Here is a 57,671-nt window from a genome sequence, read left to right as displayed (position 1 = left end):
GCTCGCTCTGCTCCTGAAAGCTCGCGTGGCCCGCGTCGGAGTCGAGAATCCGGGTTATCCGTTGATCGCATCGACCTTCCGCCAAAACGGCTATGAGGTGATCCCCGTCTCGCTGGAGGAGGATGGCCTGAATGTAAACGAGCTGGCAGAGAGCGGCGTCGAGCTGGTCGCGGTTTCGCCGTCCCACCAGTATCCGCGGGGAATGATCATGCCGATCGCCAAACGGCTGCGCTTGCTGGAATGGGCAAAGAAGACGGACGCCTACATTATCGAGGACGATTATGACGGCGAGTTCAGGTATCACGGAAGGCCGGTTCCCTCCCTTCAGGGCCTGGTGCAGGGAGCCAATGTGATCTATATGGGCGGCTTCTCGCAGGTGCTGGCCCCGGCCATTTGTACCTATTACATGGTCCTGCCGGAGTCTTTGCTTGAGTCCTACGACCTTTTGCTGAGAGAGCTGCTGCTGGAGCAGTCCTCATCTCCTCTGCACCAGAAAACGCTGGAGCTGTTTATGCGGGAGGGACATTTCGAAAAGCATGTGCGCCGGATGCGCAATGTCTATCGGAAAAAGCACGACACGCTGGTTCAGGCGGTCCGGAAGCACATGGGGGAGCGGACTGTAGTGATCGGAGAGGACGCCGGATTTCATGTACTGCTGAAAGTCCAGCACCAAGTGGAGGAGAGGGAGCTTTCCCGGATGGCGAAGAAGGCCGGAATCAATATCGCCTCAGCAGCCTATACGTGGATGACGCCTCGTACGGAAACGACCGAAAAAGAATTTATCGCAGGCTTTTCCGGCATTGAATTGGAGAAAATCGAGCCGGGTATCCGCAAACTGGCCGATGTTTGGTGGGGGCAGTGTTCCAAGTTTGCTTCCAAATCTTGACGCAGAGCTTGATTTGGGAGTAAACTGCTCCTTGATAGGAAAATATGAAAAACAAAATCGTTTCCTGAATTTTCGAGAGGGGGCAGGAATCGTGCAGGAGAGAATCATTCAGCTGGCCATTCGGGAAATCCACACCAAAGGGCTCAAGTTTACGATGGCGGAGCTTGCACGGCAAGCGGGGATGAGCACGAAAACGCTGTACGGGTACTTTTCCTCCAAAGAAGAACTGATCTCCGTGATCATTGAGCGCGGAGTCAAAGAGCTGCAGCAGAAGGAAGCCGAGATTATCGGGCGTACGGACATCGATCTGACGGAAAAACTGAAGCTTTTGCTGGCACTTGTCCCCAGCGGCTTTGGCAGCACCCATATCCGTCTGTGGTACGAGCTCAAGCGGTACTACCCCGAGCAGTGGGCGCTTGTTGAGGATTGTCTTCAAAACGAGTGGGAGCATGTGCGGAATATTCTTGAGCGGGGAATGGCCGAGGGAACATTCCAGCGGGTGAGCATTCCCGTCTTTATTCATATGTATATCGGATCGCTTGAGCATCTGGTGGATCGCCAGGTCGTAGAGGAGACAAACATGACGATGGCAGATGCCCTGGACGCGATGATTGAGATATTGCTGCACGGGATTGCGGGCGGCGGGGAGGTATGCGTGAAATGAAAGCGCTAAGACCTTTTTTCTGGTTGACCGACGTCGGCTTTCTCGTTTACTGGAGCATTGTCTTCCTCGAATGGCTCCCTCCCGAGTACCTCTATCCGGATTACGCCAATCCGCTGATGGTGGCCTGGAATCTGTCGTTTTTTCCCCTGGATCTTTTCATTTCCATTACGGGATTGACGAGTCTGTATTTTTATCATGCAAACCGAAACTGGCGTCCCATGGCGCAAGTTTCGCTCGTCCTGACCTTTTGCTCCGGCCTGCAAGCCATCGCCTTTTGGGGGTTCAAAGGGGACTTCGATCCCGCCTGGTGGCTCCCCAATCTGTATTTGCTCTTGTATCCCTTGTTTTTTTACCGTCTGTTTGCGGGGAAACAGCTAGACTCCGCGGCCTCCCAGTAATGCGTTTCCGGGAGATATGGCCGCTATATCTCATCCTGTTTCATATGCTTTTTGATAAACCGGAAGAAGCCCACGGCACACATCACGATAATCGCCGCCCAGGTGAACAAAAAGGCGATGCCGAGGCCGATATTGGCTCCGACCATGTCGTTGGAACGCTCATAGAGCAAGGTGAAAACAAGCGGGCAGGCAAGCGCGATATAAAGGATAAAAAAGGAAAGAGACTTTGTCGTCGTTTTCTTCTGAATGGTAAGATAAACAAAGATATGGGAAACAAGCAAGAGGATAAACGTGACAACCGTCAACAGCAGCATGCGGCAGAGCCTCCTCGAGTCTTTCTTTATCTGGGTTGTGCCCTCGAGTACTACCATAGCCAAAAACAAGCGTTCAAGCAAGCGCAAAGGAGAGTGGAGGGGGAGTGAAACGATGAAGCACGGCAGCGATACCCTGCTGATCGTCAGTTTGCTCGGGTACGGAACAACGCTGCTCCTGTTGGCCTTGATCTGGTTCCGTACACCAAAAGAGAGGGAGCCGCTTCTGTTTGTAAAACTGATGGGCTATACCTTGCTTGCGATGTTCCGTTTTTCGTTCAACCAGCTTTCGATGCCGCTCGGACTGATCGCCGCCATTCTTCTGGTGAAGCGAACGAATGAAAACAAGAAGGCGAAGCTTGCGGCCGTCTGGCTGGGGGGAATCATGTTTCTGGCGGGCTTTTTGCCAGTGGCAGACTGGATCGAAAACACGCTGTACCCGCGTACAGAGATGTCTACCTATTTGCATGAGGATTTGACGGGGAAAGGTTTTGCTATGAATGTTGCCAGTTCGGACATGCGACGCTTTTACAGCAAAACCGAAAAAGACGAGAGCGGGCGGAAGCTGTATGCCGCTCTGCGGGAATCCCGCTACATCGAGGGCTTGCCTCTGCGGGAGCGGATGGATGAGGAATACGAGCTAAAATTGTTTCAGGATACAGATAACAGGGACAACCGCTTCAAACATCTGGAGTTTCGGGTCGCCTCTGACGGATCGTATCTGAAGCTTCGATTTGAGGACAGCCAGTATGTTTTTCGGGCGTCACGGGAGTTTCAGCAGTTGTTTCAACAGATGCTGGCGGAAGAGCGTGAAAGCAGCGATGAATAGGGTCGGGAATCAGTACAGAAGCTTTGGGCTTAGGACTGTACTGAGTGGATGGAACATGCATGGACGGAACATCATGGACTCCCAACGAATCGTGCGTTGGTCCTTAGTCCTTCTGCTCCATGGAAAGAGGCGCTTCGGATTTTCCCCGGATCAAGGCCACCAGCAGCAACAATAAAGGGAGCAGCAACAGAAACGTATACGCATAAGAAAACCAAATTTTTGGTACGAACTCAAGGAGTTTGGTAATGTTCGGGTAAGCCAAAACGGATAGTGCGACCATTAAGACGCCCAAAGGCACCGTTAATGGCTTATAGGTCCTCAACTCAAGACTTTGAGCCAGTCCCAACGCCGAAACATAAAAGGTAATCGTCGTTTTGATAAATATGGACAAAAACCAAACGCCAGCCAAAAGCACTTCCACACGCTCCAAAAAGTTGCCTATACTGATTTTCTTGGCCAGCACAAAGGACGGATAAATATTTCTCGCTGTAAAATCCGAGCCAAGAACGAGTATGCATAAAGCCGTTATGATGATCAAAATGACACCACCCGCGGCAGCGCCCAGCAAGAGTGAATGCAGAACTTTTTTCGGGCGATTGACAAACGGGAGCAACATGAGAAAACAGACGAATTCTTGCAGACTTGAAAATTGTATCCCCGCTCCAAGCAGCGGCTTTATTCCGCCTTCCGTAACAGGCTCCAATTGGTTGATCTCGATTTCCGGCAGCAGTGTGAAGGTCAGAAAAAGCAGAGACACAAATATCCAGGGAAAAAATATTTCCGTGGTCCTGGCGATGACCTCAAGTCCGTATCGCGTTGCGATCACAACCACCATACTGAAGGAAATCAGTATAACTTCTACGGGGGTTTCAGGCATCACGTTTGACACGATGAAGTTTCCCAGATCACGAACCATCAGTGCCGAAAGAAAAATGAAAAATGAGAAAAACAACAAGGAGATCAACTTCCCCGGCCATTTTCCCAAAATCTTCTCGCTGTATTGGGCCAAGGTCATGCCTGGAAACAGATTTCCCAAAGCAACATACATAACAATCAACACCAAATCGATAACAATACCGATAATGGCTGCGATCCAGGCGTTCTGTTTCGCTTCCAGCGCCAATGGAGACGGTCCCAGCAAAAAGGAGGTGCCCATCGTAAAGGCAATCACAAGAACCGTCAATTGACGTATGTTGATTTTTCCTTGTTCCAGCATGGTACTCACCTCTCATTTCTGCCATTGTCTTTGCTGGAATGAACAATTGGAGAAAAGGCTGTTACTCTTTAAATAGAGACAGGATCCCGTCACTGACCGGTTTGTAAATAAAGGTAATCATTTCGCTAAGACTCGGAACCGGCACATGCAGCACTTGGAGGACACCGAGCGTGATCCCGGCCGTTAACAAGAGGGAAAATGCCCATGCTTCCTTGACGAACCTGTTTTTGACTAAAGCCGGCACCTCCATGCAGGCAATGATCATTCCCACCGCAATGATGGCTGCAGCTTTCAACATGTTGATCTACTCCTCTTTCGTTTCCAAGTACGAATTGCTGATCGTGCCAAGGCCCCGGATGTTGAAATCTACACGCATGTCAACATCCAAGCCGACAAATTCCTCATCCCAATTCTGTTTTGCCTTCTTCCAAAATCCCGGCTCCGCCCGGTGAACAGCTTCCCCAAACCCGAAAATATCCGCTTTGTACTTATGCTGAGCTTTTGAAATGGCTTGCTGCATAAATCCCTTTATTTTTTCCGCCGCTTTCGCTTCAAGGCCCCGAATCGTTTTGTCCTTGGCCAAATCCATATTGCATTGTACTTCACTGATATTTGCTTCCACGCGGACTTCGATGGCTACTTCCGGTTTTTTTCGCACGACTTTTCCCTTCATCTCGCTGTTGGTGCGGATGATTTCCAGCGCTATATTTCCGCCATTGGGACAAGCAACATATTCTGCTGTGCTTTTTACCTCATTTTGAATGTAATTGTATCCCTTGGATTCTTCCTCATTGAGCCAGCCTACGAGCTTGTCTTTTTTAAACACAGCCAATCCTTCGTACCTCAAGAGAGCGCGCGAGTCTATTCGCTGCATATTTTCTTTGGTCCCGGCAATATCCTTCGCTCCGTCAAGTGTAATGCCAGTCAGGACCGGATGCTTCCCTTCGCTGGTCATGTCCGATATCAACTTGTCGAGGGTCGCTTTTCCTGTTGCCGCCCAGGCAGTATTTGACGACTGCAAAGAATGGAACATTTTATTGGCAGGAATTTTTTCAAGCAAAGTCAAGGTTTTCAAAATTTCTTCGGCGGTTGCATCCTTTGAAACAACGAGAAAAAAATCGGTTCTGAATTCGTGGTCTCTTGAAAGAAAGTCCAACACTTTTGCAATTCCTTCTTCGGCTACCTCTTTGCCCAGCACAATTACTTGCATATGGGACAAGTAAATTTTGCGGGGCGATTTTGTCGTTGTTCTTCGCAATGCTTCAAAAATACTCGTCCCTTGTGTAGAGTAGGTAATTACGGGAGCGGTGTCCGTACCGGCTCTTTGTGCTGCCACCGCGCCGGGATTCACAATTTGGATGGATACCAGATAGTCGTTGTCTTTCTTGTCAACCCCCATGGCAACAGCGATTGCCAGCTCGTTTAATTCCCTTCTGTTCCAACATCCGGTCAAAACAACGAGAAGCAGCAGGAATAGGCATGCCATGGTAATAGGTTTACGCAACCGAATCGCTCCCTCTCTTAAGAATTTTGCTTGGATTCTGGATGTGGATGCTCGTTGTTTTCGCGAATGGTATCGTTTTGACTGATCGCTCTCGGACGTGAAAACAATGCCCATAGCGGCAAGCGGAAAAGCGTATCCTTCTGTTCAGCCAGATGAAAAGGAGCAAATGGACTCATGTACGGAGCTCCAAAGGAGCGCAGGCTGCACAGATGGAGAACGATGACAATGACGCCCAGGATGATGCCATACAGACCAAAGGATGCCGCCAAGGCCATAAGGCCGAAGCGCAACATCCGAATCGAAATTCCCACGCTGAATGCCGGGATGACGAAATTCGCAATGGCTGTAATGGCGACGACAATGACCATTGCCGGAGAGACGATGCCCGCTTCTACCGCGGCTTGACCAATGACCAATGTTCCGACGATCGATATGGACTGACCGATCGCCCGCGGCATTCTGACGCCTGCTTCGCGGAGGATTTCAAAGGTAATTTCCATAAGCAGCGCTTCCACAAAAGCGGGAAAAGGTACACCCTCGCGCTGCGATGCCAAGCTTATGAGCAGGCGGGGTGGGATTATTTCCTGGTGAAAGGTGGTGATAGCAATATACATGGAAGGTACAAGCAGGGATATAAACAGCGATATATAGCGGATCTGGCGGATTAGAGTGGCAAAATCCCAACGTTGATAGTAGTCTTCACTCGCTTGAAGAAATTGTGCAAACAGAGCGGGGACCATGAGGACGAAAGGGGTTCCATCGACTAAGATCACGACCCTGCCCTCCAACAAACCCGCCGCCGCCGCATCGGGCCGCTCAGTATTATGTACAGTGGGAAAAGGAGTGAACGTTTTGTCCTGGATGAGCTCTTCAATGTACCCGCTTTCCAGTATTCCGTCAATGTCGATTCGCTTGAGCCTGTCTCGCACTTCCTGCACGATCTTCTCGTTGGCAATCCCCTTGATGTACATGATGGCTACATCGGTTCTCGTCACTCGGCCGATTTGAATCGTTTCCAGCCAGAGATGAGGGTCTTTGATCCTTCTGCGGATTAAAGCGGTATTGGTCCGAAGTGTTTCGGTAAAAGACTCTCTGGGGCCGCGTACAACTGTCTGTGCGGCGGGCTCTGAAACTCCTCTGTCTTTCCATCCTCTGGAGCTTGCCGCGATCCCGCAGGGAGAACCATCGACCAGGATGACAGCATCTCCCGATAGCAGGAATGCAAACAAGTCATCAAAATCAGAGACTTCGTTGGTGTCGGAGACGGTAAGTGCAAAATCCCGCAAAACACGAGACACATGCGAACGGTCGGATATCTTGAGATCAATCTCCGTTTCTTTGATCGCAAGCATCAAAGATTCCAGAATAAAATCAGTGATCACTTTTTTATCGGCGAGCCCTTCCGTGTAAAGAATGGCCATTTTTATTTCTGATCGGCCAATTCTGACTTCTCGTATGATAATGTCAGTGCTGCCCCCGCTTATTTCCCTGATCCGCTTTAGATTCGCATCAAGGCAAGCCTGCAGCGGCTCTTTGCGAAGAGAACCGCATTGTTCCACGTCCAGCCGCCTCCGTTCTCCCATCAGTCTTGTAGGTAAGCCAAAATACAGCAAACAAAAAAAGGAATAGGGAAATTTCCCCTATCCTTACTATTTCCACTTTTTATTTGTCTAAACAGTCAAAAATCAAAAAACGGTTTGCAGATGATCGTCTTCCTCCACATACGGAATCGTCAACGGCCCGAGCGGGAGCACAGCCACCGTCATACCTTCTCCATACTTCTCCTTCAACTCCTCCAAGGTCTTCTCGATGTCATGGGTCGGGGTGAACATGGCCATCCTCACATCTTCATCGGAGAGCGTGGAGTAGACGTGCACATCGGCCCAGACCTGGATCACCGCCTGCTTTTGCACCTGCCACTGATCGAATATTTTAAACGAAGGATCATTGATCATGTCCAGGATTTCCTGCGGTGTCTTGCGCATTTTCAGGATGTCGGCGTAGTTGCCGTGATTGGGCAGGCCGTCGGAGCATTCCGAGGCACAGATGATCGTGCCGCCCTTCTTGACGATCTTGTGCGCCGCGCTCATCCCTTTTACCGCTTGATACAGGTTTTGATCGAGCGGGTAGCCCGAGTTGGAGGTAATGACGACATCAAACCGGTGGCCGCAGCGGATCATGGCGTGCTCCTTGGCGAAAGCGCAGCCCCGGTCATGCGCTTCGTACAGCTCGCCAGCAAAGACGGCGGTGATTTCCTTCTCGCGGTTCAGGGTGACGTTGAGCATGAAGTCGGGCTTGCACATGCTGTTGATCTCCCGCGTCATGTCCTGCACCGGATTGTTTACCATGTTGCCCCAGGTGGACAGCGGATCGCCGATCATTCTGGCATTGTGAAACGTGAGGATGGTCTCGATTCCGGCAATGCCCGGCATAATCCCTTTGGGCCCGCCGGAAAAACCGGCGAAGAAATGGGGCTCGATAAAGCCGGTGACGATTTTAAAGTCGGCCTCGACGTACTCCTTGTTCAGGTAGACGTCGCAGCCAAAGCGGCTTTCGCCCACCTTGACGAGCTCCTCCTTCTCATGGCAATGGTGGTTGATGACTCGTACATGTTCGACTACCCAGTCGCCCAGCATCTGGACGAATTCGTCTCTCGTCTGGTCCCGGTGGGTGCCCGTGCCGTTGATCACGACGAAATTTTCCAGCGGCACATGGGACAGCTCCTTCAACAGCCAGGGGACGAGCTTGTGATTGGGGGTAGGGCGGGTGATGTCGCTGATTACGATCGCCACTTTGTCTGTGCTTTTAACCAACTCGCGGAGAGGGGCGCTTCCGATCGGATTGCGGAGCGCTTCCAGTACCGCTGCTTCCTCGTCCGCCAGTCCGGGAAGATTTTTTGGCTCCAGGATGAGGGAGTGATCAGGCACTTCTACTTCCAGTCCGTGCTTGCCGTACAACAATGTCGTTTTCATGTTTCTCTCCTTTTCAACACGTATTTGTCATGATTGTCTTGATCCGAAAGGTGAAACGCCCCTGACGTCTGTCAGGGGCAGCACACGCATACATGGATGTACTAGATGTTACGTGTGGATGGTATTTGATATCTCGTGGGTTTCCAGCTTTCCGTTGATACCTCGCTTCTTTTGCCACGTATCGACCAGGATCACGCCGATAGGACAGAGGATCGCCGTAGTCAGTGTGGAGATGGAGATTTGGGCGGTCGCGATTTCCACCAGATTTTGATAGGCCTGTGCATCTGCGGCGGACATCATGCCGGAACCGGCGGCTACGGCTGCGGCTGCCGCGATGGCTGCCGGCGTTCCGACGGCGTTGCCTGCAGTCGATGCTTCCGCTACGGGGGCAATATGGCTTTTTTCGCGGAACAGCTTGAAGACCAGTATGCCTGTAGAACCGGTCAAAACGGTCGTCATGAAGCCGAGCGCCAAGCCGCCGAGCAGCACCTCGATTTTCAGGAAGGTGGCAAAGTCCATCCCGGCACCGAGGGAAAAGGCAAAGAACGGAACGGGCAGCAGCTCGCCCGGCTTCAGGAAGTCGCGCATTTCGGGATCGAGGTTGCCCAGCAGCATGCCGATGCCGATCGGCAGCAGTACAGCGATAAACGCGATGAAGGGGAAGTTCGCACCCATCATGCCCAGCGCCATCAAGGTGAAGAAAGGACCGTCATTCAGCGAAAGGACCGCAACGGCGCCGACGTCAGAGCGATTCCCGTACTGGGACGTAAGGGCGGCATACATCCCGCCGTTTCCGTTGGTCATCGCGGCGATAATCGTCATCGCCGACAGGCCGAGGAAGCCGTTCATCATGTCGCCGGACAGCTTTCCCCACAGAAAGCCGATGATCACGCCGGTAAAATACTTGGAGGCAGTCAGCAGCACGCTTTTTTTCAGCGCCGTTCCGCCGACCCGCAGATTCATCTGGCTGCCGCAGCAGAACAGGAACAGGGCGATCAGAATGATGGAGCTGTTTTTAAAGAGGGCCTCGGAAAATCCGCCGATGCGCAAAAACTCGTAATGGCCGTCTTTGGTCGCAGCAACCCCAAGGGATTTCAAAAAGTCCATGACAACGGGTATGTGCATTTGGTCAATGGTGTTCAGCAAGGCGCCGAGCAGCAGCGGAACAACCATTAATCCGCCGGGTACCTTTTCGATGGTCCGTTTGATTTTCATTCAACAATCCCCCTTGTACGCTTAGTTGTGGTTTTGCCTGGCCAGATACGTCCGGAATACTTGCTCTGCCGTCTGTGTGAGCAGCTCCGGTGCCCGCTCCATCGCTTCCTGCAGGGACATCGGCGCGTTTAGTATGCTATGAATGCTATGAATGCCGTACTGATAAAGGGTATCGATACCGCGTCCGATCGAGCCTGCCAAAACGAAAACGGGTATGCCGCGTTTCTGGGCCACCTGCGCTACACCCATCGGAGTTTTTCCTGATGCTGTCTGAAAGTCAATTTGTCCTTCCCCGGTGAGGACGAGATCGGCATCCTGCAAATGCTTGTCAAGCTGCGTGTACTCGATCACGATGTCGATACCGCGTCTCATGGACGAAGGAAAGAAGGCTTGAAATGCACCGCCGATTCCGCCTGCAGCGCCTGCCCCTGCCCGTTGATGCAGCCGGATGCCGGTTTTGGACTTCACCAGATCTGCCCACGCGCGGAGGGATTGATCGAGTCTTTCCGCCATCTCGGCAGTGGCCCCTTTTTGCGGACCGAACACGTGGGAGGCCCCGTCCGGACCGATCAGCGGATTTTGGACGTCGGAGGCGATCAAAAACTCCGCTTCGCGTATGCGAGGGTCAAAACCGCTGTCATCGATCACCTCGATCCGTTCGAGCTCGCCACCGCCAAATCCGACCTGATGTCCCTCAGCGTCGAGCAGCTTCATGCCGAGGGCTTGCAGCATGCCGATGCCGCCGTCATTGGTAGCGCTTCCACCAATCCCGAGAATAAATCGTCGGCAGCCGTCATCCAGGGCTTGTCTGATCAATTCGCCCGTGCCGTATGTCGTGGTGACTAGCGGGTTTCTTTTCTCCGCCGGGACCAGGTACAGGCCGGACGCGCTCGCCATCTCGATCACGCAGGTGACGTTGTCTCCCAAAATTCCGTAGGCGGCATCCACCGGCGTGTTCAAGGGGCCTGTGACAGTGACCTGTACCTTGCGTCCCCGGGTCGCTGCGACCAGACTTTCCATCGTGCCTTCTCCGCCGTCTGCGACCGGTACCAGAACGGTACGGGCTTCGGGGCGAACCTTTTTGATGCCTGTTTCAATGGCGAGGGCAGCGTCAAATGCAGACAAGCTTCCTTTGAATGAATCGGGTGCAATCACAACCTTCACGCTGACGTTCCACTCCTTTGTAAAGCGCTTTCATAACTTGCTTTTCATTATAGAGAAGGGGCATTCGCGAAATCATCGGTTACCATCCATAAAAATCCTGTGCAAATTATCGCATAATTTTGTTTATTATAAATAAGCGCTGGCTTAATCGATGTGTGAAGGATAAGATTTGAGTATGCTGACCTATGAGATTGCCAAACAGATCGTACGCGAAACGATGAACCGCCTCAACCGCAACATCAACATCATGGACCATACCGGAACGATTATCGCTTCGGGAGACGCTTCGCGTGTGGGTGAAATCCACGAGGGAGCTGCCGATGTCATCCGGACAGGCAAGCCGCTGATGATCACCCGCAGCAATGAGCGCCAGTACAAAGGCGCGCGCCCGGGGATCAATCTGCCGATCGTCTTTCAGGACAAGCTGATCGGTGTCATCGGCATCACGGGGGAGCCAGATGAGATCCGCGAGTTTGGGGAGCTTGTCAAAATGATTACGGAGATGATGATCAACCAGTCCTTTCTGGCCTCCCAGCTCGAGTGGAAGCAACGGCTGAAGGAAATGATTTTTGAAGAGCTGATCCAGCGGGAGATTCAGGAAGAATCCGTCGAGCAGAGGCTGGCCCTGCTGAAAATGAAACTGGAGGAGCCTTTCCAGGTCTCTCTCATCGAGATGCGTGAAATTCCGATGCAAAATCAGGAGCTGATTCAAAAAGTCGAGCAACTGATCGGCGAAACGAAATGGCTGGTCGGATTCCGCAGCGTAAACCGGTTGTTCATCCTCACTTCCGGTCTGGAGGAAGGCACAGTCATAAAAAAGCTGGAAGCCATTCAACTGTTTTTGCGGCAAAAGGAGATCCCGTTCAAGATCGGTTTGGGCTCGCAGGTGACAGAGACGGGGAAAATCGGCATGTCGCTTGAAGAGGCAAAGCTGGCATTGCTCTTGGGAAGCCAGGAGCAGGGCATCACCTCTTATTTGGATATCGAGACGAAGGCGCTGATCAAGCGGATGGACAGCCAGGCCAAACAAAAATTTCTCGATCGCGTATTTGCCCATCTCCCGCCGAAGGGGATCGAAACGCTGGAGGCGTTTTTTGCCAGCAACCTGAACATCGGCGAAGCAGCCAAACATTTGTATGTCCACCGCAATACACTCATCTACCGTTTGACAAAAATCAAAGAGCGCACCGGCTACGATCCGCAGGTTTTTCATGACGCCGTCTCGCTGCAGCTGGCAGTGTGGATGCAGCAAAATCAGGCGGGAGGCGACGGGGAAGGGCGGTAGACGGGAAGGATCTGCCGCCTTTTTTATAGTTTCAGTTGTTTCCACCTTTCACCATTGTGTAAAAAAGTGGTGAATTTGGATGCGGGAAAAAGCAGCGGGTTTGCTTTCTGTGCCGAGATGATCAAAAAGGAGTACGGTGACGAGCGCAATATTTCTCCGGCTGCCGGAGATTGTCTTTCAAGAGAGCTGGGAGGATGACCTCGGCGGCATCCGCGTCGTGGTCGAACATGTCGGGGCAGAGAAGTGGGGATAGAAAGTAAAGGGAGGGGCTGCTCGATTCAGGGCGGCCTTTTGTGATTTGTAAGGTAGTATCCCAAGGGCCCCTCTATTCCTTGTTACGTTCAAAATTCATACCTTGAATAGGCTGATTCTAGCCCAAACCCACCTCAACCCAATACCCGCTTCATCCTCCGAATCCCTTCCGCAATGTCCTCCTCCGGCAAATTCCCGTACCCGATAATCACCTTGTCCAGATGTCGCCCTTTTTGGATCGCATGCTCCTCGACCGGATAAACCCGGACGCCTGCTTGCAAAAGAGCCGACAAACTCGCCTCAGTGAACGCTTTGCCAGGGAAAGAAGCGACAATATGCAGTCCGGTCGAAGCCCCCCAAATGTCCACCTGTCCGGGAAAATGAGCCTGGAGCGCGTCGCATAGCGCTCTCCGGCGGCGCTTGTACAGCTTTTTTACCCGGCTGATGTACTTCTCCAGATGGCCTTCCTCCACAAACCTCCCCAATGCCAATTGCTCCAGTGAAGGCGTGTGCAGATCTGTAAACCATTTTGCCGCCTGATACCGTTCCACCAAAGAAGGGGGCAGCACGAGATACCCCATGCGCAGTCCCGGAGAGAGAATTTTGCTAAAGGAGCCGATGTAGATGACCCGTTCTCCGGCCAGCCCCTGAAGCGAATGGACAGGCGGACTGTCGTACCTGAACTCGCTGTCGTAGTCGTCTTCGACAATATAGCAATCGCGCTCGCCCGCATACCTGATCAGCTGGATTCTCCGCTGGATCGGCAGTGTGCCGCCCAAAGGAAACTGGTGGGAGGGCGTGACCAGCACAAAGCGCGGCTGCGCATCGGCAGGGAGAAGATTCGTCATCATCCCGTGCTGGTCGACCGGCACTGGGAGCAGCGCGGCCCCGGTCTGGGCAAAGATCGTCTGGATATCGCGGGTAATCGGGTCCTCGATCACGGCGCTAGCGCCTTTGGAAAGCAGCACCTTGGCGATCAGCACGAACGCCTGGGTCGCCCCGGACGTGATCACGATCTGCTCGGGACGGCATTGCACACCGCGCGTGCGGAACAAATAGCGGCTGAGGATCGCGCGCAGCTCCGCCTGCCCCTCGGGACGTCCATAGCCAAAGGCGTCGAGCGGAGCTTCCCGGCATACCTGCTGCATGATTTTTCCCCAAAGCGCCCGGGGAAAGCGATCGAGGCAAGGGACACCGGAGCGGAAGTCGATCGTATTTGGGGAAGGGTGGCAGATTGCTTTATCGCTCCCATACAGGGCAGTACAACCAGCCGCTGAATCGTTCACACCCGGAGAAGTTCGATCAATTGCAGAGTCGCTCACACCTGGAGAAGTTCGGCCAATTGCCGAGTCGCTCCCATCCAGTGAAATTCGAATCGTTGCCGATGGGAATGCCCGGTCATCATTTTCTAGTACTCTCTCTGGCGTCTCTGGTCCGCGCTGCCCCGTGACCCTGCCAGACAAAGGAAGGCCGGGCGGAAGAAGCGGCGTAAGCAGCGACAGATCAATACCGGGAGCCACATAATGGCCGGAGCCCGGCCGTCCCTCCAGATACCCTTCGGCCAGCAGTTGGTCGTATGCCTCCAGGACGACATTGCGGGAGACATAGAGCTCTTCCGCGAGCTTCCGCGTCGAGGGAAGCCGTTCCCCGGCACGCAGCTCTCCTTTCAGAATTTTGCCGCGAATGTCCGCGTACAACTGGCGGAACAATGGCATCGGCTGAGTGCGGTCAATGTTGATCCAGAGCATGGCAAGCCCTCTCCTTCGCAAAGTGGTACTGTCTATATCGATGAAAAGTGGACCTAATCCTAGCCAGATTAGCATGTTATCGTGTGGGAGAAAAGCGAAGAGAAGGAGGAACGGAAGATGGAGAAACAAAAGTTAGAGAATCAAAATCAACCGGGAAAAGGAGAAGTAACTGCTCGCCTGGGGCTCTCGTCCACATTGACGGAGAAGGGCTCGCCGGAAATCTTGTCCGACGAACAAAAAGCCGCAGACGTTTTGCGGACAATCGCCCGCGATCCGGACATGAAAGACTTCGTCATGCGGACTCCTTGGCTGTACCGGATTCTCTATTCGGCGGCAAAACGGTATGTGGCTGGAGAACAGGGGAGCGAGGCAGTCAGGGCGGCGGTCCGACTGCGGGAGCTCGGCTACCGGCAGTCGCTGGAGTTCATCGGGGAAAACACGGCTGACGCGGAAGAATGCCGCCGGGCCACAGACGAATTTCTCGCGCTGATCAAAGAAAGCAGCCAGCAAGGCTTGTCCGCCGACATTTGCTTCGACCTCTCCCACATCGGACTTCTGTTCGATGAAAAGCTGGCATTGGAGAATGCCGAAGAACTGGCCCGATGTGCCAAAGAGCACGGCCAGTATGTGATGATCAGCATGGAGGAATCGGCCAAGACCTCGGCCATTTACCGCGTGTACGAGCAGCTCGCCAGCCGTATGCACAACATCGGTATCACGGTGCAGTCCCATTTGCACCGCACTATCGACGATCTTCCGCGTCTGCTCGCTCTGCCGGGAAAGATCAGGCTGGTCAAGGGCGCGTTTAAGGAAGCACCGGAAGTGGCTCTGCCCCGCTCCGCCGAGCTGCGGGAGCGCTATCTGTCGCTGGCAGAGCAAATCGTTCGTGCAGGTCACCCGCTGTCCATCGCTACCCACGACGATCAGATTGTAAAAGCGGTTTTGGAGCGGGGGTATCTGGGCGATGCCTACGTGGAGCTGGAAATGCTGTTCGGTGTACGGGAAGAGGCGGCTCGCGCACTGCTCGAAGGAGGAATCCCGATACGCCTGTATGTCACCTATGGCACCGAGTGGTATTTGTACTTGTGCCACCGCCTTGCCGAGCACCCGCCGAATTTGTACCGGGCATTGGCAGATATGCTGGAGCCGGGCAGGGCGGGGGTGGAGATGTACGGATAAAGAAGCAGGCCTCTTAGCCGGTTGGCTAGGAGGCTTTGTTTTGGTGGCGTCATGAGGCATCACTGCTTGGCTCGATCATTTTACATACCAAATAAAAGTTCTAAACGCCTCAGGTTTCTGTTCTTATTTACTTTAACAAAAGAGTAAGAAAAAGGTAATAATACAATTGACCTATTGTTTCCAGAAATGGTAACATTCTGTGTGACAGCAATTTAACCCATTTACAAAACAATTAAAACATTTTGGAGGTGAAATATCAGGATGATAACGCCTGCCGCGATCAGGGTCAAGCTGCCGATTATTTCAGGAAAAGAGATTGATACGGATCACTCCGAATCCTTGTACGGAGCGATTTCTGCTATTGCACCGGCAATTCATCAGCAAGACCAGATCGCGATATCCCCGATTTTTGGTGAAAGAGCGCTTGGCAAGCGATTGAGGCTTAGCCGCAAAAGTTATTTCTTTGTTCAATGTGACGCATCCCAAATCCCCATGGTACTCCCTCTGGCGGGAAAAGCCGTTCAGCTCCGCAACGATCATATTCGCTTTGGCGTCCCGCAGTTAATGATGATTCGCCCGGCTGGAACACTGTTTTGCCGCTTATTTGTCATGAGAAATGCAATAGATGAAGAAAAAGCCGTCTCCAATCTCAGAAGCAAGCTGCTCGACCTACTGGGAGAGGAGTCAGCTCATCTGGACATAACCCCGCTGCGGAGAAGGATTGTCCGAATACACGGCAAGAAAATTACCGGTTTTGGCATCCGGATTGCAGGATTGACGGACGAACAATCCGTGATCGTACAATCGCAGCCTCTTTCTGGCCGGAGAAAATACGGATGCGGCCTATTTGTTCCGGCTGGAGGGAAAGACGATGCCAGGGATTGAACCTCCCTTTTTAGCCAAGAGTCTTACAAGCTCAGAACACGACCTGTATGCTGCCACAGTAGCAGGGCATCTGGAGCAGGTCGTGGAGACAGCCGAGATCATTGTAGAAAAGACCGGCTGGGCAATACTGCAAGTGTGTCAGTTGGAAGAGGACAAGCTCGAACCAATCAAAAGAGTGGTTCGGGTCGCGGCTCTGCTTCATGACCTTGGAAAATTGTCAGGAGATTTCGTAAACCTAATAGAAGGTAAAGATGCAGGCCCTCAGGTAGTTCGGCACGAGTTGTTGTCTTGCTGGATGTTGGAAAATTATGAACCATTGCTTCGGGCTGTAGAGCAATACATCGGGGATACGATGTGGGGAATGCTTGCTGTCAAAGCTGCTATCCTTGGACATCACTTGAGATTCCCGGATGGCGAGCAGACGTATTACGGTTCGGGTGAATTGAAGCTGTATCTTCTGCACAGGAGGGCAGATGACGTCAGGAAGCTAATCGACCGTACCTTGGGAGAGCCAGTGGATTGGAGCCAGCCCCTCTCCAGTTTCCCCAGGAGCCGTTTATTTGCGGGTGATTACGAAGAAAAGGTCATTTGCGAATGGAAGGAGAATGCGGTCGGTTTGAGTGCTTCTGAACGGAAATTGTGCTCGATCATCAGGGGAATACTTATCGCCGCTGACGCCTTGGGATCAGTCAGATCATTGTCTAGAGGGGATTGGGTTGAGAGGAAGAGTGTAGACATCCGAAACATCTTTTCAGGAATCCCACTTCAAAATGAACTGGGCGACATGATTCAAAAGAAACTGGCAAAGGTCAATACGTATTCTCCAGAGATTACGCAGTTTCAGGAAACGGTAGAAGCGGCTGCAACCTACGAGATCACGGTCTGTGAAGCAGGATGCGGGAGCGGAAAAACGATTGCGGCCTACCGGTGGGCCAAAAAAGTAAACCGCCCGTTTCTCTGTTTCGCTTACCCGACTACCGCCACGGCCACCCAAGGCTATGCAGACTATCAGCAATATTTGCAATCTGCGGGCAAAAAGCTGCACCATTCCCGGGCCGACATTGATTTTGAATTGCTGCTCAATCAAAAGGATGGCCAAAAAGAAGGGGCATTTCGCGCGTTGGAACATTTATTGCAGCCGGTGACCATCTGTACGGTCGATACTGTTATTGGTTTGACGCAGCTCTATTACTCTTCTCTTTGTGTGCTTCCACATATTCTCCAGTCGGCAATCGTCTTCGATGAAATCCATAGCTACGACGAAAACCTCTTTGCTTCGTTCCTCCGCTTTCTAAAAGAGTTCGATCTGCCTATATTGCTCATGACAGCCTCATTGCAACAAGAACGGCGGGAGGCATTGCAAAGCCTCTTTCGCGAGCTTGAAAACGAAGGGAGGAGAGCTGCCTGGTGCAAGGGCCCCGAACTTCATCAAAGCATCCCTCGCTACCGGTTGCATGCAGGGCCATCATTGCCGAAGGAAAAGCTGTGGGAAGCGCTGAACCGAAACGAAAATGTTCTCATCATCGTGAATACGACAGACAGGGCGATGGACCTGTATGAAACCCTAAAGAAAGAAGCGGCAGACAAAACCCCCGGGGCCGAGTTGTTTTGCTATCATTCGCGTTTCAAGTACCGGGACCGTTTGGCCAGGCAGCAGGAGATCGTAGAAGCGTTTCGCGGGAGGAGAGGTATTTGCGCCATTACGACGCAGATCGCGGAAATGAGTTTTGATGTCTCCTGCGATGTACTTATGAGCGAGATCGCTCCGTTTTCTGCGGTGATACAGCGTTTAGGCAGATTAAATCGCACTGCAAAGCCTGGGGATTCTCCAGGTAGAGCCTATTTCTGGATGCCCGAGAGTATAAGTCCGTATGAGAAGCAACGTGATGATGTTTACTTGACAGAGAAAATCCTGCGGGAGAATGCGGAGAAACCTCTTTCGCAGGCAGATTTGTCAATCCTGCTGGCGACGATGAACACGAAAAAACGGGAAGTCAGGCAAATGCTATCCGGGTGGGAAGAGCTTCCGGAAACGTTGACAGGCTCGTTGCGTGATGAGTCTTCGCTGGTCGATGTGATCGTCAAAAGCGATTTTGAAAAGACAGGCGGAAGAAAGCAAGCCAGCCGCTCCAAAATCATGGAGTATGTTCTTCCGGTAAATCGAGGGAAGCTCCCGCGGGGTGACTGGATGAAATGGCGTCATGTGTACATTGTGCCGGATGAAGTGATCGACTATGACGAGAAGCGGGGAGGGATGGTAAAGGGATGCAAGAGTGGAAAGAGTTCAGGTTGAATGATCCCGGGATGGGACCATATCATCGGGCAGGGCTTGCCGGATTGACCGCCAGTCTGGTCATGCTGGGAAAATGGAATGCACTTCCCGCGGCTTTGGATTCATTTGAATATGACGAACAGAAACTTTCAATGTCCGGTTTTCAGCCTACAGCAGAATCGCTGCATAGTCTGCTCCAGGCTGTGTACCGCTTGAATGATGATGGCCTGTTTGACTTTCCTGTTCTGGAAAGTTGGGGCCCTTTTCAGAAAGCGGAACTGCAGAAGTTGTATCTGGGCAGTTTTTTGCAGCATCCCAGTGCGCGGAAGGCAGAGGGGAAACAAAAAGAAAAGAATAGTCCGCTAGACGAGAAAAAACTGGAGTACAGCTATTTGCCATTAAGAGACTTTATCCATCGCGACCAGGCGACGTGTCAGAGAATTGCGGAGGCAGTTGCCAAACAAAAAAGCATGGATATAGCGGGCTGGGCACTTCCCGGCGGAATCGTCAAGCATAACGCCGTGCAAGAAACCGGTTTAAAGGAAAGTCCCGAAAAGTTTTTTCTTCTGCTGTTTGCGCCTCTGGGTTGTCTCTTTTTCCAAGGGCACGCCGGATTGTCCAATGGAGAGCGGGACAAGCGGACACAGACATTGGTAGCGGTGCCACGGCCTCGCCAGTTACGCTCGTTTGTTGACTTGCTCCTCAGATTTTATGAGCGGACAGGCAGCGAGAGAGCATCCGGGAAGGTTCCGCTTATTCGCGTCCAGGGAGTAAAAGAGGCAGCGCTGCAGGCGGCCATGCTGCTTCATTTGCAAAATACCCCAAAGCTCAGACGATTGTCTTGTGATTTTACGGTAGTACGGTTTGGTACCGTTAGCTGGTCAGCCCAGCAAAAAACACGGACAGCATTGTTTTCCAGCACATGCCTGTCTGAGGAAACCGTACAAAAATATCAAATTGCCCATGACAAGCTGCATCGAGCGGGAAAGGGCACACATTTCGTCTACTGCCCGTTTTTGGGCCAAATCGCCGACAATCTGGTGCTTGGAAACGATGAATGGTACCGGGGAATTTCTGCGTATATGACGGACGAACGGCGAAAAAGCATGATCTATTGGCAAAGGAGGCTGGGAGAATTGGTACAGGAAAAAATGATCTGGAAAGAACAGAGCAGAAGAGAATTTGTCGGCTTGATGCATTCTGCGATCCGCAACCGTTTTGGAAAGGTGAGTAACGAAGCCAAGCATGCGGGCGGTGACCTAAGTACGTTTTTTAAACGAGAATACGAGCGAATGCGCCAACTGTTTGTCAACTGCCGTACCCAGGAGAAGTTTCGGGAAAATTTGATGGATTTTGTTACAAGAACGAGACCGAGTGTCCCCGCGGATAGCACGAGGAGCGAAAACGAATTGCTGTTGCTTGCCTGCGAAGCGGATTGGCGGGAAGGAAAGGACCTATGCTTGCTGGCATTGGCCTCGTATCGTGGCAAGGAAACCGAAAAATATTTGGACCAAGGGGAGGAATAAAGCATGACTAAACATCTGCATGCGACATTTGTCACTCATATCGGAATCGCGGCAAACAATCGGGGAGAGACGGAGGGCAACATCACAACCCTGCAAAAGATTATGTGGAAAAACGATTTGTACACAACGGTGTCAGCAGAGGCGATTCGTTTTGCGCTCCGATACTACTGGCAGCAGCAATACGAACGGACAGGCGATGAAGCATACCTCGTCAACCGGGTCTATGATGGACAAACCTATCAATGGAAAGATGAATCTTTTGCCGATGAAGGCGAGTTGTACATTGATGACGATGTGCTGGGCTATATGGATGCCAAGGCTCCGAAATCAGACAGCAGTGAGGATTCCAAAGGGAAGAAAAAAGGGGCTGCTAAAGTGCGCCGGGGGGCACTGGAAGTATCGCGCGCTGTTTCCCTGCTGCCCTTCCTGGGAGAAACCAGCTTTAATTCAAAAGGGGGCGTAAAGACGAATACCTCATTATATGGTACAGAAATGCACGCAACCAGCTACCAGTACAGCATTTCCCTGACACCCCGACAACTAAAAAGAAAAGAGCGGATCGCGCTGGTTGTCGAAGCGCTGGCCTCCTTGCATTACGTAGGGGGAAATCAGTCCCGGTTCTTGTTCGACTTCAGTCCGCAGCTTGCCGTTTTCCGGATTACACATGACCCTGCGCCGCGTATCCTGTTTGTCGCAGAGCCCGAGGGAGACTTGTACTCTGTCCAAACCTTGATCAAAAGAGTGGAATCAGGCGATATTGCTGCGGATGAACTGGTGATCGGAGGAGAAATGGCTGCAGGCGAAAGAGAGCAATTGCAGCAGCTCGGAGTGAAGGTCCACAAAGGAGTACTGGAAGCCGCAAACGTCGTAAAGGCGATGGATTGGACATGAGTCAAGCAAATACGTTATGGCTCAAGGTATCGGTTCCGATTGCTTCTTTTACGGTTCCGCAGGCGAGGGAGTTTCTGGAGAGCTATCCGTTTCCTCCACCTACCACTGTCTATGGCATGCTCCTCTCGTTTATCGGCGAAACGGATCCCAACGCATTTAAGGGAACGGGTCTGGCCATTTTGGTCGAGGGTCTGCCAGCTTCTTCGGTTGTCCTGCGCAAAATGAGACGGTTTAAAGATCGCAAAATGGCCAGCGATAAGAACAGCAAGCCGGATTTTCAAGAAGTTTTGACCGGACTGGTCTTTTATGCCGGGATTCAAAGCAGCGGGCAGGGAGAGCAGCGTTCATTGGCGCAGGAGCTGTCAAATGCGCTGCAAAATCCGGAAGCCATCCAGCGTTTCGGAGGGCTTTCCTGCGGCGAATCTCATAATCTGATCGACCAGATTCATATCGTACAGCACCCGCTCGCAGCTCAACAGAAAACGGATACAACTATTTGGGGACTGCTCCCGTCAGAGGAGGGAGACTGGAGCGTGGCGGTCTGGGCCGATCACGTCAATTTGTCAAACACGAGCTGGGCGCAAGCAGAGTTTGTCCCGATAGAAGAAACGGTCCCGGAGCAATACTTTTTTACGATCGGAGCATAAGTACGAGGGTGAGCGGTTTGAATAATTCCATCAGTGCCCATACTGGAAATGATAGTAAAATTCTGAACCAGGAGGGTGTTGAGGATGTCGGCAGCAGCGGACCAACCGCTCACCCGCATCATGGCCTTGCATGCGCTGGAGTATTGTGAGCGACTGTTTTTTCTGGAAGAGGTAGAGGAAATCCGACTCGCGGATCGGGCAGTATACGACGGCAGAAGACTTCATGAGGAAATGCCTGAGTACATAGAATTGACCAATTTTACACTGGAGAGTCCCACTTTAGGCATACGAGGGAAAGTGGATTGCATCAGGTCTGTAGATGGCAATTGGATCCCGTACGAATACAAAAAAGGACACGCCAAAAAGTCAAGTTCCAGGGGTATTTATGAGGCTTGGCCGTCCGATGAAATTCAAGTTGCGGCCTATGCGATGCTTCTGGAAGAACACTTCGGTCAACGCATTCCGGAAGGCAAGGTCTACTACGCTTCAGATCATCGGACAGTGAGTGTCCCTGTGGATGAGCAGATGCGCAGCAGAGTCAGACAAGCGATCAGCCGGGCAGAAGCATTGAGAGCCTCAACGGAGAGGCCTCATATTACAACAAATGAACGTCTGTGTGCCAGATGTTCTCTGGCGCCGGTCTGCCTCCCGGAAGAAGAACGCCTACTGGATTCACCGAAACGGGAAGTCATCCGTCTGTTCCCGGAAGACCGAGAAAAGTTGGATCTTCATGTGGCAAGTCACGGGGCATATATTCGTCGCTCCGGTTTGTCTCTCGTAGTGGAGCAAAGGGACGGGGAGAAAGAGGTATTTCCGAGCGAGCAGATAAACTCGTTGTCGATCCATGGACAAAGCGTTCAATTATCCACCCAGGCTCTGATGTTATGTGCGGAGAAAGGAATCGCTGTCCATTGGTTAACTGGCGGAGGGAATTATATCGGGAGCGTAACAAAGGCGGCTGGAGGTGTCCAAAGACGGCTTAGACAATATAAGGCATTAACGGATGATGCAGTAAAGCTGGCTTTGGCAAAAAAATTGGTTTTAGCGAAAATGGAGTCCCAGCTTCGTTATGTTTTGCGGTGTACCCGTGGAAAACCGCGTTCCAATACGGTAGTGACTGCTGTTGAAGCCATACGGCATGCAGTATCTCACAGCCAAAAAGTGAAAACGACAGAGGAACTCCTCGGATGGGAAGGCAGTGCGGCCAAAGCGTATTTCGCTTGTTTTGCGGAATTTACAGCAGATGAGCTGGAAGCTGGAATGGCTTTTTCCCATCGCAATCGCCGCCCTCCGAAAGACCCGGCGAATGCCCTCCTCTCTTTTTACTATGGCATGCTGTACAAGGATTGTGTGGAGGCCATCACCGTAGTGGGGCTTGACCCGACGATCGGTTTTTATCATCAGCCGAGATCACAGGCGTATCCACTTGCACTGGACCTAATGGAAATTTTCCGCGTTTCCTTGTGTGACATAACCGCGATGGGAACTATACACCGTAAGCAATGGGATGTGGAAGAGGACTTCACAAAAGCCGGAGATCAGGTATGGCTGAGCGAAGCAGGCAAGAAAAAGGCGATCGCCGCTTACGAAAGACGAAAGCAGGACACCTGGAAACACCCGGTGATTGGCTATTCGCTTTCGTATGATCGCGTCATCGAGCTGGAAGTTCGGCTGTTGGAAAAAGAATGGTCAGGCAGGCCCGGTTTGTTTGCGCAAAGCAGGTTGAGGTAACGAGAATGAGCGGAAAAATGAAATATTACCTTGTCTGTTACGATATTCGTGAGCCCAAGCGGTGGAAGAAGTGTTTTCGACTCATGAAGGGTTACGGAGAGAGAATCCAGTACTCGGTTTTTCAATGCTATTTATCTGAACGTGCCATGGCTCAGCTTCGTTGGGAGTTGGCCAAAATCCTGTCAAAGGAAGACAGCTTGTTGATTGCCCCGATTTATGCTCCTGACCAGAATAAAATCATACAGTGGAACATGAGCGCCGAATGGAGTCCGGATCGGGAGCGGTTCAAAACGTTGTAAGTCGTTTCAAGCACCAGGGTCATTTTTAAGACTGAACCCGAAAAAAGGTTGATGAAGGCCGTTCATGACAGGGTTTGGGCCAATATCCTGTTTAAGCAGGTGCTTGAAAATCGGGAGGAATACTGGTAAATCAATAGGTATGGGGATTGTATTCCTGTGGAAGAAAGGGGCCTTTTGTAAAAAGTGAACTGCTTTGCCAGAGGTGCTTGAAATGAAGGGCGTCTTTCCCATGTGTATCAAGGGTTATTTGCGGAGGCTCTGAAAGTAGCTGTGATGCTGAAAAGCGTTTAGCACTATAAGAAAATCGCCCTTTATTTAAAGGACTAGGGGTGTTCTGAAAGTAGCTGTGATGCTGAAAAGCGTTTAGCACTTCCCGTAAGATGCTCCGCATACCCCAGCAGAGCCCTGAAAGTAGCTGTGATGCTGAAAAGCGTTTAGCACAGGTGGTAGATGATGGGTATGATCAATTACAAGCCTGAAAGTAGCTGTGATGCTGAAAAGCGTTTAGCACGGACGGTACGCCATCGTCCGCAAGCACGACGACCTTTACCCTGAAAGTAGCTGTGATGCTGAAAAGCGTTTAGCACGGATTAGATGTGGAAGCATCTGCTTCAGGCGTTAAATACTGAAAGTAGCTGTGATGCTGAAAAGTGTTTAGCACTGGTCAGTGGTGTTTGACTTGAGTTGCTCCAGGTGACCGACTGAATGTAGCTGTGATGCTGAAAAGCGTTTAGTACCTGCCCCAATTAATCTCTCTGGTCACACTTATTAAGGGAACTTGTGGAACTCCGGCATGAAAAAGGGGAAGGACTTGTTACTTCGGATGTCAACACCAAACTAGGAAGTTTTCTTAAGTGCCTGCTCTTTGTAGGCTAATGGGCTGAGATAACCCAATATCGAGTGAATTCTTGTTTCGTTAAACCACTTGGCGTATTTTCCTAGTTTCTAGCTTCAACTATGTCAGCGACTCAAACTGTCGATTCTTTACGAACTCTGCTTTGATCAGCTTAAAGGTTGCTTCCGCAACTGTATTGTCATAGGGGCAGCCCTTCATACTCAATGAACGCTTGATCTTGAACGTGTTGATTACTTCATTAATTGTACGATTTTTAAACTGACTTCCACGATCAGTGTGAAAAAGCTAGATTTGGCGTAGATCTCCTTTTACACTTGCAAATACTTCATAGACTAGTGCGGCTTGAATTTTCTGCAGCCGTGACCGATTAAACAAGTAACGAGCAAACAAATATAGTGCCATTTGTTTCCAACCCGAACGTAGGTCAAGTCACTCACAACGGCTTCCATTGGTGCTTCTTTCGTAAACTTGCGATTAAGTTCGTTCTGGATCGGCAATCGTTACATGACGCCACTTTATACTTCGCAACTGTGTAGACGGAGACCAGGCCGTTTTTCTTCATCAAACGTCCAATGCGTCGTCTGGAAACCGTTATTCCCTCTTCTTGAAGTTTTGCTTTGATCTTCCTTTTGCTCCATAAACGCGCTGATTCTCTTCACAAATACGGATCATTGCTTGTTCCACTTCATTGACAGATGGTTGCTCATTATTCTCGTAGTAGTAGGTACTCCGATTGACCTGCAGAATCTTGCACATGGCCGATATGGATACTTATGTGCATTTTGCCGAATCACTGTTATTTTGGATTGTCGACACCAAACTAGACAGATTTCTTAAGTGCCACTTCTTTGTACGCTAATGGGCTTAGATAACCTAATGTAGAATGAATCCTTGCTTCATTAAACCATTTGGCGTATGTACTCAGCTCTTGCCTTAACTGGGCTAGCGATTCAAACTTTCGATTTCTCACGAATTCCGCTTTGATCAGTTTAAAGGTTGCCTCCGCAACCGCATTGTCATAAGGGCAGCCTTTCATACTCAATGAGCGTTTGATTTTGAAGGTGTTGATAATTTCATCAATCGTTAGATTTTTAAATTCACTGCCACGATCCGTGTGAAAAAGCTGGATTTGGCGCAAATCTCCTTTTACGCTTGCAAATGCTTGCATCTTTGAATTTTCCACAACTGTGACCGATAATCTCCCGATTAAACAAGTCAACGAGTAGGCAAATATAGTGCTATTTGTTTGCGACCCGAACGTAGGTCAAGTCATTTACAACGGCTTCCAGTGGTGCTTCTTTCACAAACTCGCGATTCAGTTCATTCTGAATCAGCGATTCATTACATGACGTTACATAAGGTTTATACTGTGCAACCGTGTAGACCGATACCAGGCCGTTTTACTTCATCAAACGCCCAATGCGCCGTCTGAGACCGTCATTCCCTCTTCATGAAGTTTTGCCTTGAGCTTCCGTGCTCCATAAACGCGCTGATTCTCTTCAAAAATACGGATAATTGCTTGTTCCGTCTCATCATCGACAGATGATTGCTCTTTACTCTCGTAGTAGTAGGTACTCCGATTGACCTGGAGGATCTTACACATGGCCGATACGGGATACTTATGAGCGTTTTGCTGAATTACCGTTATTTTCGTCCGAAGATCAGCGCCGCTTGCTTTAAAATATCGTTCTCCATTTTCAATCGTTGAATTTCCTTACGTGACGCAAGAAGTTCCTTCTGCTCCTCTGTCCGGTTGTCCTTTTCTTTGAAAGAACCTGTTGTTCTACCTTGTTTGACCCAACGGTCAATTGCATATGCACTTAGATCATATTCTCTCAAAATTTCTGCACGTGGCTTGCCATTCTCATAAAGCTGAACCATCTGTTGTTTGAATTCATCTGTACATGATCGACGCTCACGCTTCCCCATGACATACTCTCCGTTCCCTTTCGATTTGGTTTCAATCTACTAGAACTTAAGAGAATGGTCCAATTCAGTGTAGCCGATCCAATCAAGAAATTTTCGATTTGATTCAAGATTACGTTGATGATCCCGAATCAATTAGCAAATTGTATAAAGCGCTAATTGCTTATTTGGTACTTGAGGGAATTTATTTTACTGGTGCATTTGCTTATTTCCATTCACTCGTACGCACAAATAGAATGATCGGCTCGATAATTATGATTAATTTGATTAAGGAAGATGAAACTCAGTACTCCGTATTATATGGCACCATACTTCAGATTATTATGTTTGAGTTTCCTGAGTTAAATACAAAGGAGAACATGGATTTTGCGGTTAAGTACATAAAGCGAAGCGTAGAAAAGGAAAAGGAATGGGCCAATTAAATTTGCAGAAATTCTGGTATTAATGAAGAAGGTGTCACTGGAATTGTTTTTGCTGAACATACTTAAGCAAAATAAATTAATTGAGAATAAGCCCAAATTCCCACTGTATTATAGTCAATGATGCAGTCATCTTCAGAAATCTTAATGCGACCTTCACTAGTTTGAATCATAGGAACACTATTTGCTTTTGGATACCCATGCTTTAACTGTTCTTTTGTGTAGTATCCAAAATATTGTTCTGTCAACGAATAGAATTCAAAGTCATCTTCTAAGCCTTCACGGTATACCTCTGCTTCGATAGCAACTGGTTTCTTTCGGTATTTCGCCATTTCAATCCTCTCCTTTTTCAATGAAATAGTTTTTTATTAGTTCATACAAGTTTCTTTATAGAGTGAATTTGCAAAATAAACCATTTTTATTTATATTTGGATTATGTTAAATTATGTAAGGGGGACGTGAAATGTCAAATAAGAGAACAAAGGTTGCAGTAGGTTTATTTTCTGTTGTTGCCTCTCTTTCATTCTTAGCAACAAGTGCATTCGCGAATTTCCTTGGTGGGAAATGGGATACTTCAATAACCCCAGTCATCTTATATGAAGACATCAATTTAGCATCTAAGTACTCTGATGTACTCTGGACTGCTGTTGACAAGTGGAATGGAATAAGTCGGAATTTTGATCTCTCTCCAGCGGACGATGAAACTGGATATATTGGTGTAAGACACCTCTCCAGAGAAGCAGATAATTATCTTGGTTGGAGCGGCACTTATGGATATGGAATCCCTTATGATGACAGAGGAAGAGAGAATCGCTCCCCATATGCGTCGGCTGATATTGTAATTGTCCGTTATTTATGTGACGATCTTGATGAAGACGATACAATTAATACAATCGTGCATGAATTTGGTCACGCACTTGGTTTAGCGCATGTAAGTAGTAGTAAGATTGACTCCATAATGGATTATGCCGATGTATTCGATTGGGATATTGATGGGCCAACAAGCTTTGACAAGAGTAATATCAGAGAATTATATGGACGATAAATAGGAAGGGTGTGTCAACATTGAAAAAAATGATTACTATTGTCACTGCTTTGGCGCTTATAGTTGGTGTTGGATCAGCTTTAGCATATAAAGAGTTGAATGGCCCAAGTGACCACAGCCCAGCTTTAGCAAAAACTTTTAAGTCAACTGAAGAAATCGTTAAGGACTCCAAAGTTATTATCAAAGGTAACGTTCCAAAAGAATACAGAAAAGAAACAGTTGGTGAAATTGTATTTTTTGTTTATGATGTTCAGGTCGATAAGGTTTATAGCAACCTCACTGATCAAGAAATCGTTGAAGGTGAAACTGTTGAGGTTTATCGCCTTGTCGGTGTTGACACCAATGAAGGAAAAGACATGGTGAATATAGTTTCACCTGAATATCAAGCATTAGAACAAGGTGAATACTTACTTTTCTTAAATGGACAGTATGATGATAATTTAAAGAAGCTGATCTTGATACCCAATACACCCAATCAACTATTCAAAACAGATAAATCAAGAAGTCTCTCTTCTAAGCAATTTACTACTCAAGAATTCGAAAATGTCACTGATGTAGATGCACTTCCTTCTATCGCTGAAGATGCTCTATTAGAAGCAATTGAGAAGGTTAAGTAATTAGCTACTAGGGCACTTCATGTTGAGGTGCCTTTCTCTCTTAATTAAAATATCCTTTCATTCTGTCTTTTCCTGCATATTCTGAAAGTACCTCCTGTAATGCTGAAAAGCGTTTAGCACGAGCTCTCGCCTTTCGCATTGTCCCCTGTAATTCTGCTGAAAGTAGCTGTGATGCTGATAAAGCGCTTAGTACGCCGAAATTGCTAGTGATTTCTCAATTGGTTGCACTCATTAAGAAACACTACCAACTTGTTCTCTAGTAGTAGGTTTCCGTAATCCTAACCGCTTCGTCCTAGTCTGTCGTGACCAAGTCAATAGCACAAAAACTCAATACTCGCCATGTCTGGATGCCACTTCCCCCCGTCCGTAGTAGGAACAATGCAATCTATCCACTTCGTATAGTTCCCTATCCTAGATAAAGAAGGACAATGGCGTTCCCCTCACAGCAATGACTTTCGCAGTAGGTAAACAGGATATTTATCTAATCTTTGTCTTCGAAGACCAATTTCTTGTAGGAGCTTGACCACTTACTTCAAAGCTCATTGAAGCAAGTTCCCCGCGCTATTCTATTCTCCATGAGAACCGGTTTTACGTCCTCTGCCCCCTTCCTGTACGCCCGGATCTAGCGCTCCTCGGGCCCTTTGATGTAATCCGACTAATCCAATAATATTTCCTGTAATTTCTAAGCAATGATTCCTTACACGATTCGATCCCTCGGTAAGCTCAAGCATCAAAATCTGTTCGGACTGGGATTCGTACATCTGGGTACAACGTCCAAGTGTGGAAGTTGGCACTATACGGAACGTCCGTTTCTGACTGGTCCGGAGGCTACAAGGAGGGATTCATGGGGACGAGACGGACAGCAAGCAAAAAGCGTCAGCTCTCATTTCGCTTGTCAACTCTTATGTGAGCCTGGGGGATCTTATCTTGGCTGACTATTATTTGAAAAAGTATGAATAGAGTGAATATGCCGATTTTCGAAAGAAGCATTTGCGGGCGCTTCTGCATGCGAAAAAAGGAGAATTTGATCAGGCCATTACCCTTTACCATGAGTGTCTGCATGAAGCAAAGCCGGATGGGCGTATTTCCATTGTGAGCGATCTTTTGGAAGCGTATTTGGAGAGCGGCGAGGACGACTTGATTAGGGAATTGATCGTATGTGAGGATCAGTTTTTGCCTGCGGACATTCTCGTCCATCCGTATCGGATCAAGCAAGCAGCGCGATACTACAAACGAAAAGGAGTCTGCCAACTCTCCATTGGGCAAATGGAGAAGGGCTTTCATAGCCTTCTTGAAAGCATGGGGTATTATCGCAAACTAGGAGCCAGTGACAAGGCATTTGAATGTATGGGTCTTTTCTTAAAGTACCATCGGTTACATGAGAAGAGTATTTCTTTTGAACAGATGGAAACTATTGAGAAGTTGTGTCATAATAGTTAAATAAAGGAAGGTAAGGCGTAAGTTATGAAAAAACTGTTAGTAATGCTCGCTTTTACTTTCGTTTTCACCACAACCACAATGCCTTCATTACTTCCGGATCAGAAAGGCCCAGGAGTAATAGTCAATGGCGCGGAGCCTGACTGGTAGGAAACATTGTGAAACGAAGCTGTGACGCCTCTCTCGTTTGAGAAAAGGCGTCTTTTTCTTGAACATTGATTCCGAACTTTGAGCGTAAAGTGATATTTTAACGGGGAGGTGTTTTTAACTTCCTTTCTAATTGTGACTTATCGGGGAGCTGGTGAGGTATGGACATTAGTATCTTTAGAGTAAGCGATCTATTGGGGATTGCTGTTGGAATATTCTTTTTCATCCTCTTCAAATACATGTTTACTAAAAATAGAACTACTTTACGGTATAAAGTTTGGGAGTATGTTATTCTTGTGATTGTCATTTGGGTGTTAAAATCACTTTTTAATATTTTCCTCTAATAGGTTGAACAATAGTAAGAAACCCTCAAAAAGGAGTTTGCGTTCTAATTTAGGGGATTGGACACGCTCCACCCTCGTAGTGGTGAACATTGTAATTCGATTCAAGTACCAAGGTCATTCTTGAAACAGAACCTGAAAAAAGTATGATGAGGCCGTTCCTGACAGGGTTTGGACGATTATCCTGTTTAGGTAGGTGCTTGAAAATTAGGAGGAATACTGGTAAATCAATAAGTATGGGTATTGCATTCCTATAAAAGAAAGGGCCTTTTGTAAAAAGTGAACCGCTTCGTCAGAGGTGCTTGAAATGAAGGGCGTCTTTCCCATATGTATCAAGGGTTTTTTGTGGAGGCTCTGAAAGTAGCTGTGATGCTGAAAAGCGTTTAGCACACTTGATACGGTCTGCTTAGGTCGAACGGGTTTCCGGCTGAAAGTAGCTGTGATGCTGAAAAGCGTTTAGCACGCATGGAAGCGGCTGACCAGGGCGGAAACCGAGGCCTGAAAGTAGCTGTGATGCTGAAAAGCGTTTAGCACAGGTGATCCGGCTTGCACAAAGTCGAGACTTACACACGCTGAAAGTAGCTGTGATGCTGAAAAGCGTTTAGCACCTGAAATGGCTCGTAAAGGGTTAAGACGAAAGGACTTGGCTCTGAAAGTAGCTGTGATGCTGAAAAGCGTTTAGCACCACAGGCGGTTTTGGGATGCGCGGATCTCGCGCTGGCACTGAAAGTAGCTGTGATGCTGAAAAGCGTTTAGCACGATTGACGGACGAGCAGGTTGACGAGGAATTGAAGCGGACTGAAAGTAGCTGTGATGCTGAAAAGCGTTTAGCACCCTGTTTGTCTGCTGCATTTAGCCCTTGATCTACGCCTGAAAGTAGCTGTGATGCTGAAAAGCGTTTAGCACGAAGACAGGGTTCGTGTGGTACTGATTGACTCTGAAGCTGAAAGTAGCTGTGATGCTGAAAAGCGTTTAGCACTTATTAACAGGATTTTCCACTTTCTGTGGATTAGTGTCCTGAAAGTAGCTGTGATGCTGAAAAGCGTTTTAGTCCACTGTCCATAAAGCTAAGGCGTGGCCCTGCAGCCAACAGCGGCTAGAAAGCCACGCCATGTACATGCCAATTTTAGTAATTCCGCCCCATACTCTCAGCAGACGCTCTCCGAAACATCACCCCAACAAACCCGCCACATCCCCAACCCGAACAACCCCGGTTTCAACCACAGCCGCATACACTCCAAAGCAAGCCTCCCGACTCGTCGCAAGCGTCTTCAACAAGCCAGGGTCAATCGAGTAATCCCCCGGATCAATATTGACCATCGAGCAGCGCTTGCACTTTTTGTACACTTCCACGACTACCTCGCCAATCTGAATCCGCCGCCCGATCCAGTCCTCCTCGGCAAATGGCACTCCATCTGCTTGCTCCAAGACGATATTAGGCCTGAAACGAAGGGGGTCCACCGGTTTTCCCCACATCTGCTCCAATGCCCGTACGGAAGCGTCTGTCACGATCAGCAGCTGCGCCTGATCGACGCCCATCAGCTCATCCTGCGGCGTAAAGGTGACGGGAACCAAAGGCCGTCCGCTGAGCTGCTCGATTTCCTTATGCAGTTCCTCATCTGTCCAAGGAACTACCCGCCCGTCCGGTGTTGTTATCCGAACATCGGGAAAAGACGTCTCATCCCCTTCACTGACGCAGGCAGCCTGATACTCAAGCAGCTTGGGGACATGCTTTGCCGTCAGGTGTCTGACCGGGCTTTTCTCGTCCAAAAATGCGCGGCTGCGGTCGCCGTACAGGCCGAACCGGGATACGGCAGCTTCCTGCAGGCTTTCCCCGCGAAACGACTTGACCGGATAGCGATGGATGGCACTGATTTTCCCTAGCGAATGTCCCATGTTGAAGTCTCCTTTTTGGTTTCTCGTCACTAACTGTATTCTATCTGTAGATCCAAATATACCTTAGACAAGTTGCGTGATCGTCCACATCTTTTTCAGTAAAAACGCTAATTTTTTGCATTTCTGAAACAACCTGTAGCTTTTCTTCCATATCATACGTCATAACTGTAGCACGTTATCTAATCAGACATGTCGTCGGTGGAGGTAGGAGAAATGAATCGAAAGAAGCCCAAGCAATGGCTCTTGGCCTTTTTGACGTGCCTGCTTTTGGTGGCAGGGGCGCCGGGCGGATGGACGCCAGCCGTGCAGGCGGAAGTGCCGGTGCAGCTCGGCGTGACGGCCGGGATTGGCGGCGATTACAAAGAAACCGGAATGGTTCCGATCCAGGTGACGGTTAGCAATAGCGGTTCGGACGTGGAAGGAAACCTGGTGGTCAATGTCAGCGACAGAGGAGGGGATTCCTTTTCTGTGGCGTACTACCAGCCAGTCTCCGTCGCCAAGGGGGCGACAAAACAGGTGACCTTGTCCGTACCAGGCAACCAAATCGGCCCCAATACATACGTAGCCTTTATGCAGGGCGACAATATTGTGGCCAAAACCTCCATCGGAGGAAGACGCTACAGCGGGGACGCGCTGTTCGTGGGCGTACTGGCTGCCAATCCGGATACAGCCAATTTCCTTGGAGCCATGCCCAGAGAGGCGTTTAACAACCAGGTTCGGGTCCTTCCGTTGAAAGCGGAGCAAATGCCCGTGGCAAGCACTGATTTGCAGATGATTGACATTTTGCTTCTAAATAACTTTGCCCTCGACAGCCTGAACAGCCAGCAGGTGCAGGCGATCCGCGAATGGACGACCGCAGGCGGCATGCTGATGCTGGCAGGCGGGGCTCATTACGGAAAAACGGCGGGCGAGCTGAAGGAGCTTTCACCTGTCGAGGTGACTGGCGTTACAAGCCTGACCTCCTTGCAAGCATTGACGGTGGAGAAGACCAATGCCCCTGCCCTGGACCGTCCGTTTACCGTAAGTACAGGTGCGCTAAAAAGCGGAACAGCTCTTTACACCGAGGCAGGAGTGCCGCTTCTCGCCACCCGTGCTGTCGGCAACGGGAAGGTCATGTATATCGCCTATGACCTTGCCGAAGAGCCCGTGGCCAGTTGGAGCGGAAACAGCCGGTTCTGGGCTGACGCTTTGAAAAAGGGGTTCGGCTCCAATTTGAATCAGACACATCGCGACCCGATGGATTCCGTTTGGGCGCTGGACAATGCGGCTGACCGGATTCCCGCGCTGAAAATGCCCGACATGAAATGGCTCGCCCTCTTTTTCGGCATCTATGCGTTTGTGGCAGGGCCGATCCTGTTTTTCCTGCTCCGCCGCAAGCGGAAGCAAGGCCTGATGTGGGGGGTAGTACCCGCTCTTGCCGTAGTGACAGGTATCGGGATTTTCACGTTTGGAGCGCTGCAGCGGGGGACGACGCCGCTGTTGCATCAGGTCGGGTTTGTCGAAATGCTCAGAGATGGAAAAGCGAGCGCCAAGGCGGTCACAGCGATGTTCGTCCCGAGCAGCAGCGATTATGAGATCGTGGTGAAAGGAAACGGCAGAACGTGGCCGATCCTGCCATACCAATACGGCCAGGAGGAGCCGAAAGCATGGGTGTCGACCCAGCCGGACCAGGCCCAGGTGCAGTTCAAGGACGTGGAATTCTGGTCGATGCGCAAGGTCGGTACGGACCAGCACCTCTCCGATGTCGGGACATTCGAGTCTGATCTGGTCTTTACGAATGGTGCCCTGAAAGGGACGGTGACGAATAAATCGCCATACTCGCTGAGAAATGTCGTAGTGGCGGCGGATAACCAGACACAGAGCTTTCCGGAGCTGGCCCCTGGCCAATCGATACAGGTCGAGTTGAAATTCGACCCGTCCTCCCAGACCGTGACGGGCCGGGGCCGGAGCAGTGCTCGCTTGTTCCTGCCCTCGCCATACCAGGGCAATTACAATCCTGAGCCGAGCAGGGAAGAGATGATGGTGGATATTCTGGAGGACCGACCGAGATTTCAAAAGAATGCGCCGGTCATGCTGGTCGGCTGGATGGACGCTCCGGTCGTGGAAATGGACATGAAAGGAAGCCCGTTCAAGCCGTACAGCATTTCCCTGGTCACGGCACCGCTTTCTATCAAGCCTTCGCCGGACGGCTACGTCTATTACCCGACCAGCGCGTTTGATGCAGTGAAAACAGGCAGCTCCACAGAGGTGGATGATGTCGGCGACGGCTACATGATGCGAGCAGGCGACATTACGCTCGAATTTGAAACGAAAGCGCAAAACAAGAGCCTGCAGGTCGAAAAAGTCAACTTGTACACCTGGTCGGATGACAATACGCCCTTCGACAAACAGGTCTACAACTGGAAAACACAAACGTTTGATCCTTTAGACAAAGCGTTTGTGAAGAACGTGATGACCAAGGACAAGACGGCTGACTACCTCTCTGTGGAGGGAACGCTGCGCATCAAGTTCTCGCACAGCTTTGAAGATCACCGCCATCTCGGCACGCCGGTGATCAGCGTGGAAGGAAAGGTGATCAAACCGTGATCAAAATTGATAAACTTCGAAAACGATACGGAAAGATGGAAGCGTTGAAAGGACTGTCGCTGGAAATCGACAAGGGAACGGTTTTCGGCTTTGTCGGTCCGAACGGAGCAGGCAAATCGACCTCGATGTCCATTCTCGCTACGCTATTGGAGCCGACCAGCGGCAAAGCGTACGTGGGCGGCTATGAAGTGACCAGCCATCCTCGCCAGGTCCGCAAGCTGATCGGGTACATGCCTGACTTTTTCGGCGTGTACGACAATTTGACCGCAGAGGAATATCTCGACTTTTACGGCGCCAATTACGACATCCCTGTCCAGGAACGTCGGCAGATCATCCCTCAGCTGCTGGAGCTGGTCAATCTCAGCCACAAGCGGGATGCCTACGTCGACTCGCTGTCGCGGGGGATGAAACAGCGGCTCGGATTGGCCCGTTGCCTGGTGCACAATCCCGAGGTGCTGATTCTCGACGAGCCGGCCTCCGGTCTCGACCCGCGGGCGCGGATCGAGCTGCGCGAGATTTTGAAGGAGCTGCGCGATATGGGCAAAACGATTATTATCAGCTCGCACATTTTGCCCGAGCTTGCGGAGATGTGCGATGTGATCGGCGTGATCGAGGAAGGAAACCTGATCGCTTTTGGCAAAGTGGAAGAAATCTACGCCAGAATGCAGGAAAAGCGGGTTTTGCGCATCCGTCTCGTCGACCGGATGGAAGACGCACTGACCCACCTGAAGCAGCAGCCTCTCGTCTCGAACGTGACGAGAGAAGGAAACTGGGCCGTTGTCGGGTTTTCCGGCGATGACCAGCAGCAGGTCGAGCTGCTGCGCAGCCTCGCTCTGGCAGGCCTTCCGGTAGCCGCTTTCAATGAGGCGGAAGGGAATCTGGAAGAAATCTTTTTGGAAATCACCAAGGGGGTGGGCTCATGAACGTCTTGCGGCGATTTCGCAATCCCGTGCTGATGAACGAACTGAAATTGCGCATGCGGACCAAGCGCTCCCCGTGGATCATTACGCTGTATTTGCTGGTGCTGGGAACCGTGGCGCTGACCTTCGTCTTTTTGATGACCGGAGCGGGCAGCTACTACAATCCCAACGAGACCCGGGAGCTGTTCATGATGCTTTCGCTCATGCAGTTGGCGATGATTTGCTTTGTCGTCCCGGGACTGACAGCGGGCGTCATCTCCGGAGAAAGGGAGCGGCAGACGCTCAGCATCCTGCTGACGACCAATGTCAGCGCGACCAAGCTCGTGCTCGGCAAGTGGCTCGCTTCGCTCAGCTTTATGAGCTTTCTCGTGTTTGCCACGATTCCGTTGTACGCCATCATCTTTTTGTACGGGGGAGTTTCTCCGGCCCAGCTGCTGCAGGTATTCGCCTTTTATGTAGTGACCATGCTCGGCCTTGGCAGCATAGGTGTGCTGTTGTCCACGCTGATCAAGCGGACCGGTATTGCGACCGTGCTCAGCTACGCGCTCGTGTTTGGATACGGGGTAGGGACCAGCGTGCTGGCGGAAGTGATCCGGGAGTTTATCCGTTTCCAGCGCAATGCAAACAACATTACCGGGCCTTTTCCGGTCTGGCCCGATTTTTTTCACAGTCTAAACCCGCTGTTTGCCATGATGAGCATTTTTGAAGAAGGGCCCTTTCGCGGTCTTCGCCGGATGGCCGGCAGCAAGTACGCAGCGCTGGCGCTTGATCCATACGCGATTTACTGCTTGTTCTTTGCCGTTGTCACGATCATTTGTCTGGCGCTGTCCATCTATCTGATTAAGCCGGTGAAGCCGCGCTGGCGCAGGAAAGCCGCTACTGGGGAGTGATGAGCGTGTTTGGTCCTGAAAACAAGGATAATCTGCTGACGCTGCTCGCGCCGATCAAAAAGCGCGTCTTATACCGGGAGAGCGCCCGCTGGCTCGTGGCGGGGGCTCTATGGGGGCTGGGAGGAAGCTTTGTGCTTCTCCTCCTGGCTCGTCTTTTTCCCATTCCCTTCTACAAGTGGCTGGTGCTCGCCGCTGCCTTGGCAGGGGTTGCGGCTGGTATGGTGCGCCTCTGGAGGGCGCGGCCGACGGAGCGGGATTGTGCCCGGCTGGCCGACAGTCGCGGGTTGGCAGAGCGGGTTGCTACGGCGCTGGAGTATCGGGAGAACAGCTCTCCATTTGCCGCGGCGCAGCGTGAGGATGCTGTCAACCGGCTGCGGCAGTCTTTGCCGCATATTCTGGAGAGCATCGAGGTCTGGCCGATCATCCGCAAGCAGGCGTATGCGGCCGGAGGAGCGTTGGCCGTTTGCTTGCTGCTTCTGCTCTGGCCCAACGCCCAGGACGAGCGGCTGGCTCAGATGGCGCAGCAAAAGCAGGCCCAGGCAGCCGCCGAGGAATCGCTGAAAAAGCTCCAGGAGGAAGCAAAAGCCCAGGAAGGCTTGAGCGATGCCCAAAAGAAGCAGCTCGAAGAAATGATTGAACAGGCGAAAAAAGCGGTAGCAGAGGCCAAAAGCCCTGCGGAGCGGCTGAACGCGATGAAGGCGGCGGAAAAGCAGTTGGACAAGTGGAAGCAGTCCCAGGAACGGAAGATGGCCGGGCTGCAAAAGCTCCAGGAGACCATTGGCGGACAGCCGGGGCTGCAAAAGGTCGGAGCCGCGATGAACAGCGGGGACCGCCAAGCGATGGTTGATGCCCTGAAGGAATCGGCCAAAGCGGTTGAGGCGTTGAAGGCCGAAGAGCAGAAGGCTCTCGCTGAAGCGTTGGGCAAGGCGGCCGAGCAACTGGCAAAAGAAGGCCAGGCAGCAGGCGACGAGGAAGCGGCCAAGGCAGCCGAACAGCTTCAGGAAGCAGCCAAGCAGCTGGCCCAAGGAAATGTCCAGCAGGCGTTTGCTCCACTCGAGACCGGACTGGCGCAGGCTATGCAGCAGATGGCAGAGGCGCGCACGGCGGCACTCCTGGCCGCACAGTCGATGGCCGCGATGCAGCAGTCTCAGATGATGCTGGCTGGCGCTGGCAGCACGGCCAATGGCTCGGCTCAGGCTGGTGCAGGGGCGGCAGGAGGAGCAGCGGGCAGTCCGGGCGGAGCTGTCCCGGTCTCTGCATCGGCGGGAAACGCCCAGACAGGTACGGGGGCAGGCTCGCAAGCGGCAGCGGGCGGAACGGCAGCCGGAGGAGCTGGAAGCGACGGCTCGGGAAATGCAAACGGGCAAGGCTCGCAAAATGGCAATGGCTCAGGCAACGGCAATGGTGCCGGAAACGGGAATGGAAGCGGAAACGGCAATGGCAATGGCAATGGCAACGGATCTGGCAACGGAAATGGTTCAGGAAACGGCAGCGGCTCAGGCAGCGGTTCCGGCAAAGGAGCCGGTGCAGGTCTCGGCCAGGGAAGCCACGAGCTGGTGACTGTCCCGTCTGCCCGCATCGGGGGCGAGGGGCCGGTTGACACGGTTGGCGGACCGCTCGGGGAGGGCGCTTCCCAGTCCCGCCAGACCGGGGCGACGCAGGTATCGTCCGGGGGAGCGCTCCCGTACGAGGAAGTGTACGGACAGTACGCCGAGTTTGCCCGGGAGAGCCTGGAGAAAAGCTCCATTCCCAGCGATTATCAGGACGTGGTGAAAGAGTATTTCAGCAATATTGAACCGTAGGGGGAAGTGAGCATATGGCAGAGCAACAAGCATGGGAAGAATGCCTCCAGCGAGTGGAGAGAGTTCGCGAGGAAATCGGAAAGGTTCTGGTTGGCCAGCGCGAAGTCGTTGACCAGCTGCTGTGGGCGGTATTTGCAGGAGGGCATGCACTCTTGGAGGGCGTGCCGGGACTGGGGAAGACCCTGCTGGTCAAGACGCTTTCGCAAGCGTTTGAGCTGTCCTTTCAACGGATTCAGTTTACGCCCGACCTGATGCCGACGGACATTACCGGCACGAACATTTTGAGCGTAGATGAAACGGGACAGCAGTCGTTCCAGTTCCAAAGGGGCCCGATTTTTGCCCACGTCGTTCTGGCGGATGAAATCAACCGGGCGACGCCCAAGACGCAAAGCGCCCTGCTCGAGGCAATGCAGGAGCGAACCGTTTCCGCGGGGGGCGTGACTCGGGCGCTGCCCGATCCGTTTTTTGTTCTGGCTACGCAAAACCCGCTGGAGCAGGAAGGGACGTATCCGCTGCCGGAAGCCCAGATGGACCGCTTCCTTTTGAAAATAGAAGTTCCGTTTCCCACGGCGGACGAGCTGAAGGAGATCGTGCTCAGGACGACGGCGGGCCAGGGAGCTTCTGTCGAGAAAGTGGCATCGGCGCGGGAGATTGCCGATATTCAGCAAGCGGCCCGCGACATTCTCGTCGCAGATGCGGTACTCAGCTATGCGGTGAAGCTTTTGCTGGCGACCCATCCGGGCGAGCAGGCGATCCACTCCGTCAACCGTTATGTCCGTTCCGGTGCGGGGCCTCGCGGCGTGCAGGCGATGGTCGCCCTGGCGAAAGTGAGAGCGCTGCTATCCGGCAGATTCAACCTTTCCTTTGAGGATATTGACGCAGTCGCCTTGCCTGCTTTGCGCCACCGTGTCTTCCTCAATTTTGAAGGGGAGGCAAACGGAATTCGCCCGGATAGCATCGTCCAGGAGATTCTGGCCGGATTGGAGAAGGAACGGGCATGAACAAACACCTTCTGGACCTGGCCTGGCTGAGCCGATTGGAGCGTATGCAGGTGCTCAGCAGACGGTTGGCAAGCGGCACCCAGGTCGGGAAACGCCGTTCCAGGCAGACCGGGAGCTCGCTTGAATTCGCCGATTACCGGGCCTACGCGCCTGGAGACGACCTGCGCCAGCTAGACTGGAATGCCTATGCGAGATCGGGCAAGCTGTTCGTCAAAAAGTTCCTGGACGAGCAGGAGCTGCACGTCACGCTTTACATTGACTGCAGCAAATCGATGGGCTACGGGGAGCCGCCAAAGCTGGAGCGTGCCGTGCAGCTAGCAGCGGCACTCGGGTACATCTCCCTGTGCCATCTCGATTACGTTTCGGTGTACGCCTTCGACCGGGAGATCATCGCCTCCTTGCGAAATTTGCAGGGAAAAAACAAGGCGGCACAGCTTTTTGACTTTCTCGCCTCGCTTTCGGTCCGTGGGACGGGCGATCTGGAGCAAGCGCTGCGCTCGCCCGGTGCTGTCCACGGCAAGACGGGCGTTTCCCTCGTTCTGTCCGACTTCTTGTTTGAATCCGGCTACGAGGACGCAATCGCCTATCTGCAGGCGACCCGGCAGGATGTCACACTGGTGCAGCTATTGTCCCGGGAAGAGCGCGAACCCGCGTACCAGGGGGAGCTGCGCCTGATCGACAGCGAGACGGGGACGGGCAAGGAAATTTCCGTGACCCATGCCTTGATGGATGAGTATCGGAAAACGGTCCGGGATTACCAGGCCGCACTCGCGCAATTTGCTTACCGCAGGGGGATTTCCGCCGTCGATGTAAAAACGGAGACGCCCCTGGAGGAAGTTGTCTTTCAAGTATTTCGGCAAGCAGGAATGATTCGCTAGGGAGGAGGAGCTTTGATGCAGTGGTTGGCTTTAGGCAATCTCGGTTTTTTGCTGATCGTGCCGGCGATCGCGGCTCTCTATCTCCTGAAGCGAAAGGTGGAAGATGTAGAGGTGCCCAGCACCCTGCTATGGCAGCGGACGCTGCAGAGCTGGGAGGCCGTTCGGCCATGGGAGAAGCTGCAGCGAAACCTGCTCTTGCTGCTTCAACTGCTGGCGGCCATCCTGCTGGTGCTTGCCTTGGTCCGCCCGGCTGTGCCGATGGCCGGAGCGATAGCCGAACACACGATTTTGGTTGTAGATACTTCGGGCAGCATGCTGGCCAGGGAAGGCGGGCAAACCCGCTTTCAAAGGGCCGTGGCAGAAGCGGAAAAGGCGGTGGAAAATCTGGGCAGCGGGCAGGCTGTGACGTTGATCGAGGCAGGCCGCGAGCCAAAGGTGTGGCTGTCCAAAAGCACGGAGAAAGAGAAGGTTTTGCAGGCGCTCTACTCGCTCGCTCCAAGGCCCGGAGAGACTGATCAGCGCGCAGCCCTTTCCTTGGCGGGAGCCATCGCCTCAACGGAAGAGGGAAGCGGCGTGATGTGGTTTGGCGACGGCGGGGGAGAAGATCTGCACGAGCCGGGGCAGAGCACCGCTGCAGCGGTTTCCATTCCGGGGCCGTTCCGTTTCCATGCTGCCGGCCGCTCCACGGAAAACGTGGCTGTCGGCGCTTTCGTCACACAGACCGGAAGCGAAGGCACGGAAGGCTTGCTGCGCATCGACAATCACGGGTCGCAACCGAAAAAAGGCAATATCTCGATCTTCGGGCTTGACCAAAATTTGCTCGACGTAGGCACGTTCTCCGTCGAGGCGGGAGCTTCCCAGACGGTTGCCTTTAAACGATTGCCCGCGATGCCTGCGTACCGGGCCGTAATTGCAGCGGAGGCGGACGGTCTGGCCGAAGACAACGAGGCTTGGAGCGTTCCGTATGGTTCGGGCAAAGGCCGGGCCGTACTGGTGAGTCCAGGGGGAAACCGTTTCCTCCATCAAGCCCTGCAAACGGTAGGAACCGTAGAGCTTGAGACTGAGACGGCACTGCCGGGCGGGAAAAGCGGCGCAGCCGATCTGTGGATTTTTGACGGTGTGGTTCCGGACAAGCTGCCGGAGGGAAACATCTTGCTGATCGCGCCCGATAAAAAAACGGACTGGCTTCCGTACCAGGGAGTGGCGGATGTGACTGGTGATCTCGAATCCGTGCAGGCGGATGACCCGCTGATGAAGTACGTGGACTGGCGGGAAGTGCATGTATCCAAAAGAGCTGTCTGGGGTTCGATTCCCGGCTTGCGCACACTCGTGCGGGCGGGAGAGAACGAGTTGATTGCAGCAGGTACGCTGGAGGGCAAAAAAGTTGTCATCATCGGCTTTGACCTGCACGACTCCGATTTGCCGCTGCGGCCCGCCTTCCCGATCTTCATGCAAAATGCCGTCACCTGGCTCTCTTCGGTGCAAAGCGTCCCGATTGGTCCCGCGTTGCCGGGCGAAGCGCTTGCGGTCTCCTTGACGCCAGGCGCGGCCAAGCGGGTGCTGACGCTGCCTGACGGCACATCGCAGCCGCTGGATGTACAGGGAACGACCTGGCTGTTCCAGGTTCCCGAGCAGACAGGGCTGTACCGGCTGACAGAGGAAACAGACAGCGGGCCGGCGTCTGTCGAACGCTATTTTGCCGTCCACATGAGCGAGGCGGAGTCTGATATCGCTCCGCGTGTTCTGCGTGTCTCTTCTGGCAAAGCGGCCGGCACGGACAACACGGAAGACAGCAAAGAGAGGGAAGCCGCTGGACGGAGCCTGGACGGCAACGGGCAGGCGACCGGGGCAAAAGAGCTTACGTATTGGATCGCTGCGCTGGCGCTTTTGATTGTGTTTGTGGAATGGAGGGTGTATCGCCGTGGGTATTGACGTACAGCAACCGTGGTTTCTGCTGCTCCTTCTCCCGGCGGTATACGCGGTGGTTCACTGGTGGCGCGGGCAACAGCAGATGCCAGTCAGCCGCAAAAGCGTTATCGCCGCGATCCGGACAGCGGTCTTTTGTCTGCTGATTCTGGCTTTGGCCGGCATCCAGCTTCTCTACCCAGTACGGGCCGAGACCGTTGTTTTCGTCTGGGACAGCTCGGCTTCGATCAAGGACGATCAGCAGCCCAGCCGTTTTCTCAGGGAAGCGGTGGAAGGCAAGCGGGCAGAGGATCAGTACGGCATCGTCGCGACAGGGGCCAACGCGGCGGTAGATCAGCCGCTGACGACGAGCAGCCAGGTCCAGCCTGTCTTTGTGGAAGTAAACCGCCACGCCACCAATCTGGCGGAGGGAATCCGGCTTGCGCAAGCGATGATTCCTACCGGCGCCCGCGGCAAGATCGTGATCATCACCGACGGGATGGACACGCACGGAGATACGGCGCGTGAAGTCAAGCTGGCCAAAGAGCGGGGGATTGCGGTAGAAAGCGTCCTTTTCGAGCAGCCGCAGGGCGATGAGGTCGTGCTGTCTGCCGTTCAGGTGCCGGATCGGCTGTACGCGGGAGAGGAATACGCGATCAAGGTTGAGCTGGAAAGCACCGTTGCGACCAAAGCGGTGCTTCGCCTCTACGAAGGAAACCGCGAAGCCGGGACACAAGTCGTTCAGGTCGAAAAGGGGAGGAACCGCTTTCTCTTTTCCCAAAAGGCTATGAATGAGGGCTTTCACCGCTACCGGGTGGAAATCGATCCGGAGCGTGATACGGTGCAGGCCAACAATCAGGCATTTGCCTATACGCAAGTGACGGGGACGCCGTCTGTTTTGGTTCTGGAAGGACATCCCGGTGCCGCCAGCAACCTCGTCCAGGCTCTCCAGGCTGGCAATATCAAGGTTGAGACGAAGGACGTGGCGCTGCTGCCAAAAGAGCTGGAAGGCTACAAGCAGTACGCTTCCATCATCCTGGCCGACCTGGCCGCAACACAGGTCAGCGATGCCGATATGGAGCGGATCAGAACGGCTGTCCGCGATCTTGGCGTCGGGTTGATCATGACAGGAGGCTCCGACGGTTTCGGTATGGGCGGCTGGTTCCAGACTCCGATCGAAGAGGCGCTTCCCGTGCATATGGATTTGCGCAGTAAGGAAGAGCAGCCTACGCTGGGACTGATGCTGGTCATCGACAAATCGGGCAGTATGGCATCCGATGCGTATGGCGTCGACAAAATGGAGCTGGCGAAGGAAGCCGCGATCCGGGCCACGACCATGCTCAACCGCCAGGACGAGATCGGCGTGATCGCGTTTGACGGCAGCCCGTGGGAAGTGGTGGCCCCTCAAAACGTCACCGATCTGCCTGCGATCCAGGGGCAGATCGGGAGCATATACGCAGACGGAGGCACCGATATATTCCCGGCGCTGCAGATGGCCTACGACCGGATCAAGACAATGAAGACGAAGCGCAAGCACGTCATCCTGCTCACAGACGGACAATCCGGCCGCGAAGACAATTACCAAGGCATGCTGGAGCAGATGATCGGGGAAAACATCACGGTTTCGACCGTTGCGGTCGGGGATGATTCCGACACAGGGCTCTTGCAGGACATCGCCGATTGGGGAAAAGGACGCTACTACTTTGCGAGCGACGCGACCTCGATTCCGAAGATTTTCAGCAAGGAAACGGCCCTCGCCAGCCGGACGTTTATCGTCGAGAAGCCGCAATATCCCGAGCGCACGGGAGCAGGCGACTGGGGGACTCTCCGGCAGCCGCTTCCGCTGCTTCGCGCCTATGTGGCGACGACACTCAAGAAGACGGCAGAGCCCGTCTTGATGAGCCAGGACGCCGACCCGATCCTCAGCCGTTGGCAGTACGGTTTGGGCCGAGCCGTCGCCTGGACGAGCGATCTGGAAGGCAAATGGGGACCGGATTGGGTCGCATGGCCGGGCAACAGCCGTCTCTGGACGGAGATCGTCGGCTGGACGCTGCCCCAGGTCGAGACCGGACGTTGGCAGGTCGAGACGCAGCTTGACGGGTCCAGAGGAAAAGTGACGGTATCCTTGCCAAAAGGCGAAAAGCTGCCGCAGGAGCTGGAGGCTGTCGTCGTCAACCGGGAGATGAAGCGGGAAGTGGTCCGGTTGAAACCTGTCGCTCCAGGGACACTGGAAGGAAGCTTTGACGCCGCTGAGCCGGGCAGCTACCTGATTCAAGTGACAGAGAAAGCAAACGGAAAGGTGGCGGCCGGGCAGACAGCCGGGCTTAGCGTCTCTTATTCTCCCGAGTTCGGATTGCAGCAGGACGGCGAAGGGCGGATGCAGGAGTGGCTGTTGGCAGGGGGAGGCACGAGAATTTCCGAACCGTCAGAAGTATTTTCCGGCAAGCTTCCGTCCAAATGGGAAACACAGCCGATCAGCGACTGGCTGCTGATGCTTGCGGCTCTCCTGTGGCCTCTCGACGTTGCGGCCAGGCGCTTGCAGCTCCCTGAGCGTTGGTGGGCAAGGGTGACTGGATGGCTTCGGAAGCGAAGGACTGCAGAAGCTGTGGAAGAGACGGAAAGCGCCGCCGTGTTTGCTCGACTCGGGGAGAAACGGGGACAGCGCTTTAGAAGCAGCGAGAGCGGTCAAGACGGGCAAGGCAGCCAAACCAGCCAAACCAGCCAGAGCAGTCATAGCACTTCAACCAGCCAAACGAACTTGGGCAATCAGGCCGGAGGACAATTGGACAATGACTCCCATGCAGCCACTAGTTCCAACGGAGCCACTGGCTCCAACGCTGCCAATGTCTCCGCAGGCTTGAATGCCCGGGATCAAGGCACATCCGCCGGTTCGCTTTTTGACAGACTGGACAGGGCAAAGACCGAGCGCGGGAAAAAAGGGACTGGCACACCAGCGAGCGGGCTGGGGCCGTCTGCAGATTCCTCACGACCGTCCAGTGCTCCCCAGTCGGACCAGCCTCAAGCAGAGAGCAAGGGGACGGAGCAGACTGGAGAGACCTTCAACAGGCTGCTTGCCGCCAAAAAGAGAAAGCAAAAGTAATCACATTCATTAATTATGAAAGTGTGCGTTGGCGCTGAACTCCTGGATATAGAAGTTCTTTTGGGGAAAGAGGAGGAAAAAATGGACCGACAAAAATGGTTTGACTGGTTGCTCGAAGAAGCCAAAGTACCGTTTGAAGGCTGGGATTTTTCCTACGTCGGGAAAACAGGACGGTTGAAGGAAGCGCCACTTTCCTGGAATTACACCGGCCTCGTCATGCGCAAGCTGCCGGAGATCGGCAGCCTGCTCGATATGGGCACGGGGGGAGGCGAATTTCTCTCCATGCTAAAGCCGCTTCCCGCTCAAACATACGCTACGGAAGGCTACAAGCCCAATGTGGCGGTTGCCAAAGGCAGGCTGGAGCCTTTGGGCATTACGGTAGTCGAAGCGGATGGGGAGGACGCCCTGCCGTTTGCAGATGAATTTTTTGATCTGGTTATCAATCGGCACGAGTCTTTTGATGCGGCCGAGGTATTCCGTATCGCAAAAACAGGGGCTTCCTTTCTGACGCAGCAGGTCGGGGGTGAAAACGATCTGCTGCTCAACCGGCTCCTCGGGGCGCCCATTCCAGAGGAATACTTGCATTGGAATGCAGACTACGCAGTCAAGCAGCTAAAAGAGGCGGGCTTTGCCATCGAGGATTGCCGCGAGGAGATGGTGCCGACCCGGTTTTACGATGTAGGAGCGGTAGTCTACTATCTCCGTGCGGTTCCGTGGCAGATACCAGACTTTTCGCTGGAGAACTACGCGGACGGCTTGTGGGAGATGCACTGTCGGATGGAAAAAGACGGATATATCGACATCCCGAGCCATCGTTTTCTGGTCGCTGCAGTCCGCCAGTAATCACGCGAGAAGCAAAGCATAGGCAAAACATTGCAGGCACCTGCTCAAATCAGAGCGGTGCCTGTTTCTGTTTACCCTTTGATTTTCAATCAAGCCTGCTGCTGCCAGTCCCATTCCGGCTTTCATGCGTGCCTGCCGTCGTTTATCGATGACATTCGCTCAAGATGACTTGGGCTCGTTGGTCCATGTCAGAGCAATGGTCCCTTGCCCGCCGTGAACGCCCAGTACCGGACTGAGCGGATACACGAGCACCTCGATATCCTGATACTTGCTTTTGATCGTTTCCTTTAATTCCAGCGCTTTGTCCATGACATTGCCGTGCAAAATTTCCACTTGGGAAATTTTGTGGATTCCCCGGGCCAGGTCAAGCTGATCCATGATTCGCCGGAAGGCTTTTCCTTCGGTTCGAACTTTTTCGAACAATTCGACAACACCGTTCCTGATGCAAAAGATCGGCTTGATTTGAAGCAGCGTGCCAACGATCAACTGAGCGTTTGACAACCGCCCGCCTTTATGCAGCTGTGACAGCTTTCCGATCACGATGTAGTTTTCGTTTTTGCTCGCCTCTTCCCTCAGGGTGGCGGCAATCTCCCGATAGTCCATGCCTTGCTCCGCCAGCGAAATCCCTTTCAACAGCAAGGTGGTGATCGGATAAGAGACGATTTGGGAATCGACGAGCTCGACGGGAAACTCGCTCATGGCAGCGGCTGATTTGCTTGTATTGTACGTGCCGCTCAATTGGCTGGAAAGGTGAATGGCGATCGCGCAATCATAGTCCTCCGCCAGTTGCTCATACAGCTCGACAAATTTGCCGATTGCCGGTTGCGAGGTTTTCGGTACGGTTTTGGAGTGGTCGATTTTTTCATACAGCTCGCTGGAAGATAATTGAATCCCGTCCGCGTAGGCGCCGTCTTCAAAGATAACGTCCAAGGGAACGACGTGGATGTCGTATTTCTCCCGCAATTCATCGGGTACAACGGCCGTGCTGTCTGTAATCCAGGCAATTCGCTGTTTCAAAAAAGAAAGCCCCCTTTGCGTTCACTAGCCCTATCATACTAGAAACGCCAACGCAGGGGACGAAGAGATTATTCCAAAACGTTGACAAGTTCCTGGTAAATCAAGCCAACCGGGTTTTTCACCGATTCTCGTGATATGGCAGATTGCACGCAACTGACCGACAGAGTGAGGGCCTCCAAAAAGGAAAAAGCCCACAAGCAAAATAACGAGCGAATGGGGCAGGGCCGGGCAAATTCAGGTGTAAATCGGTGAATTACCTTCCTGTTCCCACAGATACTATATCCGTACATGTTCATGCGAGGCTTGTTTCACAGGAGGGAGAAAAGATGGACAGCTTCGGATTGGTTCTCCAGGGAGGAGGCATGCGCGGAATCTATACGTCGGGGGTTCTCGACTGCTTTCTGGAGCACGAGCTGATTGCTCCGTACATCATCGCTGTTTCCGCAGGGGCTTGCAATGCCCTTGCTTACGTGGCAAGGGAAAAGGGAGTGGGGAAATACATGTTTATCGAGCATCTGTGCGACATGCGGCATTTCTCTCTGCGCAATCTGTATCGGCATGGCTGCATGGTCGGCATGGACTTCATTTTTGAAGAGCTTCCCCGGCGGATTCTCACCTCTTCCTTTCAGGGACTTGCGCAAGCACCGGAGAAATTGGTTGTCGCCGCGACTGATTTTAAGACAGGCGAGAGCATCTACTTTTCCAAGGACGAGCACGATCAAGAGCTGTTTCTCCTTGCGGTTCGCGCTTCGTGCAGCATCCCGCTGCTATCGGGAACGGTCTGTGTTCAAGGGGCGAAAATGCTCGATGGCGGCTTGGCAGATCCGATACCGATCGGCAAGGCGATAGAGGATGGAAACGAGCGGAACATCATCGTGCGGACAGGTACGGAGGAATTCATCCGGCAGCCAGCCAATCTCGCGTGGGCCACAGACCGGCTATTTCCCCGCTACAAGCATCTGATGCGGGTCGTTTTCGATCACCATCGGCGCTACAACGATACGCTTGCCCGCATCCGGCAACTCCGTGAGGAACAACGGGCCTTTGTCATAGCGCCGAGCAGACCGATGAACATCCGGCGTGTGGAGAGGAACCGAAATCGCTTGATGGAGCTGTACACGCTCGGTTACGAGGATGCGAAGAGGTCGCTTCGCCCTCTCTATCAGTGGCTGGAGAAAGTCCGCCTATAGCGGGCTTTTTTTATTGCCATTTTGAAGTGTGCCAGGCCCGTTTGGACCAGGTCCGTTTGTACTGGATAACGTGTTCTTTCCATTCCGCTCCGTTGCACATTTTTTATAGAAATAATGAAAAATCTGGTCAGCGGTACAAGCAATGAAAGCGAGACGGCATATACAAGTAGTATGAGTCCGGAGGGGGTGGGACCTTGACGCCAGAGCATCAGAAGACGCAACAGGAGAATGTACTGCGGATTTCACAACGATTGGACAAATTCGAAGAACGGATCGACAAGCTGGAAGTTCAGATGACGGTAGCGACCAAGTGGCTGGAACGGATTGAGCATCGATTGGTAAAAATGGAAGAATCGCGCTCAGAACTTTTGCAAGCGATAACCAAATTGCAGACAGAGCTTGAGCTAAAACGGGGATCGAAAGAGAAGGAAATTATTTTGCAGATGTTGGACAATGACAAAAGCGATATGGAAAAACTCACACAGCTCATAGAAGGAGACAAGAAAAGAAAACAAGAGAGATTTTTACGAGTATGGGCCGTCCTGGGACCGGTAATCGCCTCCGTTCTCTCTTCTTTTTTCACCAAATACTTCATGTAATCCGTGCTGGTTCGCATTGTGGAAAGGTTGTGGAAAAGGATTCCATCTTTCTTCCGTACTCTGTGTCTATTATAATGGCACAAGGGATGAGAGAAGAAAGAGAGGACCAATGATGAAGAAGTTCGATTTATCCATGCTAACCATAGCCATACTGGTTTTGGCTCTTGTGATTGTCGGCGTTGCATTGAAGCCGGCTGATGATCCTGTCATTGCAACTACGGGCAAATCTCAAATTACGCAGGGGCAGCTCTACGAGCATATGAAAGAAAGCTACGGAAAACAGACGCTTGGCATTTTGGTCAGCCGCAATCTGGTGGTGGAAGAAGCCAAGGAGCTCGGCGTGTCCGTCCAGGAAAGCGAAGTCGATCAGGAAATCAACAAGCTGAAAGAGCAGATCGGCTCCGAGGAAGTTTATCAAAAAACGCTGAAAAGACAGGGCTACACCGAAGCAAGCTTCCGCGGTACGCTGCGGACACTTCTTTTGAGGGACAAGGTATTCGCAAAAGCATATCCGGTAACGGACGAAGAAATCCAAGACTACTACAATAAATACAAGAGCAACTTCGGAGATCCCGCGCCTGCTTTGGAACAGTTGCGTCCTACGATCGTTGAAGAGTTGAATGCGTCCAAACGCAAAAAGTACATGGACGAATGGCTGGACGGCCTGGAGAAAAAGTTTGGGGTGCAATATCTCGATCCGTCGCTCTCCTTGAAGAAGGAAGAGCCGAAAGCGGAGGAACAGAAAACGGAAGCTTCCAAAAAAGAAGAACCGAAGACGGAAGCTCCGAAAACTGAAGCTCCGAAAACGGAAACGCAGAAAACAGAAACCCCAAAAACGGAAGCACCGAAAAGTAATTGATCCGTTTGGGGAAGGTAAACCTGTGCCGAGTGCAATCGGCGCAGGTTTTTTTATTGACTTTTTTTACTAGTGCCCGTACCATAAAGCAATTCAAGCAACAACAACGGCATACACAACACCCTTGATCGGAATGTTGTCTGGCTTATGTGGAGGGAAGGAAATACGGATGAAACCTGTAACAAATAAGCGTAATGTGACGATTGCGGTTATGATTGCGACCTTTTTGGCCGCTATTGAGGGAACGATCGTCAGTACGGCGATGCCGACGATCGTCAGCGACCTGGGCGGCTTTCACTTGATCAGTTGGGTCGTTTCGATCTATTTGCTCACCTCGGCGGTGACGACGCCCATATACGGCAAGCTTGCCGACTTGTTTGGGCGCAAGCCTGTGTTCAACATTGGGGCGATCCTGTTTTTGCTCGGATCAGCGCTGTCCGGCCTGTCTCAGACGATGGAGCAGTTGATCTGGTTCCGGGCCTTTCAGGGACTGGGAGCGGGTGCCATCATTACGATTACGTATACGATTGTCGGCGATATTTACCCGTTTGAGGAAAGAGGAAAGGTACAAGGGTGGATGAGCGGCATCTGGGGCATATCCGGTATCCTGGGGCCGTTGACCGGAGGCCTTCTGGTCGACTATGTTTCCTGGCACTGGATTTTCTACATGAATATCCCGTTTGGCATTGTCTCCATCGTTTTGATTTGGTTGTACCTGCATGAAAATATCGAGAAAGTCCGCAAGCACATCGACTATGCCGGAGCAGCAGTTTTTACGATCAGCGTTTCCGCGCTGCTGTATGCGTTGTTGAGCGGCGGGACTGAACATCCCTGGAGTTCGCCGCTGATCGTCGGTCTGCTGATCTTTTCGGCTTTGGGCCTCCTGCTGTTTATCTACTTGGAAAAAAGATCGCCGGAGCCGATGCTTCCCTTGCAGCTGTTTACGATTCGGAAAATGAGCATCGTGAACTTCGCCGGATTTCTTCTCGCTTCCGTGCTGGTGGCTGTCTCGTTTTATCTTCCGCTGTGGATTCAGGGCGTGTACGGATTGGGTGCGACCGGTTCCGGGCTGACTTTGATTCCGATGTCCGTTGGCTGGCCGATTGGTGCTGCGCTGAGCGGGCGTCTGCTGGCCAAGATCGGGATTCGGCCGACATCGCTCTTTGGCGTATGCGTCTTGATTGTCGCTACCGTCTGGCTGTCCATGATTGAACCGACGACACCTCATGTCATGCTGTACGGGATTACGTTCCTGTTTGGCCTCGGCTTTGGCTTCGCCTTTACTTCCTTTACCGGAGCGGTACTGAGTGTGTCCTGGAATTTGCGCGGTGTTGCCGTTTCTACGAACTCCTTTATCCGCACGTTGGGACAAACCCTCGGGATTGCGCTGTTTGGAACCTTGCTGAACTCTTATGTACAGAGCGCACCCGGTGCGGAAAACATCGACGTCAACAAGATCCTGAATCCGCATGAAGCAAGCCTGCTGCCGCAGGAGCTGTTGCAAACAGTGAGGGAGCTGGTAGCCGGCGGGCTGCACCAGATTTTCGTCATTCTGCTCGCATTGGCGGCAGTCAGCCTGATCGTAACCTTGGCTTACCCGCGAGAAAGAGAGCAGGAAGCCGCCTAGTTGAAGCGGTCCAGCCAATCATAGGGCGCGTGGGAGGGGCTCGATGACATCCCACGGCACAACAAACGGCTGTTTTTGCTTCGACTAAGCGATTCTGTATACGGGCATACTGTGAAAACCTGAAAAAGGAGGAAGCATGCCTGTGTACGGATTGCTTGTCAAGCTGATTACTGCTCCGCTCGTAGTCGTCCTGGCCGATGCGCTGTTCCCCGAGGTAGACTATGCAACCCTTTACCAGTCCATCGGCGTCGGCCTGGTGCTTGCCGTTGCCGGACATATGCTGGAGCTATTGCTGCTTCGGCGCGGGACGCTGTGGATGAGTACGGCAGCCGATATGATTTTGGCTTTTCTGGTCGTCTGGCTGAGCAGCGGCCTCTTGGTGGGAGCGAGAATCACGCTGATCGGTGCCGGTTTTACTGCGATTCTGTTTGGTGCAGTTGAATACATTCACCACGTCTCGCTGATCAAGAGCGGACGTGCAGAAAAGACATAGGGCATATCTTTCAAAAGGTGTGCTCTATTTTTTTCGGGATTTTGACAGCGAGACCGCAGAGTTATATGCTTACAATTGAGAATCTTCAGAGAGTGGAACTGGAAAGAGGGAGTCAACATTTGAAGGCGATTGTACTTGGAATTGTCGCTGCATTTTTCTTCGCTTTTACATTTGTATTAAACAGAGCGATGGAGCTGGACGGAGGAAGCTGGATCTGGAGCGCATCCCTGCGTTATCTATTTATGGTGCCGTTTCTGCTGCTGATCGTGGCCATCCGGGGCAACCTTGGGCCGCTGTGGCAGGAAATGCGGAAGCATCCGTGGCAGTGGCTGCTCTGGAGTTTTGTCGGGTTTGGCTTGTTTTATGCTCCGCTCAGCTTTGCCGCTGCATACGGTCCTGGCTGGCTGATCGCCGGTACCTGGCAAATCACGATCATCGCCGGGTCGCTGCTCGTACCCTTTTTCGGGCAGAGGATCCCGTACAAGGGGCTGGCCATGTCTGTCCTGATTTTGGCGGGAGTGGCGATCATGCAGCTGCACGAGGCGAAGATGCTGGGAGCGGCGGAGGTGCTGTACGGGATCGTGCCGGTCGTGATCGGAGCGTTTGCCTATCCGCTCGGGAACCGGAAAATGATGGCCTTGACCAGCGGGCGAATTGACGCGTATCAGCGCGTTCTCGGAATGACGCTTGCCAGCTTGCCGTTTTGGCTGGTCCTCGCAGGCTTTGGCGTGACGACGGCGGGAATGCCCAGCATGGGTCAATTGGCGCAGTCGCTGCTCGTCGCGATCACATCGGGAATTATCGCGACCGTGCTGTTCTTTCAGGCTACAGATCTGGTCAAGGGCAATCCGGTTCAGTTGGCCGCGGTAGAAGCTACCCAGTCTGCGGAGGTCGTCTTTGCCGTCCTTTTGGAAATCGCGATTCTCGCGGCCCCGCTGCCCTCGCTGTGGTCCGGTACGGGCATGCTCGTCGTCATGATCGGCATGGTCCTGCACAGCTATGTCTCTCATCTGCCAAAGCAGCCTTCCGCTCCGGTGAAATCGCCATCAGCCGCCTCATGAACGAGGCGGCCGCATCTGCTTATTCACCAGCGTCTCAAACCAGCGCCAGGGAAGCCACTGCTTGGCGAGGATGGAAAGCCTGACCCCGCTCCCGACAGGGTAGCGGAAGGAAGGCCGTGGAGCCAGAGCCGCGCGAACGATTACTTCTACCACTTCATCCGGGGCAGGGGCCCGCTCGGCTATTTTGGTTACCATAGTTGTCAGGGACTCCATTTGCCTGCTGTAGGGAGAAGCGGGGCGAGAGGGGGCATTTCCGAGTCCCTTTTCCCAGATGCTTGTCTTGTACGAGCCCGGCTCGACCAGGACGACATTGATGCCATGCGGGAGCATCTCCAGACGGAGCGACTCGCTGAAGCCTTCCACCGCATGCTTGGAAGCGGCATAGGCGGCCAAACCGGGAAAGCCGATTCGCCCGCTGATGCTGCTTATGTTGATGATCGTGCCGTATTGGCGTTCGCGCATATGGGGCAAAACGGCCTGTGTCACGCAAATCAATCCGAACACGTTGACTTCAAATTGCTCCCGCCATGCGGCAAGCCCGATTTCTTCGACAAAGCCGCCGCAGGCAAAGCCCGCGTTGTTCACGAGCAAATCAATGTTTTGATGACGCGCGAGCACGCCGGAGACTGCAGCTATGACTTCGTCAGGCCGGGTCACGTCCATTTGCACGACTTCCAGACAGTCGGTTACGCCATTTTGGGCAGCCAGCTTGTCAAGCTCTTCACGCTTTGAGATGTCCCGCATCGTGGCGATGACGAAGAAGCCCGCTTTGGCGAGAGCGACAGAGGTGTGCAGCCCAAAACCGCTGGAACTTCCTGTAAGGAAAGCGATTCGTTTGGTTGTGTTGGTAGCCAAAACTATCACATTTCTCCCTTCTACTACCTGAATATCCGTCTGCTGGTAGTAAACTTTACGAAAATGTTCATAAATTTGTTAACAGAATTATAACAAATGGACTCCGATATTCAGATAAATTTATGTATACTGAAAGAGTTAATCGCAAAGGTAGTATTTTACTGCGGCCCTTACTCCTTCTTTAAATGTCTTTAAACCGATGTTGCTATTCCTTTTCGCTATTGGTTATCATAGTGGAGGAAAGTAGCAACTCCGACTATTTATTGGCAGCGGAGGAGTACGAAATATACGCTCCCGCCGTACATACGACAGGGCGTAATCAACATGAAAGAAAGAGGGGTTCATTGGTATGAAGAGTTGGCAACAATCATGGCGTCAGCTTTTCCTGTTTGGGTTGCTGGCGCTGACGCTCTCCGGTTGCGGCATGAGAGAGCTCTCTGCACTTCAGCCGCAGGGGCCGGTTGCAGCCATGCAATTCGACTTGATGAAGCTGTCGGCTTCCATCATGATCGGGGTCTTTATCGTCGTTATGCTGATCCTCACCTACGTACTTATTCGTTACCGCAAGCGTCCAGGACAGGAAGGCATTCCCAAACAAGTGGAAGGCAGCCATACTCTGGAGATCATTTGGACGGTCATTCCGTTCCTGCTGCTCATCGTAATGGCAGTACCAACTGTTACTACAGGATTTACTCTTGGTAAAGAATACAACAAAGATGAAGCGCTTCAAGTTCGTGTAACCGCTCACCAGTTCTGGTGGGAATTCGAGTATCCGGACCTTGGCGTATCTACAGCGCAAGACCTGGTATTGCCTGTCAATCAAAAAGTCCAGTTCACTTTGACATCTGCTGACGTTATGCACGCATTCTGGATCCCTGCACTCGGCGGAAAGATCGACACCAACCCGGGACTGGAAAACAAAATGTGGCTGCAAGCTGACAGAACCGGTGTCTTCTACGGAAAATGCGCAGAGCTCTGTGGAGCGTCTCACGCATTGATGGACTTCAAGGTTGACGTCCTGGAACAAGACGAATTTGCTGCCTGGGCAGAAAAAATGAAGGGCGTTCAATCTGCAGAACCTGCAGCGCCAGCTTCTGCAAACGCTGTCCAAGGACAACAAATCTTCGAAAAGAGCTGCTTGGGCTGTCACGCTGTCGCAGGCAAAGGCGGAAAACTGGGGCCGAACCTGACAAACTTCGCCGATCGCCAACGCGTAGCCGGTATCATGCCTAACGATGCTGAACACTTGGCCAAATGGCTGAGAGATCCGCAAAAAGAAAAGCCGGGCAACAACATGCCAAATCTGAACCTGAGCGAAGATCAAATCAATTCGCTGGTTGAGTACATGTCTACGCTCAAAGTACAGGAAATAAAAAGATAAAGTTAATGAATGGAATCGTCATGAGGCAGTGACGCTAAAAAGGAGGTAAAACCGTGTCTGCACATGCTTCTCATGCACCCAAGCGGTCGGGAATCGCTGATTGGCTCACTACCGTGGACCATAAGAAAATCGGCATTCTGTACCTGATCGCCGGTGGGATCTTCTTCTTGGCCGGCGGTCTTGAAGCCCTGCTTATTCGCTTGCAATTAATGTATCCAGAGCTCCAAGTGGTCGGTGCGAAGACGTTTAACGAACTGATCACCATGCACGGAACTACGATGATCTTCCTGGCAGCGATGCCGGTGATCTTTGCACTGATGAACGCGATCGTACCTCTTCAGATCGGTGCGAGGGACGTTGCGTTCCCGTTTGTGAACGCACTCGGTTTCTGGCTCTTCTTCTTCGGGGGCGTCCTTATCAATACAAGCTGGTTCCTCGGCGGCGCGCCGGATGCCGGTTGGACGTCCTACGCAACTCTTGCTTTGAATCAATATAGTGGATTCGGGATCGACTTCTACGTACTCGGTCTGCAGATCGCAGGTCTGGGTACCCTGATCGGTGGTATCAACTTCCTGGTAACCATCATCAACATGCGTGCACCGGGCATGACCTTCATGCGCATGCCGCTGTTCACCTGGGCGTCCTTCGTGACATCCGGATTGATCCTGTTTGCTTTCCCGGCGATTACCGTCGGCCTTGTACTTCTGATGTTCGACCGTCTGTTCGGGGCAGCGTTCTTCAACCCTGATGCAGGTGGTAACGTTGTTATCTGGCAGCATCTGTTCTGGATCTTCGGTCACCCCGAAGTGTACATTCTGATTCTTCCTGCCTTCGGTATCATTTCCGAGGTAGTAAGTACCTTCTCCAGAAAGCGCCTGTTTGGTTACAGCTCCATGGTATTTGCGACAGCACTGATTGGTTTCCTTGGCTTCATGGTGTGGGCGCACCACATGTTTACGACTGGTATGGGTCCGATCGCCAACACCTTGTTCGGTCTGGCAACGATGCTGATTGCCGTTCCGACCGGTATCAAGATCTTCAACTGGCTCTTGACGATGTGGGGCGGGCAAATTCGCTTCCCTACCGCAAACCTGTTTGCTGTTGGTTTTATCCCGACCTTTACAATTGGTGGTATGACAGGGGTTATGCTCGCGGTTCCGCCTGCTGACTACCAATACCATGACAGCTACTTCGTAGTTGCTCACTTCCACTACGTAATCGTTGGTGGTCTCGTATTCGGTCTGTTCGCCGGTCTTTACTACTGGTGGCCAAAAATGTTCGGCAAAATGCTGAATGAAACGCTCGGGAAATGGAACTTCTGGACCTTCTTTATCGGGTTCCACCTGACCTTCTTCCCGCAGCACTTCCTCGGACTGATGGGTATGCCGCGTCGCGTATTTACGTACCTGGCTGGCCAAGGTCTGGAACTGGGCAACTTTATCAGTACCATCGGTGTTTTCGGAATGACGATCGGTACGATTCTCTTCCTTGTCAATGCATACGTTTCTGCGAAGAGCTCCAAGCGCGCGCCTGCGGATCCGTGGGATGGCCGTACGCTGGAATGGTCGATTCCTTCTCCGCCGCCGGAGTACAACTTTGCGCAAACTCCGCTTGTTCGCGGTCTGGATGCCCTGTGGGTAGAAAAAATGGCTGGCAACAAAGGCATGACTTACGCAGAACCGCTTGGTTCGATTCATATGCCGAATGGCTCCTTCCTGCCGTTCATCATGTCTCTGGGCCTGTTCATCGCAGGTTACGGTTTCATGTACCACAATTACGTTGTAGTCGGAATTGGTATGGTAATTACGTTCGGATGCATGCTGATGCGTTCTTTGAAAGACGACCCTGGCTACCATATCGAACCAGATGAAATCGAAGAAAAGGGGGTTAAGGCGTAATGGCGACCCATCACGTAAATGCGGTTCTGCCTGATGAACCGGAAAAAGCCACCCTTGAAGGCAAGAACAAGATTCTCGGCTTCTGGCTCTTCCTTGGTGGAGAGACCGTCCTGTTCGGTTCGCTGTTTGCGACGTTTATCGCGCTGCGCGACCAGACAAATGGCGGGCCAACCTCCCAGCAGCTGTTCGATATGCCGCTTGTGGCGTTGGC

At 52.3% G+C, this 57,671-nt stretch carries 47 protein-coding genes, 1 pseudogene and 2 CRISPR repeat arrays (2 of these 50 running past the window's edge); of the genes and pseudogenes, 34 read left to right on the top strand and 14 right to left on the bottom strand.

What is annotated here, in order from left to right; genetic code table 11:
- From NSQ24_RS22235 to NSQ24_RS22225, 3 genes are all read left to right on the top strand, one after another.
- Positions 1-886, top strand: the 3' portion of a protein-coding gene (locus NSQ24_RS22235; RefSeq protein ID WP_311068052.1) for a PLP-dependent aminotransferase family protein. 563 nt of this gene lie to the left of the window's left edge; only the last 886 of its 1,449 coding nucleotides appear in the window; the start codon falls outside the window, past its left edge; the stop codon is at positions 884-886.
- Between the two features lie 91 nt (positions 887-977).
- A complete protein-coding gene (locus NSQ24_RS22230; protein ID WP_171505812.1) occupies positions 978-1,550 on the top strand; it encodes a TetR family transcriptional regulator in 573 nt (190 codons plus the stop codon).
- Positions 1,547-1,948 (top strand): DUF5360 family protein, encoded by a 402-nt coding sequence (locus NSQ24_RS22225; protein WP_024985541.1) that lies wholly within the window; start codon positions 1,547-1,549, stop codon positions 1,946-1,948. Before NSQ24_RS22230 ends, NSQ24_RS22225 begins: the two co-directional genes overlap by 4 nt.
- 23 nt (positions 1,949-1,971) lie before the next feature.
- Here the strand turns inward: NSQ24_RS22225 and NSQ24_RS22220 are convergent, their stop codons facing one another.
- Positions 1,972-2,262, bottom strand: a complete 291-nt coding sequence (locus NSQ24_RS22220; protein WP_024985542.1) for a hypothetical protein — start codon at positions 2,260-2,262, stop codon at positions 1,972-1,974.
- A 112-nt stretch (positions 2,263-2,374) separates the two neighbouring features.
- Between NSQ24_RS22220 and NSQ24_RS22215 the strand changes: the two genes are divergently transcribed.
- Entirely contained in the window at positions 2,375-3,088 is a 714-nt protein-coding gene (locus tag NSQ24_RS22215) for a hypothetical protein (RefSeq protein WP_339166603.1), read from the top strand.
- Positions 3,089-3,191: 103 nt separating this feature from the next.
- Here the strand turns inward: NSQ24_RS22215 and NSQ24_RS22210 are convergent, their stop codons facing one another.
- The 7 genes from NSQ24_RS22210 to NSQ24_RS22180 all read right to left on the bottom strand — a co-directional run bounded on the left by NSQ24_RS22210 (position 3,192) and on the right by NSQ24_RS22180 (position 11,159).
- The gene (locus tag NSQ24_RS22210) at positions 3,192-4,304 is read right to left on the bottom strand and encodes an endospore germination permease (RefSeq protein WP_003390005.1); all 1,113 of its coding nucleotides are present in this window, start codon (positions 4,302-4,304) and stop codon (positions 3,192-3,194) included.
- A gap of 61 nt (positions 4,305-4,365) precedes the next feature.
- Positions 4,366-4,602 carry a hypothetical protein gene (locus tag NSQ24_RS22205; protein WP_003390004.1) on the bottom strand — a complete coding sequence of 79 codons (237 nt, stop codon included), beginning with the start codon at positions 4,600-4,602 and terminating at the stop codon, positions 4,366-4,368.
- 6 nt (positions 4,603-4,608) lie between these two features.
- The gene (locus NSQ24_RS22200) at positions 4,609-5,808 is read right to left on the bottom strand and encodes a Ger(x)C family spore germination protein (RefSeq protein WP_003390003.1); all 1,200 of its coding nucleotides are present in this window, start codon (positions 5,806-5,808) and stop codon (positions 4,609-4,611) included.
- Positions 5,809-5,825: 17 nt separating this feature from the next.
- On the bottom strand, positions 5,826-7,391 hold the full coding sequence (locus NSQ24_RS22195; RefSeq protein WP_339166601.1) for a spore germination protein: 1,566 nt from the start codon (positions 7,389-7,391) through the stop codon (positions 5,826-5,828).
- A gap of 102 nt (positions 7,392-7,493) precedes the next feature.
- A complete protein-coding gene (gene larA, locus NSQ24_RS22190; RefSeq protein WP_327927250.1) occupies positions 7,494-8,780 on the bottom strand; it encodes a nickel-dependent lactate racemase in 1,287 nt (428 codons plus the stop codon).
- 108 nt (positions 8,781-8,888) lie between these two features.
- Positions 8,889-9,995 carry a 2-keto-3-deoxygluconate permease gene (locus NSQ24_RS22185; RefSeq protein WP_339166598.1) on the bottom strand — a complete coding sequence of 369 codons (1,107 nt, stop codon included), beginning with the start codon at positions 9,993-9,995 and terminating at the stop codon, positions 8,889-8,891.
- A 21-nt stretch (positions 9,996-10,016) separates the two neighbouring features.
- Positions 10,017-11,159: a glycerate kinase gene (locus NSQ24_RS22180; RefSeq protein WP_003389998.1), complete on the bottom strand. Its 1,143-nt coding sequence runs from the start codon at positions 11,157-11,159 to the stop codon at positions 10,017-10,019.
- Between the two features lie 175 nt (positions 11,160-11,334).
- Between NSQ24_RS22180 and NSQ24_RS22175 the strand changes: the two genes are divergently transcribed.
- Positions 11,335-12,444 (top strand): sugar diacid recognition domain-containing protein, encoded by a 1,110-nt coding sequence (locus NSQ24_RS22175; protein ID WP_024985546.1) that lies wholly within the window; start codon positions 11,335-11,337, stop codon positions 12,442-12,444.
- A gap of 386 nt (positions 12,445-12,830) precedes the next feature.
- On the opposite strand, the gene NSQ24_RS22170 is transcribed toward NSQ24_RS22175, so the two are convergent.
- Positions 12,831-14,444, bottom strand: a complete 1,614-nt coding sequence (locus NSQ24_RS22170) for a PLP-dependent aminotransferase family protein (protein WP_003389996.1) — start codon at positions 14,442-14,444, stop codon at positions 12,831-12,833.
- 117 nt (positions 14,445-14,561) lie between these two features.
- Here NSQ24_RS22170 and NSQ24_RS22165 point away from each other — a divergent pair, with 117 nt between their 5' ends.
- The 8 genes from NSQ24_RS22165 to cas2 all read left to right on the top strand — a co-directional run bounded on the left by NSQ24_RS22165 (position 14,562) and on the right by cas2 (position 23,874).
- Positions 14,562-15,623, top strand: a complete 1,062-nt coding sequence (locus NSQ24_RS22165; protein WP_003389995.1) for a proline dehydrogenase family protein — start codon at positions 14,562-14,564, stop codon at positions 15,621-15,623.
- A gap of 261 nt (positions 15,624-15,884) precedes the next feature.
- Positions 15,885-16,508: a type I-MYXAN CRISPR-associated protein Cas6/Cmx6 gene (gene cas6, locus NSQ24_RS22160; protein ID WP_003389994.1), complete on the top strand. Its 624-nt coding sequence runs from the start codon at positions 15,885-15,887 to the stop codon at positions 16,506-16,508.
- The gene (cas3, locus tag NSQ24_RS22155; RefSeq protein WP_122958380.1) at positions 16,495-18,801 is read left to right on the top strand and encodes a CRISPR-associated helicase Cas3'; all 2,307 of its coding nucleotides are present in this window, start codon (positions 16,495-16,497) and stop codon (positions 18,799-18,801) included. The genes cas6 and cas3 overlap by 14 nt, the downstream gene beginning before the upstream one ends.
- Positions 18,774-20,306, top strand: coding sequence for a type I-MYXAN CRISPR-associated Cas8a1/Cmx1 (gene cas8a1, locus NSQ24_RS22150; RefSeq protein ID WP_003389992.1), 1,533 nt, complete (start codon positions 18,774-18,776; stop codon positions 20,304-20,306). Before cas3 ends, cas8a1 begins: the two co-directional genes overlap by 28 nt.
- A gap of 3 nt (positions 20,307-20,309) precedes the next feature.
- Positions 20,310-21,197 carry a type I-B CRISPR-associated protein Cas7/Cst2/DevR gene (cas7i, locus tag NSQ24_RS22145; RefSeq protein ID WP_024985552.1) on the top strand — a complete coding sequence of 296 codons (888 nt, stop codon included), beginning with the start codon at positions 20,310-20,312 and terminating at the stop codon, positions 21,195-21,197.
- Entirely contained in the window at positions 21,194-21,844 is a 651-nt protein-coding gene (gene cas5, locus NSQ24_RS22140) for a CRISPR-associated protein Cas5 (protein ID WP_024985553.1), read from the top strand. Before cas7i ends, cas5 begins: the two co-directional genes overlap by 4 nt.
- An 84-nt stretch (positions 21,845-21,928) precedes the next feature.
- The gene (gene cas1 / locus NSQ24_RS22135; protein ID WP_339166596.1) at positions 21,929-23,575 is read left to right on the top strand and encodes a type I-MYXAN CRISPR-associated endonuclease Cas1; all 1,647 of its coding nucleotides are present in this window, start codon (positions 21,929-21,931) and stop codon (positions 23,573-23,575) included.
- Positions 23,530-23,874, top strand: coding sequence for a CRISPR-associated endonuclease Cas2 (cas2, locus tag NSQ24_RS22130; protein ID WP_319800726.1), 345 nt, complete (start codon positions 23,530-23,532; stop codon positions 23,872-23,874). The genes cas1 and cas2 overlap by 46 nt, the downstream gene beginning before the upstream one ends.
- A 258-nt stretch (positions 23,875-24,132) precedes the next feature.
- Positions 24,133-24,611: direct repeats of the CRISPR family, unit length 36 nt; unit sequence CTGAAAGTAGCTGTGATGCTGAAAAGCGTTTAGCAC.
- 939 nt (positions 24,612-25,550) lie between these two features.
- On the opposite strand, the pseudogene NSQ24_RS22125 reads toward cas2, so the two are convergent.
- Positions 25,551-26,659, bottom strand: a pseudogene (locus tag NSQ24_RS22125) (IS3 family transposase).
- A 481-nt stretch (positions 26,660-27,140) separates the two neighbouring features.
- On the bottom strand, positions 27,141-27,407 hold the full coding sequence (locus NSQ24_RS22120) for a hypothetical protein (protein WP_243014167.1): 267 nt from the start codon (positions 27,405-27,407) through the stop codon (positions 27,141-27,143).
- A gap of 131 nt (positions 27,408-27,538) precedes the next feature.
- On the opposite strand from NSQ24_RS22120, the gene NSQ24_RS22115 reads away from it, so the two are divergent.
- The 3 genes from NSQ24_RS22115 (at position 27,539) to NSQ24_RS22105 (ending at position 30,177) form a co-directional block, all read left to right on the top strand.
- On the top strand, positions 27,539-28,120 hold the full coding sequence (locus NSQ24_RS22115) for a hypothetical protein (protein ID WP_003389981.1): 582 nt from the start codon (positions 27,539-27,541) through the stop codon (positions 28,118-28,120).
- A gap of 29 nt (positions 28,121-28,149) precedes the next feature.
- Positions 28,150-28,737: a hypothetical protein gene (locus tag NSQ24_RS22110; RefSeq protein WP_228006819.1), complete on the top strand. Its 588-nt coding sequence runs from the start codon at positions 28,150-28,152 to the stop codon at positions 28,735-28,737.
- A 990-nt stretch (positions 28,738-29,727) separates the two neighbouring features.
- Positions 29,728-30,177: a hypothetical protein gene (locus NSQ24_RS22105; protein ID WP_339166594.1), complete on the top strand. Its 450-nt coding sequence runs from the start codon at positions 29,728-29,730 to the stop codon at positions 30,175-30,177.
- Between the two features lie 839 nt (positions 30,178-31,016).
- Positions 31,017-31,715: a CRISPR direct-repeat array (repeat unit 36 nt; unit sequence CTGAAAGTAGCTGTGATGCTGAAAAGCGTTTAGCAC).
- Between the two features lie 117 nt (positions 31,716-31,832).
- Here the strand turns inward: NSQ24_RS22105 and NSQ24_RS22100 are convergent.
- Positions 31,833-32,558 carry an MOSC domain-containing protein gene (locus NSQ24_RS22100; RefSeq protein WP_003391799.1) on the bottom strand — a complete coding sequence of 242 codons (726 nt, stop codon included), beginning with the start codon at positions 32,556-32,558 and terminating at the stop codon, positions 31,833-31,835.
- 213 nt (positions 32,559-32,771) lie between these two features.
- On the opposite strand from NSQ24_RS22100, the gene NSQ24_RS22095 reads away from it, so the two are divergent.
- From NSQ24_RS22095 to NSQ24_RS22055, 9 genes are all read left to right on the top strand, one after another.
- Positions 32,772-35,144 (top strand): hypothetical protein, encoded by a 2,373-nt coding sequence (locus NSQ24_RS22095; RefSeq protein ID WP_039071530.1) that lies wholly within the window; start codon positions 32,772-32,774, stop codon positions 35,142-35,144.
- Positions 35,141-36,067 carry an ABC transporter ATP-binding protein gene (locus NSQ24_RS22090; protein ID WP_003391796.1) on the top strand — a complete coding sequence of 309 codons (927 nt, stop codon included), beginning with the start codon at positions 35,141-35,143 and terminating at the stop codon, positions 36,065-36,067. The genes NSQ24_RS22095 and NSQ24_RS22090 overlap by 4 nt, the downstream gene beginning before the upstream one ends.
- Complete coding sequence (locus tag NSQ24_RS22085; protein WP_122958211.1) at positions 36,064-36,954, top strand: ABC transporter permease; 891 nt, start codon at positions 36,064-36,066, stop codon at positions 36,952-36,954. The genes NSQ24_RS22090 and NSQ24_RS22085 overlap by 4 nt, the downstream gene beginning before the upstream one ends.
- The gene (locus tag NSQ24_RS22080; protein WP_122958210.1) at positions 36,954-38,756 is read left to right on the top strand and encodes a hypothetical protein; all 1,803 of its coding nucleotides are present in this window, start codon (positions 36,954-36,956) and stop codon (positions 38,754-38,756) included. Before NSQ24_RS22085 ends, NSQ24_RS22080 begins: the two co-directional genes overlap by 1 nt.
- A gap of 14 nt (positions 38,757-38,770) precedes the next feature.
- Entirely contained in the window at positions 38,771-39,757 is a 987-nt protein-coding gene (locus NSQ24_RS22075; protein ID WP_039071527.1) for a MoxR family ATPase, read from the top strand.
- Complete coding sequence (locus NSQ24_RS22070; RefSeq protein ID WP_024983599.1) at positions 39,754-40,635, top strand: DUF58 domain-containing protein; 882 nt, start codon at positions 39,754-39,756, stop codon at positions 40,633-40,635. The genes NSQ24_RS22075 and NSQ24_RS22070 overlap by 4 nt, the downstream gene beginning before the upstream one ends.
- 15 nt (positions 40,636-40,650) lie before the next feature.
- Positions 40,651-42,567, top strand: coding sequence for a BatA and WFA domain-containing protein (locus NSQ24_RS22065; RefSeq protein WP_339166590.1), 1,917 nt, complete (start codon positions 40,651-40,653; stop codon positions 42,565-42,567).
- Positions 42,557-45,640 (top strand): VWA domain-containing protein, encoded by a 3,084-nt coding sequence (locus NSQ24_RS22060; RefSeq protein WP_339166588.1) that lies wholly within the window; start codon positions 42,557-42,559, stop codon positions 45,638-45,640. Before NSQ24_RS22065 ends, NSQ24_RS22060 begins: the two co-directional genes overlap by 11 nt.
- Before the next feature lie 81 nt (positions 45,641-45,721).
- Positions 45,722-46,483 (top strand): class I SAM-dependent methyltransferase, encoded by a 762-nt coding sequence (locus NSQ24_RS22055; RefSeq protein WP_172920668.1) that lies wholly within the window; start codon positions 45,722-45,724, stop codon positions 46,481-46,483.
- Between the two features lie 159 nt (positions 46,484-46,642).
- Here NSQ24_RS22055 and NSQ24_RS22050 read toward each other — a convergent pair whose 3' ends face one another.
- Positions 46,643-47,500 carry a DegV family protein gene (locus NSQ24_RS22050; protein WP_031931648.1) on the bottom strand — a complete coding sequence of 286 codons (858 nt, stop codon included), beginning with the start codon at positions 47,498-47,500 and terminating at the stop codon, positions 46,643-46,645.
- 326 nt (positions 47,501-47,826) lie between these two features.
- Here NSQ24_RS22050 and NSQ24_RS22045 point away from each other — a divergent pair, with 326 nt between their 5' ends.
- The 6 genes from NSQ24_RS22045 (at position 47,827) to NSQ24_RS22020 (ending at position 53,326) form a co-directional block, all read left to right on the top strand.
- A complete protein-coding gene (locus tag NSQ24_RS22045) occupies positions 47,827-48,690 on the top strand; it encodes a patatin family protein (protein WP_003391782.1) in 864 nt (287 codons plus the stop codon).
- Between the two features lie 194 nt (positions 48,691-48,884).
- A complete protein-coding gene (locus tag NSQ24_RS22040; RefSeq protein WP_003391780.1) occupies positions 48,885-49,289 on the top strand; it encodes a hypothetical protein in 405 nt (134 codons plus the stop codon).
- Between the two features lie 109 nt (positions 49,290-49,398).
- Entirely contained in the window at positions 49,399-50,148 is a 750-nt protein-coding gene (locus NSQ24_RS22035; protein WP_081924232.1) for a SurA N-terminal domain-containing protein, read from the top strand.
- A gap of 166 nt (positions 50,149-50,314) precedes the next feature.
- Positions 50,315-51,772, top strand: coding sequence for an MDR family MFS transporter (locus NSQ24_RS22030; RefSeq protein ID WP_003391777.1), 1,458 nt, complete (start codon positions 50,315-50,317; stop codon positions 51,770-51,772).
- A 142-nt stretch (positions 51,773-51,914) separates the two neighbouring features.
- Positions 51,915-52,265, top strand: a complete 351-nt coding sequence (locus NSQ24_RS22025) for a DUF2512 family protein (RefSeq protein WP_003391775.1) — start codon at positions 51,915-51,917, stop codon at positions 52,263-52,265.
- Positions 52,266-52,384: 119 nt separating this feature from the next.
- Positions 52,385-53,326: a multidrug resistance efflux transporter family protein gene (locus NSQ24_RS22020; protein ID WP_003391774.1), complete on the top strand. Its 942-nt coding sequence runs from the start codon at positions 52,385-52,387 to the stop codon at positions 53,324-53,326.
- On the opposite strand, the gene NSQ24_RS22015 is transcribed toward NSQ24_RS22020, so the two are convergent.
- The gene (locus tag NSQ24_RS22015; protein WP_003391772.1) at positions 53,321-54,190 is read right to left on the bottom strand and encodes an SDR family oxidoreductase; all 870 of its coding nucleotides are present in this window, start codon (positions 54,188-54,190) and stop codon (positions 53,321-53,323) included. The genes NSQ24_RS22020 and NSQ24_RS22015 overlap by 6 nt on opposite strands.
- Positions 54,191-54,530: 340 nt before the next feature.
- Between NSQ24_RS22015 and coxB the strand changes: the two genes are divergently transcribed.
- The 3 genes in view from coxB to NSQ24_RS22000 are tightly spaced (at most 53 nt apart) and all read left to right on the top strand, a layout consistent with a single transcriptional unit that may run on beyond the window.
- The gene (gene coxB / locus NSQ24_RS22010; RefSeq protein ID WP_003391770.1) at positions 54,531-55,562 is read left to right on the top strand and encodes a cytochrome c oxidase subunit II; all 1,032 of its coding nucleotides are present in this window, start codon (positions 54,531-54,533) and stop codon (positions 55,560-55,562) included.
- Between the two features lie 53 nt (positions 55,563-55,615).
- Complete coding sequence (gene ctaD, locus NSQ24_RS22005; protein WP_003391768.1) at positions 55,616-57,460, top strand: cytochrome c oxidase subunit I; 1,845 nt, start codon at positions 55,616-55,618, stop codon at positions 57,458-57,460.
- Positions 57,460-57,671, top strand: partial view of a cytochrome c oxidase subunit 3 gene (locus tag NSQ24_RS22000; RefSeq protein WP_003391767.1) — the 5' end (the start) only. The gene runs 415 nt beyond the window's last position; the window shows 212 of its 627 coding nt (coding positions 1-212); the start codon lies at positions 57,460-57,462; its stop codon lies off the right edge, out of view. Before ctaD ends, NSQ24_RS22000 begins: the two co-directional genes overlap by 1 nt.

Source organism: Brevibacillus sp. FSL L8-0520, assembly GCF_037963895.1.
GTDB classification, from domain to species: Bacteria; Bacillota; Bacilli; order Brevibacillales; family Brevibacillaceae; genus Brevibacillus; species Brevibacillus borstelensis.
This window is presented reverse-complemented; position numbering and strand designations above follow the sequence as displayed.

Coding starts and splice junctions, on each gene's coding strand:
- NSQ24_RS22225 (WP_024985541.1), top strand. CDS start 1,547: ATGAAAGCGCTAAGACCTTTTTTCTGGTTGACCGACGTCGGCTTTCTC.
- NSQ24_RS22220 (WP_024985542.1), bottom strand. CDS start 2,262: ATGCTGCTGTTGACGGTTGTCACGTTTATCCTCTTGCTTGTTTCCCAT.
- NSQ24_RS22215 (WP_339166603.1), top strand. CDS start 2,375: ATGAAGCACGGCAGCGATACCCTGCTGATCGTCAGTTTGCTCGGGTAC.
- NSQ24_RS22210 (WP_003390005.1), bottom strand. CDS start 4,304: ATGCTGGAACAAGGAAAAATCAACATACGTCAATTGACGGTTCTTGTG.
- NSQ24_RS22205 (WP_003390004.1), bottom strand. CDS start 4,602: ATGTTGAAAGCTGCAGCCATCATTGCGGTGGGAATGATCATTGCCTGC.
- NSQ24_RS22195 (WP_339166601.1), bottom strand. CDS start 7,391: ATGGGAGAACGGAGGCGGCTGGACGTGGAACAATGCGGTTCTCTTCGC.
- larA (WP_327927250.1), bottom strand. CDS start 8,780: ATGAAAACGACATTGTTGTACGGCAAGCACGGACTGGAAGTAGAAGTG.
- NSQ24_RS22185 (WP_339166598.1), bottom strand. CDS start 9,995: ATGAAAATCAAACGGACCATCGAAAAGGTACCCGGCGGATTAATGGTT.
- NSQ24_RS22175 (WP_024985546.1), top strand. CDS start 11,335: ATGCTGACCTATGAGATTGCCAAACAGATCGTACGCGAAACGATGAAC.
- NSQ24_RS22170 (WP_003389996.1), bottom strand. CDS start 14,444: ATGCTCTGGATCAACATTGACCGCACTCAGCCGATGCCATTGTTCCGC.
- NSQ24_RS22165 (WP_003389995.1), top strand. CDS start 14,562: ATGGAGAAACAAAAGTTAGAGAATCAAAATCAACCGGGAAAAGGAGAA.
- cas6 (WP_003389994.1), top strand. CDS start 15,885: ATGATAACGCCTGCCGCGATCAGGGTCAAGCTGCCGATTATTTCAGGA.
- cas3 (WP_122958380.1), top strand. CDS start 16,495: ATGCCAGGGATTGAACCTCCCTTTTTAGCCAAGAGTCTTACAAGCTCA.
- cas8a1 (WP_003389992.1), top strand. CDS start 18,774: ATGCAAGAGTGGAAAGAGTTCAGGTTGAATGATCCCGGGATGGGACCA.
- cas7i (WP_024985552.1), top strand. CDS start 20,310: ATGACTAAACATCTGCATGCGACATTTGTCACTCATATCGGAATCGCG.
- cas5 (WP_024985553.1), top strand. CDS start 21,194: ATGAGTCAAGCAAATACGTTATGGCTCAAGGTATCGGTTCCGATTGCT.
- cas1 (WP_339166596.1), top strand. CDS start 21,929: ATGTCGGCAGCAGCGGACCAACCGCTCACCCGCATCATGGCCTTGCAT.
- cas2 (WP_319800726.1), top strand. CDS start 23,530: ATGGTCAGGCAGGCCCGGTTTGTTTGCGCAAAGCAGGTTGAGGTAACG.
- NSQ24_RS22120 (WP_243014167.1), bottom strand. CDS start 27,407: ATGGCGAAATACCGAAAGAAACCAGTTGCTATCGAAGCAGAGGTATAC.
- NSQ24_RS22115 (WP_003389981.1), top strand. CDS start 27,539: ATGTCAAATAAGAGAACAAAGGTTGCAGTAGGTTTATTTTCTGTTGTT.
- NSQ24_RS22110 (WP_228006819.1), top strand. CDS start 28,150: ATGATTACTATTGTCACTGCTTTGGCGCTTATAGTTGGTGTTGGATCA.
- NSQ24_RS22100 (WP_003391799.1), bottom strand. CDS start 32,558: ATGGGACATTCGCTAGGGAAAATCAGTGCCATCCATCGCTATCCGGTC.
- NSQ24_RS22095 (WP_039071530.1), top strand. CDS start 32,772: ATGAATCGAAAGAAGCCCAAGCAATGGCTCTTGGCCTTTTTGACGTGC.
- NSQ24_RS22085 (WP_122958211.1), top strand. CDS start 36,064: ATGAACGTCTTGCGGCGATTTCGCAATCCCGTGCTGATGAACGAACTG.
- NSQ24_RS22080 (WP_122958210.1), top strand. CDS start 36,954: ATGAGCGTGTTTGGTCCTGAAAACAAGGATAATCTGCTGACGCTGCTC.
- NSQ24_RS22075 (WP_039071527.1), top strand. CDS start 38,771: ATGGCAGAGCAACAAGCATGGGAAGAATGCCTCCAGCGAGTGGAGAGA.
- NSQ24_RS22070 (WP_024983599.1), top strand. CDS start 39,754: ATGAACAAACACCTTCTGGACCTGGCCTGGCTGAGCCGATTGGAGCGT.
- NSQ24_RS22065 (WP_339166590.1), top strand. CDS start 40,651: ATGCAGTGGTTGGCTTTAGGCAATCTCGGTTTTTTGCTGATCGTGCCG.
- NSQ24_RS22055 (WP_172920668.1), top strand. CDS start 45,722: ATGGACCGACAAAAATGGTTTGACTGGTTGCTCGAAGAAGCCAAAGTA.
- NSQ24_RS22045 (WP_003391782.1), top strand. CDS start 47,827: ATGGACAGCTTCGGATTGGTTCTCCAGGGAGGAGGCATGCGCGGAATC.
- NSQ24_RS22035 (WP_081924232.1), top strand. CDS start 49,399: ATGATGAAGAAGTTCGATTTATCCATGCTAACCATAGCCATACTGGTT.
- NSQ24_RS22030 (WP_003391777.1), top strand. CDS start 50,315: ATGAAACCTGTAACAAATAAGCGTAATGTGACGATTGCGGTTATGATT.
- coxB (WP_003391770.1), top strand. CDS start 54,531: ATGAAGAGTTGGCAACAATCATGGCGTCAGCTTTTCCTGTTTGGGTTG.